We start from the raw sequence: 56390 nt of genomic DNA, 5'->3' as shown, positions 1-56390 counted from the left end.
TGGAATGTGGTATCGGCGTGAAGAACTACAACGACGTTCGCGTTGGCGATATGATCGAAGTGTTCGAAATCATCGAGATCCAACGTAGCATCGCTTAATTCATAGTGTCCTCGGGCCTTAGCGCCCGAATGACTCAGTGGATTAAAACGTGCAGGCCGGGTTAGCGAAGCGCCACCCGGCAATAATTTTAAAAGGGGCTTATAGCCCCTTTTTTGTCTGGAGAATTTATTATGGCGAAAGAATTTGGTCGCCCGCAGCGTGTTGCTCAGGAGATGCAGAAAGAAATCGCACTCATCCTGCAGCGTGAAATCAAAGACCCGCGCGTCGGCATGATGACGACCGTTTCTGGTGTTGAAATGTCTCGTGACCTGGCATACGCCAAAGTGTTCGTCACGTTCCTCAATGATCAAGATGAAGCGGCGGTTAAGAACGGTATTAAAGCCTTGCAGGAAGCGTCCGGATTTATCCGTTCTCTGCTCGGTAAAGCGATGCGTCTGCGCATCGTGCCTGAACTGACTTTCTTCTACGATAACTCGTTAGTTGAAGGCATGCGTATGTCTAACCTCGTGACCACTGTGGTTAAGCATGACGATGAGCGTCGTGTTAACCCGGATGACGAAAAGGAAGACTGATGAGTCGTCCTCGTCGTCGCGGTCGCGACGTGCATGGCGTGCTGTTGCTGGATAAACCACAAGGTGCATCCAGTAACGACGTGCTGCAAAAAGTTAAGCGTATTTATAACGCAAACCGTGCCGGACACACCGGCGCGCTGGATCCGCTGGCAACAGGTATGCTGCCCGTTTGTCTGGGTGAGGCGACAAAGTTTTCCCAGTATTTGCTCGATTCTGATAAGCGCTATCGCGTCATCGCAAAACTGGGTCAGCGCACCGATACGTCCGATGCGGATGGTCAGGTTGTCGAAGAACGCCCGGTGACGTTTAGTGCCGAACAGCTTGCTGCTGCGCTGGAAAGTTTCCGTGGCGAAACCCTCCAGGTGCCGTCGATGTATTCGGCGTTGAAATACCAAGGCAAAAAGCTATACGAATATGCGCGTCAGGGGATAGACGTCCCGCGCGAAGCCCGTCCGATCACTGTGTATGAGCTGTTATTCATTCGCCATGAAGGTGATGAGCTGGAGCTCGAAGTGCACTGTTCGAAAGGCACTTATATTCGTACCATCATTGATGATCTGGGCGAGAAACTGGGTTGTGGCGCGCATGTGATTTATTTGCGTCGCCTTGCTGTCAGTAAGTACCCGGTCGAACGTATGGTAACGCTTGAACAACTTCGTGAATTGGTAGAGCAAGCGGAAACGCAGGGGATTTCACCTGCGGATTTACTTGATCCCCTGCTGATGCCAATGGACAGTCCAGCGTCTGATTTCCCGGTGGTTAATTTGCCGTTAACGTCTTCAGTTTACTTTAAAAATGGTAATCCGGTACGTACGACAGAGACGCCACAACGGGGTCTGGTTCGCGTCACCGAAGGTGAAGAAAATACGTTCATCGGCATGGGTGAAATCGACGATGAGGGCCGTGTGGCACCGCGTCGCCTGGTTGTTGAATATCCGGTTTAAGCGAGTGACTTGCCTTGCGATAACCAGGTGAGACGAGTAGAATATCGCCGCTTAACGTCCGGCAAAGTGTTTAACATTTTGCAGGGCGTAAACTGGGGTTGCTGAATTAGAGATCGGCACCCTTTCATTCTTTATATTTTTGGAGTTCATCATGTCTCTAAGCGTTGAAGCTAAAGCTAAAATCGTTTCCGAGTTCGGTCGTGGTACTAACGACAGCGGTTCTACCGAAGTTCAGGTTGCACTGCTGACCGCACAGATTAACCACCTGCAGGGTCACTTTGCAGAGCACAAAAAAGATCACCACAGCCGTCGTGGTCTGCTGCGTATGGTTTCTCAGCGTCGTAAACTGCTCGACTACCTGAAACGTAAAGATGTTGCACGCTATACCGCGCTGATCGAGCGTCTGGGCCTGCGTCGCTAAGTCTTGCGAGTTTCAGAAAAAGGGGCCTAATGGCCCCTTTTTTCAACCAGACGGCAGCAATTCACTGGAAACTATTGTATTGTTGCTATAAATGATCTTCCTTGCAGAGGTTCGCGCGGCTAATGAGAGGCTTCACCCATGGGGGTGTCGGTTGTCATTAGTCGCGAGGATGCGAAGAAGGTCGGGTTAAATCGACAGCACACCGTGGGTGTGCTGTCATCCATTAAGAAAGGACAGAATTTTGCTGAATCCGATCGTTCGTAAATTCCAGTATGGTCAGCATACCGTCACGCTGGAAACCGGCATGATGGCACGTCAGGCTACTGCTGCCGTTATGGTAAGCATGGATGACACTGCTGTATTCGTGACCGTAGTTGGCCAGAAAAAAACTAAGCCAGGCCAGGACTTCTTCCCGCTGACCGTTAACTATCAAGAGCGTACTTACGCTGCGGGTAAAATCCCTGGTGGCTTCTTCCGTCGTGAAGGCCGTCCAAGCGAAGGCGAAACCCTGATTGCGCGTCTGATTGACCGCCCGGTTCGTCCGCTGTTCCCAGAAGGCTTCATTAACGAAGTTCAGGTTATTGCCACCGTTGTTTCCGTTAACCCACAGGTTAACCCGGACATCGTTGCGATGATTGGCGCATCCGCTGCGCTGTCTCTGTCTGGTCTTCCGTTCAACGGTCCTATTGGTTCTGCTCGCGTTGGTTATATCAATGACCAGTACGTTCTGAACCCAACCCAAGATGAGCTGAAAGAAAGTAAGCTGGATCTGGTTGTTGCAGGTACCGAAGCTGCAGTGTTGATGGTTGAATCCGAAGCAGAACTGCTGAGCGAAGACCAGATGCTGGGCGCAGTGGTCTTCGGCCACGAGCAGCAGCAGATCGTTATCGAAAACATCAAAGATCTGGTTAAAGAAGCCGGTAAACCACGTTGGGACTGGCAGCCAGAAGTTGTCAACGAAGCGCTGAATGCGCGCGTTGCTGCACTGGCTGAAGCACGTCTTAGCGATGCATACCGCATTACTGACAAACAAGAACGTTATGCGCAGATTGATGTAATCAAATCTGAAACCATCGCTACGCTGGTTGCAGAAGATGACTCTCTGGATGCTAACGAACTGAGCGAAATTCTGCACGCTATCGAGAAAAATGCTGTTCGTAGCCGTGTTCTGGCTGGCGAGCCGCGTATCGATGGCCGTGAAAAAGACATGATCCGTGGTCTGGATGTGCGTACTGGCGTTCTGCCACGTACTCACGGTTCTGCACTGTTCACCCGTGGCGAAACTCAGGCGCTGGTAACTGCGACCTTGGGTACTGCACGTGATGCGCAGAACATCGACGAACTGATGGGCGATCGCACTGACAGCTTCCTGTTCCACTACAACTTCCCTCCGTACTCCGTAGGTGAAACCGGTATGGTGGGCTCGCCGAAGCGTCGTGAAATCGGTCACGGTCGTCTGGCGAAGCGTGGCGTACTGGCTGTTATGCCAGAAGCTGACAAATTCCCGTACACCGTGCGTGTGGTTTCTGAAATCACCGAATCTAACGGTTCTTCTTCCATGGCTTCCGTGTGTGGCGCATCTCTGGCTCTGATGGATGCTGGCGTACCGATCAAAGCAGCTGTTGCGGGTATCGCAATGGGCCTGGTGAAAGAAGGCGACAACTTTGTTGTTCTGTCTGACATTCTGGGCGACGAAGATCACCTGGGTGATATGGACTTCAAAGTCGCGGGTTCCCGCGAAGGTATCTCTGCGCTGCAGATGGATATCAAAATTGAAGGCATCACCAAAGAGATCATGCAGGTTGCACTGAACCAGGCTAAAGGTGCGCGTCTGCACATCCTGGGCGTGATGGAGCAGGCGATTAACGCGCCACGCGGCGACATTTCTCAGTTCGCACCGCGCATCCACACCATCAAGATCAGTCCAGACAAGATCAAAGATGTTATCGGTAAAGGCGGTTCTGTTATCCGTGCTCTGACCGAAGAAACAGGCACCACCATCGAAATCGAAGACGACGGTACTGTTAAAATCGCAGCGACCGACGGTGAGAAAGCGAAATTCGCAATTCGTCGTATCGAAGAGATTACGGCAGAAATCGAAGTGGGCCGTATCTACAATGGTAAAGTGACGCGTATCGTTGACTTTGGCGCATTCGTTGCGATTGGTGGCGGTAAAGAAGGTCTGGTTCACATCTCTCAGATCGCTGATAAGCGTGTTGAGAAAGTGACCGATTACCTGCAGATGGGTCAGGAAGTTCCAGTTAAAGTTCTGGAAGTTGATCGTCAGGGCCGTGTTCGTCTTAGCATCAAAGAAGCAACCGAGCAGTCTCAGCCTGCTGCCGCGCCGGAAGCGCCGGCCGCAGAGCAAGGCGAGTAAGGTTGCATTTGCCCTCCGCTGTAGCGGAGGGCCTATTATCAGGCAGGACGCCTTGTTAGCAGCCGGGGGACAGGACGTTCATCCAATAGTTGTCTTCGGGAGTGGAAATGAAGCCTTTTTTGCGCTGGTGTTTCGTTGCGACAGCTTTAACGCTGGCAGGATGCAGCAACTCTGCCTGGCGTAAGAGCGAAGTTCTCGCAGTGCCATTGCAACCCACTTTGCAGCAAGAAGTGATTCTGGCACGCATGGAACAAATTCTTGCCAGTCGGGCTTTAACCGATGATGAACGCGCACAGCTTTTATATGAGCGCGGAGTGTTGTATGATAGTCTCGGTCTGAGGGCACTAGCGCGAAATGATTTTTCACAAGCGCTGGCAATCCGACCTGATATGCCTGAAGTATTCAATTACTTAGGTATATATTTAACGCAGGCAGGCAATTTTGATGCTGCCTATGAAGCGTTTGATTCTGTACTTGAGCTTGATCCAACTTACAACTACGCGCACTTGAATCGCGGTATCGCATTGTATTACGGCGGTCGTGACAAGATAGCGCAAGATGATCTGCTGGCGTTTTATCAAGACGATCCTAATGATCCTTTCCGTGTCCTGTGGCTTTACATTGTTGAGCAGAAGCTCAATGAGAAGCAGGCAAAAGAGGCGTTAAAACAGCGCTTCGAGAAATCGGACAAGGAACAATGGGGATGGAACATTGTCGAGTTCTACCTGGGCAACATTAGCGAAGCAACGCTAATGGATCGGCTCAAGGCGGACGCAACGGATAACACCTCGCTCGCTGAGCATCTCAGTGAAACCAACTTCTATTTAGGTAAGTACTACCTAAGTCTGGGGGATATGGACAGCGCTACGGCACTGTTCAAATTAGCGGTTGCTAACAACGTACACAACTTCGTTGAGCACCGTTATGCATTGTTGGAATTATCGCTCTTGGGCCAGGAGCAAGATGACCTGGCAGAATCGGACCAGCAATAGCTGACGACATAAACATCAGCCCGTAATCTTTTGATTGCCATCACCTTAACTGGTGAGGGCGTTGTTGTTCGTCAATACACCTACTTTGAGCCGGTTCACACTTTTCAATGAAAATCGCTAATCATTTTCACGATGAGTTATGTAGACTGGCCGCCATTAATATCGAGGCACTTGTACTACATGGCTGAATTCGAAACCACTTTTGCAGATCTGGGGCTGAAGGCTCCTATCCTTGAAGCCCTTACCGATCTGGGTTACGAAAAACCATCTCCGATCCAGGCAGAATGCATCCCGCATTTGCTCTCTGGTCGTGACGTGCTGGGCATGGCCCAGACTGGCAGTGGTAAAACTGCAGCATTCTCGCTGCCGCTGCTGAACAACATTGATCCGGAACTGCGTGCACCGCAGATCCTCGTATTGGCTCCGACCCGTGAACTGGCTGTTCAGGTGGCGGAAGCTATGACTGAATTCTCTAAACACATGCGCGGCGTGAACGTGGTAGCCCTTTACGGCGGCCAGCGTTATGACGTGCAGTTACGCGCCCTGCGTCAGGGTCCACAGATTGTCGTCGGTACGCCGGGTCGTCTGCTGGATCACCTGAAACGCGGTACGCTGGATCTCTCTAAACTGAAAGGTCTGGTACTGGATGAAGCTGACGAAATGCTCCGCATGGGCTTCATCGAAGACGTAGAAACGATTATGGCGCAGATCCCAGAAGGTCATCAGACCGCTCTGTTCTCTGCAACCATGCCAGAAGCGATCCGTCGTATCACCCGTCGTTTCATGAAGGATCCGCAGGAAGTGCGTATCCAGTCTAGCGTAACGACGCGCCCGGACATCAGCCAGACTTTCTGGTCGGTACACGGAATGCGTAAAAACGAAGCGCTGGTTCGTTTCCTGGAAGCAGAAGATTTTGATGCGGCGATTATCTTCGTTCGTACCAAAAATGCGACTCTGGAAGTGGCTGAAGCGCTGGAGCGTAGCGGTTATAACAGCGCCGCGCTGAACGGTGACATGAACCAGTCCCTGCGTGAGCAGACTCTGGAACGTCTGAAAGACGGTCGTCTGGATATTCTGATTGCAACTGACGTTGCAGCACGTGGTCTGGATGTTGAACGTATCAGCTTGGTTGTTAACTACGACATCCCGATGGACTCTGAGTCTTACGTTCACCGTATCGGTCGTACCGGTCGTGCGGGTCGTGCGGGTCGTGCGCTGCTGTTCGTTGAGAACCGCGAGCGTCGTCTGCTGCGTAACATTGAACGCACCATGAAGCTGACCATTCCAGAAGCAGACCTGCCTAACGCAGAGCTGCTGGGCAAACGCCGTCTGGAGAAGTTCGCCGCTAAAGTACAGCAGCAGCTGGAAAGCAGCGATCTGGACAAATATCGCGAACTGCTGACGCAAATCAAGCCGATTGCAGAAGGCGAAGAGCTGGATATCGAAACGCTGGCTGCAGCGCTGCTGAAAATGGCCCAGGGCGAACGCGCTCTGATCGTGCCAGCTGATGCACCGATGCGTCCTAAGCGTGAATTCCGTGAACGTGACGAGCGCTTTGAGCGTCGCGACCGTAATGACCGTGGCGATCGTAACGATCGTGGCCCACGTCCAGAACGTGCTGCTGGCGCTGCTGGTGAAGAGCGTCCACGTCGTGAACGTCGTGAAGCTGGCGATATGGAACTGTACCGTATTGAAGTTGGCCGTGATGATGGTGTTGAAGTTCGTCATATCGTTGGCGCTATCGCTAACGAAGGTGACATCAGCAGCCGTTACATTGGTAACATCAAACTGTTTGGTACCCACTCAACCATCGAGCTGCCTAAAGGCATGCCGGGCGAAGTTCTGCAGCACTTTACTCGCACCCGCATTCTGAACAAGCCGATGAACATGCAGTTGATGGGTGATGCCCAGCCGCGCCCAGACCGTGGTCCTCGTCGTGAAGGCGATCGTCCTGCGGGCGAGCGTCGTAGCTTCGGTGGCGGTGAGCGTCGTGAAGGCGGTCGCGGTCCTCGTCGTGATGGCGCAGCACCTGCTGGTGCTGGTCGCTTCAGCGGTGAACGTCGTGAAAACCGTGGTCCACGTCGCGAAGAAGGTGCTGCTCCTGCTCGTCGTCGTGACGCGTAAGCCTTTCGTCTCTAGCGTAAAGTAATATATACAGCCCCGATAACCACTATCGGGGCTTTTTTTATTCCTTTTGTACTCCTGTACTGGTACAGTGCGACACATTAGATTGAATAGCACTATTTTTCACTGGAGAATTGGCGGTATGGCGACACTAACGACCACACAAACGTCACCCTCGCTGCTTGGCGGCGTGGTGATTATCGGCGGTACCATTATTGGCGCGGGAATGTTTTCTCTGCCGGTGGTGATGTCGGGTGCGTGGTTTTTCTGGTCACTGGCGGCGTTGGTGTTTACCTGGTTCTGCATGCTGCATTCCGGGCTGATGATCCTTGAGGCGAACCTTAACTATCGCATTGGGTCGAGCTTCGACACTATTACCAAAGACTTGCTCGGCAAGCGCTGGAACGTGGTCAACGGCATCTCTATTGCCTTTGTGCTGTATATCCTCACCTACGCCTATATTTCTGCGAGTGGTTCTATTCTTCACCATACTTTTGCAGAGATGTCGCTGAATGTTCCGGCGCGACTGGCGGGCCTGACGTTTGCTCTCGCAGTGGCATTTATCGTCTGGATCAGTACCAAAGCGGTCAGTCGTATGACGGCGATTGTGCTGGGCGCAAAAGTCATTACTTTCTTCCTGACGTTCGGCAGCCTGCTTGGGCATGTCACGCCGACGACGCTGTTTAACGTGGCAGAAAGCAACGCGTCCTATTCACCGTATTTGCTGATGACGCTGCCGTTCTGTCTGGCATCATTTGGTTATCACGGCAACGTACCGAGCCTGATGAAATATTACGGCAAAGACCCGCGCACCATTATTCGTTGTCTGGTCTACGGCACGCTGCTGGCGCTGGCGCTTTATATCATCTGGTTGTTAGGAACGATGGGCAATATTCCGCGTCCGGAGTTCATTGGTATCGCGGCGAAAGGCGGAAACATTGACGTGCTGGTGCAGGCGTTGAGCGGTGTCCTTAACAGCCGTAGTCTGGATCTGCTGTTGGTCGTCTTCTCAAACTTCGCTGTTGCGAGTTCTTTCCTCGGGGTGACGCTGGGTCTGTTTGACTATCTCGCCGATCTGTTTGGTTTTGATGATTCTGCCATTGGACGGTTAAAAACTGCGCTGCTGACCTTTTTGCCGCCCATCGTTGGCGGGCTGATGTGGCCGAACGGTTTCCTGTATGCCATTGGCTATGCGGGGTTAGCGGCAACTATCTGGGCCGCGATTGTTCCGGCATTGCTGGCACGAAAATCACGTAAACGCTTCGGTAGCCCAAAATTCCGCGTTTGGGGCGGAAAGCCGATGATTGCGCTGATTCTGGTGTTTGGCGTCGGCAACGCGCTGGTGCATATCCTGTCGAGCTTTGATTTGTTGCCGGTTTATCAGTAAGTATCTATTTTCACCCTCTCCCTGCGGGAGAGGGTATGCACAACATTAACCCAGCAGTTCTTCTTTCACCTGCATCGCTAAATCAAACGAGTGCAAACGCGCCTGATTATCGAAAATTTGCCCGTTAACCATAATCTCGTCCGCCTGCGTTTCACGCAGTACCGCTTCCAGACCGTGTCGTACTTTCGCTTTATCCCCAACCAGAGACATGCTCAGCGCTTGCTGGACACCATACTGTTCCGATGCTGACCAAAGCTGATGCATATTTTCCACCGGTGGCGGGAGCTGTCCGCTTTCACCACGGCGTAACTTCGCGAAGGCTTGCTGCATCGAGGTGAATAAAAATTCTGCATCGCGATTGCTGTCAGCGGCGATGATATTGATGCAGACCATGGCATACGGCTTTTCCAGCCGTGCTGACGGTTTAAAGTGAGTACGGTAGAGATGCAGCGCCTGGTGCAGCATATCCGGTGCAAAATGCGAGGCAAAGGCAAAAGGCAGGCCAAGCTGTGCCGCCAGCTGTGCGCTATAAAGACTTGAACCTAACAGCCATACCGGAACATGCTCGCCGTAACCCGGTACCGGCCGTACCTGTGGATTAGGATCATGTGCATCAAACCAGTCCACCAGTTCTGCCACATCGCGCGGGAAGTTATCAATATCACCGCTCATATGGCGACGCAGCGCACGCATGGTGGGCTGATCGCTACCGGGTGCGCGTCCCAGGCCTAAATCGATACGACCAGGATAGAGCGTATTCAGCGTGCCAAACTGTTCAGCAATCACGAGAGGAGAATGGTTTGGCAGCATCACACCGCCCGAGCCGAGATGCAGCGTCGTGGTATTGGCGGCCAGATAGCCAATCAGCACCGACGTTGCGGCGCTGGCAATGCCCACCATATTATGGTGTTCCGCCAGCCAGTAGCGATGATAGCCGCGCTGTTCCGCGAGACGGGCAAGATCCAGAGAGTGCGAGAAGGCGTCCTTTGCAGAAGAGCCTTCGGGAATCGGTGCCAGGTCCAGCACCGAAAACGGAATGGATTTATCAGTCATAACAGCTCACTTTGTCGACGGTGAATCTTTTAATAGTGCATTAAAATTTGATTACTGTTGTTAACAAAGTGAGCTTTATACTCGTCGTCCTTCACGCTGCCTCTGCGTTGGCTGCTTCTTTTCCCCAGTCACTGACGTGGGTCAGCTCCTGAGGATTCTTATACTTGCGCCTGGATACAGCCTGAATGATTTTGTGTCTATTGACTTACGCCAGCTCCAGTCCAGCCAGACGTTTCCAGTAACCGTTGCAATCGCTGTTTGCCTTCAACGGCAAAGGTACGGCACCTTTTTCATTGGCACGGAACGCATCCAGCATCGCGAAAACGTCGGTATCCAGCGGGGAGAGACGTACCATATCCACCACGCCCTGCATCGACGTTAATTCGTTGCCAAGATTATACACGTAACCGCTCATCGTCTGAATGCCGTTGAGGACAAACACCTGCTGATTTTCCTGCGATAACATGCTGCGCCCGTTCGGGTATTTGATGCAGCAGGTTTCACATTCGTCTTTGGGCTTGTCTTCCGAACGCGCGGTAAAGCAGCGCGCGGAGTAGGCCAGCGGCAGGTGCCCGTAACTCAACACTTCCACTTCAAACCGATCGCGGATGCCCAGATCGTCGCACTGGTTCAGCAGATTGATAAGCCAGTCGCGGGATAACTCAACAGGCATGCACCAGCGGGTCATCCCTTGTTTCAGCAGCAGGCGCAGCGTCACCGCGTTGTAGCAGTTCAGCGCATGCCCGGCCACGAACGGCAGTTTACGCTCGGCGCACATATTCACCACACCGAGATCGCTGGCTTCCAGCAGGAAATCCCCGTTCTCGACGTAGCGTTTGATTTCACCCAGTTCTGACGATGCCTGTACCAGCGCCAGCGTTGAAAGGACCACCTGTTTTCCGCTGCCGGCCAGATTTTTAGCCATCTCCAGCCATTCGCCCACTTTCGTGGCGCGGCGTTTACTGCACACCGATTCACCGAGATAAATCGTATCGGCGCTGCTTGTCGCTGCCTGCTGATAAAAATCTTCCAGCGTCTCTTTTGACCAGTAATAGAGCACCGGTCCTAATGAATATTTCATTGATTATCTCACTGCCATTTACGGTGATAGGCACCCAGCGTGGTTTGCGTGCCTTCAGACATGGCGCCAAGCGTCTCCATCCAGGCGGGCTGCGGGGCGTAGTTCTGCGGATCGGCCATGCAGCGGTCAATTGCCTGACGCCACACTTTTGCCACCTGGCTAACATACGCCGGGCTGCGCTGACGACCTTCGATTTTGACCGAAGCGATATTGGCGGCCAGCAGCTCTGGCAGCAGCTCCAGCGTATTCAGGCTGGTCGGTTCTTCCAGCGCGTGGTAACGCTCGCCATCCACCAGATAGCGACCTTTGCACAGCGTCGGATAGCCCGCATTTTCGCCGTCCTGGTAACGGTCGATAAGCACGTCGTTAAGACGAGACTCCAGCCCTTGCGGCGTTTGCTGCCAGCGGACAAAGCGGGCAGGGGAACACGCGCCCACGGTATTCGGTGATTCACCCGTCAAATAAGAGGAAAGGTAGCAACGCCCTTCCGCCATGATGCACAGGCTACCAAAGGCAAAAACTTCCAGCGGAACTGGCGAGACGCGCGCCAGTTGCTTAACCTGATGAATAGACAGCACGCGTGGCAATACCACGCGAGCCACGTCAAAGTGACGATGATAGAAGCGAACGGCTTCTTCGTTGGTGGCGGAAGCCTGAACAGAGACATGGCGCTCAATATGCGGATAGCGTTCTGCGGCATACTCAAGCATGGCGAGGTCAGCGAGAATCAGCGCATCCGCGCCAAGCTGAGCCGCCATATCTACGGCGCGCTGCCAGCGAGCGTAGCCATCGGGATGGGCAAAAGTATTGATGGCGATATGTAATTTACGACGGTGCTGATGCACGAAATTGACGGCTTCCTGGAGTTTTTTCTCCGTGAAATTCAGGCCAGCAAAGTGGCGGGCGTTAGTATCATCTTTCAGCCCGATATAGACCGCGTCGGCGCCATTTTCGATGGCCGCCTTAAGTGCCGGGAGGTTTCCGGCTGGACAGAGCAGCTCCATAATTTATCCTGAGTCCGCTGCCCCAGAGGGCACAAAATTGTTAACGAACGGGGAGTTTAATTAACCTCTGCGCGACAATTTTTGATTTAAGGCAGTTAATGGCGTATTGATGACACCAATAATGAATGTTGCAGGAATACGGTTTGTTGATTTACGCCGCTACGGCTGTCGCCGGATATGGCAAAATACCGGGATTAACGATATCAGGGAGTAAAACTCGTGCTGGATAAACTGCGTTCACGTCTCGTCCAATTTGGCCCATCACTGTTGAGCGTGCCGGTAAAATTGACGCCTTTCGCCCTTAAACGTCAGGTTCTTGAGCAAATGCTCAGCTGGCAATTTCGTCAGGCGCTTGAAGAGGGCGAGCTGGCGTTTCTGGAAGGTCGCTGGCTAAGTATTGAAGTGCGTGACATTGGACTGCGCTGGTTTACCTCGGTGGAAAACGACCGATTGATCGTCAGCGACTCCGCCACGGCGGACGTTAGTTTCAGCGCGGAAGCCAGCGATTTGCTGATGATCGCCGCACGAAAACAGGATCCTGATACACTCTTTTTCCAGCGCCGTCTGGTCATTGAAGGCGATACCGAACTGGGCCTGTACGTCAAAAATTTAATGGATGCCATTGAACTGGATCAGATGCCAAAGCCGCTGCGCGTGGTGCTGATGCAAATGGCCGATTTTGTTGAGGCAGGGCTAAAAACCCCGCCTGAGAGTAAACACACTTCAGTGGGTGAGCCATGCTGATTCGAGTTGAAATAGGGATTGATGCACCGGGTATCGATGCATTGTTACGTCGTTCGTTTCCGGAAGAGAGTGAGGCCCGACTGGTGCACGATCTCCGTGAAGACGGGCTGATCACTCTGGGGCTGGTGGCCACCGATGACGAAGGTCAGGTGGTCGGCTACGTGGCGTTTAGTCCGGTTGCCGTTCAGGGTGAAGAGCTGCAGTGGGTTGGAATGGCCCCGCTGGCGGTTGATGAACACTATCGCGGTAAGGGTCTGGCACGTAAGCTGGTCTATGAAGGACTGGATTCACTGAATGAATTTGGTTATGCGGCGGTGGTTACGCTGGGCGATCCGGCATTTTACGGACGTTTGGGGTTCGAATCGGCAGCGCCGTACGATCTTCATTGCCGCTGGCCGAATACTGAGACCGCGTTCCAGGTACATCGTCTGGCGGATGACGCACTGAACGGCGTCAGCGGTCTGGTTGAGTATCACGACCACTTTAATCGCTTTTAACAGGCGGCGTTTGCAGGCTGTCGTATAGTGCCTCAAATGAGCCGTCTCCGGCGACGAGGCGCTCTTTCTGACGCTTCGTCAGCTGCTTTATGCGGTACTCCATTTTCAGCGCCAGTGAGCGCTCGCCAACGGGCGCGGAAAAGGCCAGTGAGAGTTCACCTTTTCCCCGCAGCGCTTTCGCGCCTTTCCCTGTTTGATGTTCAAGGAAACGCCGCCCGACGTCGGTGGTAATTCCGGTATAAAGCGCATTATCAGCCGTTCTGACGAGATAGAGAAACCAGCACACGGTAAGCATATTCAGTATTTTAAGGTGAACGCACCATAGCATGAGAGAGAGCAAAAATGGAAACTCTGGCCGCCATTAACCGCTGGCTGGCAAAGCAGCATGTCGTGACCTGGTGTGTGCACCATGAGGGCGAGCTGTGGTGCGCTAACGCGTTTTATTACTACGATCCCGAGCGCGTTGCGTTTTACGTGTTAAGCGAAGACAAAACGCGACATGCCCAGATGACCGGGACGAGAGCTCACGTCGCCGGGACAATAAACGGTCAGCCGAAAAACGTCGCGCTGATTCGCGGCGTCCAGTTTAAGGGTGAGATTCGTCGTCTGGAAGGGGAGGAAAGCGACAGCATGCGCAGGCAGTATACTCGCCGCTTTCCGGTGGCTTTGGCGTTGTCAGCACCCGTCTGGGAAATTCGCCCCGACGAGCTCAAGTTCACTGACAACACCCTCGGCTTTGGCAAAAAGCTTCACTGGCTACGTGCCGAGTAGGCGCAGCGCTTCACGATTAAACGCCGGGAGATCGTCCGGTGTACGGCTCGTCACCAGCTGATCCTGATCGACCACGACTTCCTGATCGTAAAAATCGGCACCCGCGTTTTTAAGATCAATCACGATCGGTTTGACGGCCGTAAGTTTGCGCCCGCGCACCACGTCAGCGCTGATCAGCAGTTGCGGCCCATGACAGATCGCAAAGACGGGTTTGCCGCTCGCGACAAAATCACGGGTAAACGTGACAAAGCGATCGTCACCGCGCAGGGTATCCGGCGAGTGGCCGCCCGGCAGTAAGAGCGCGTCGAACTGAGCTGCTGTGACGTCATCAATGGATTTATCGATAGTCACGCTGGCCTCGCCTTTATGGCCTTTCACCGTTTTCCCCGCCTGTTTATCTATTGTCACTACTTCATGTCCCGCTTTGCGGAACGCCTCAGCAGGCGAGGTGAATTCTGAATCTTCAAACTCGTCGGTGATCAAGACCGCTATTTTCTTGCTCATGTTTCCTCCGTTGTTTTGGCTTCAGACAGATTTTTCTGCGTTTGTGGTAAATACTTACCCAACAGACTACTCATTGTGGTCGAACAGGCTGAAACCGCATACGGACTAATCTGTAAAGGAGATAAAATGAGCCAGGTATTGATTACAGGCACTACCGGACTGGTCGGTGGCCATTTGCTTCGGCTGTTGATACAGGATCGCAAAGTCAATTACATTGCCGCGCCGACACGCCGTCCATTGACCGATATTTCTGGCGTCTTTAACCCCTACGATCCTCAGCTCACCGACGCACTGGCGCAGGTAAAGGATCCGATTGATATCGCGTTTTGCTGTCTCGGCACCACGCGTCGTGAAGCCGGCAGCAAAGAGGCGTTTATTCACGCCGACTATACGCTGGTGGTTGATACAGCACTCACGGCGAAAAAGCTGGGCGCGAAACATTTTCTGGTGGTCAGCTCAATGGGCGCAAATGCCCGTTCTCCCTTTTTTTACAATCAGGTGAAAGGGAAAATGGAAGAGGCATTGATCGCGCAAAACTGGGAACGGTTGACCATCGTGCGTCCGTCTATGCTGCTCGGGGACCGCGATAAGCAGCGCGTTAATGAATCGATTTTCGCGCCGTTGTTCCAGCTTTTACCGGGAAACTGGAAATCCATTCAGGCGCGTGATGTTGCGCGTGCCATGTTGCACGAGGCGTTCTCTCCCTCGCAGGAAGGGGTCAACATCATACCCTCAGCAAAACTGCGTGAAATTGTAAAAAGTGAGGCGTAAACTCCCCCGGCTTATTAATTACTCTCCCCGGGATAGGTTATGACTGGTCAGTCTTCATCTCAGGCGGCAACGCCTTTTCAGTGGTGGAAACCCGCACTCTTTTTTCTCGTCGTTATCGTCGGGCTTTGGTATGTGAAATGGCAGCCGTATTACGGTAAAGCCTTCACCGCCGCCGACACGCACAGCATCGGCAAATCCATTCTCGCCCAGCCGGACACCAGCCCGTTGCAGGCGGCGTGGGATTACGCGATGGTCTATTTCCTCGCCGTATGGAAAGCCGCAGTGCTGGGGGTGTTGTTGGGCTCGCTCATTCAAGTGCTTATTCCGCGCAACTGGCTGATGCGAACGTTAGGCCAGCCGCGTTTTCAGGGCACATTGCTGGGGACGATTTTCTCTCTGCCGGGCATGATGTGCTCCTGCTGTGCTGCGCCCGTTACGGCTGGCATGCGGCGTCAGCAGGTATCGATGGGCGGCGCGCTGGCATTCTGGATGGGAAACCCGGTGCTTAATCCCGCTACGCTGGTCTTTATGGGCTTTGTGCTCGGCTGGCACTTTGCGTTGATCCGTTTGGTTGCCGGGCTACTAACCGTGCTGATTGTGGCCTCTTTAGTTCAGTATCTGGTCAAAGATAATACCGTTCAGCCCGTATCGGTGGATATTGAATCTTCGGAGCCGCAGGGCGGATTCTTTGCCCGCTGGGGGAAAGCGTTATGGCAGCTTTTCTGGAGCACCATCCCGGTGTATATCCTGGCGGTACTCGTGTTAGGCGCGGCGCGCGTCTGGTTGTTCCCTCACGCAGACGGCGCGATCGATAACACATTGCTGTGGGTGATTGCGATGGCGGTAGCCGGATGCTTGTTTGTGATTCCGACTGCGGCTGAGATTCCGATTGTGCAGACGATGATGCTCGCCGGTATGGGTACCGCTCCCGCGCTGGCACTCTTAATCACGCTGCCCGCCGTGAGCCTTCCGTCGCTTATCATGCTGCGTAAGTCATTCCCGGCGAAAGCGCTTTGGCTGACGGGTTTACTGGTCGCGTTAAGTGGCGTGATAACGGGCAGTATTGCGCTGCTATAAAACAAAAAACCCGGCATCCGCCGGGTTTTTCTTATCCATTAAACGCGCTTATTTAATATAGGTAAACGCGGTCGTTACGTGCTTCACGCCGCTCACGCGGCTGGCGATATCGGCCGCGGCTTTGCCTTCACGATCGGTGACCAGGCCGAGCAGGAACACTTCGCCATTCTCGGTGGTGACTTTCACGTTAGAGGATTTCACCTGATCGCTACCCAGCAGCTGCGAGCGCACTTTGGTGGTGATCCAGGTATCAGACGATGCCGTTCCCAGACCAATAGGCTGACCCTGGCGAACTTCGTTGAACACTTCCGTGGTGCCTTCTACACCCATGGCGATTTGCTTCGCGCGAGCCGCAAGCTCCAGATTGGGTGCCTGGCCTGCCAGCAGCACTTTGCCCTGATAAGCGGTCACGTTAATGCGGGCTTCTTTCTTAATTTGTTCGTCTTTCGACAGGGCGCTGTTAACGCGCAATTCCAGGGTACCGTCGTCGACTTGAGTCCCCACAGAGCGCGGATCGGTTGCTGCTTTGGTGCCGACAGCCGCTGTACCTACCACAGCCGCAGCGATACATCCTTGAAGCAGCAGCGCAGAAATAAGGACTGCGAGGGGCGTTAATGCCTTCATTAGTACTCCTTAATCATCCTGGTGAGGGAAAAGCGTGTTATCAATCAAATCGCAAAGACAGTTCACCGTCAGCATGTGCATTTCCTGAATACGCGCACTGCGATGAGATGGAATGCGAATTTCCACATCCTGCGGTCCTAAAAGACCTGCCAGTTCGCCACCGTCATAGCCCGTTAGCGCGACAATCGTCATATCACGCGTCACGGCCGCTTCAACGGCTTTTACGATATCACGGCTATTTCCGCGCGTAGAAATCGCCAGCAGAACATCCCCGGCGTGGCCTAAGGCGCGAACCTGTTTTGCGTAGATTTCGTCATGAAGACGATCGTTGGCAATCGCGGTTAAGACCACATTATCGGTATTAAGTGCAATGGCAGGTAAACTTGGGCGTTCTGTTTCAAAACGATTGATCATGCTGGCAGCAAAATGCTGTGCGTTGGCGGCGGAGGTACCGTTGCCACAACAGAGGATTTTGTTGCCATTGAGCAGGGACTGCACCAGCGTCATCGCTGCGCGTGAAATAGCATCCGGGAGAGCTTCCGCCGCTGCAATTTGAGTTTGAATGCTTTCTGTGAAGCAAACCTTAATTCTTTCGAGCACGTTATCCCTTTAAATCTTAATTATGCGTCTTCGCCAAAAGCGTTTTTAAGCCACTCAATGTCGTTTCCGGTGAAGGCTACCACATCGAACCGGCAATCCACAGTATCAAAACTCCCATTATGGCGGGCAAGCCACAAGTGGGCAGTCTGTAATAATTTATGTTGTTTGGCGAGCGTCACGCTGGCGGCAGCGCCACCAAATCGGGACGACTGTCGGAAACGTACCTCAATAAACACGATAACCTGACCGTCTTTCATTATCAGATCAATTTCGCCGCCACGTCCGTGAACGTTAGCGGCGATAAAACGCAGTCCTTTGCCTTCCAGCCAGTGACGCGCCTTTAGCTCCCACGCGTCGCCCGTCTGTTTGCGGCTTAACTCGCCGGGACGATCTGCCCCTGCTGGTATTTGAGCCATGATAACTTCCTGTTAATCACACAATCCTGGGTTGCGGTCAGATCGCCGGTGTTACCGTTAAGCTCAAAACCCGGCACCTGACGCATCTGGGTAAAGTGGTTCGCCAGCGCCCACGCATCAACACCCATCGCGTACAAACGCGCGAGTGAATAGTCGTTACGCACGCTGCTCAGCGCCTGCTGCATCAGCGCCGGGTTGCTGCCCGCAAGCATTGGGATTTCGCTGTATTGCAGGCCATCCATTTCCAGACGGAAATCTGGGCCAGCCGTGCCCTGCGCGCTGCGCGAGCTCGCATACAATGTTACGCCGCTTTGGCTGCCGTTGCGCATAGCAATCATCGGTTTGATAAAGGCAATTTCTTCTGGCGTCGCGACGATGTAAGCCGCATCGACCTTACCGCCGCCGCTGATTTGCGCATCCGTTGGCGGAGCCGGAATCGTGAGCCCACCGATGGTCACGCCTTGCTGCTGCGGCAGACTGGCCGAAACCGGGCTGCCGGTCAGCGCAATACCTGACCCGCCATTTACGCCCGCTCTCAGCTCTGAGGTTGAGCCAAATTTCTGCTGCAGAACGATATTGCCGCCGAGCTGTTGCCATTCATGAGCAAACGCCGTGGCGACGCGGTCACCCAGCGCGCTGCGCGGGGTCAGCAGCAGTGGGGCCTGTTTTCCTTGTTCATGAATATGACGCGCCGCATCGCGGGCTTCATCTTCCGGAGACAGAGCGAAGTAACAGATATTCGCGCGATTCTGAACTTGCTCAGGCTGGTTAAGCGCCAGCACGTTCAGCGAAGTGTTGCTCTTCATCAACTCTTCGACGTTGTTCTTTAGCAAGGGGCCGACCACGATACTGGCACCGTCCTGCTGAACTTGCGCCAGCACCTGATCGAGTGGCTGAGAACTGGTGTCATAGATTTTCAGTTCTGCACCCGGATTGGCGGTCGTTGCAGCAACGGCTTGCGGCTGTGCGGCAGGCTGCTGATCGGCCGATGTGGCCTGTGGTTGTGTCGTTGCTGCGTCGGTGGCAGGAGCCGCCTGAGTCTCAACGGGCGCTTGTGCTTCGGCTGGGGCTGCGGTTTCAGCAGGGGCCTGGGTGGTCGTTGGCGGCGTTGTCGGGGCAGTCACTGGATTTTGCATTGTGCCTTGAGCAGGCGCTTGTGCAGAGGTCAAATCGCTGGTTTCCACCGCTGATGGGCTAATGACATCATTCACATTCGCGGCCTGCGCTGCCTGTGCAGGAACGGCGTTCCCCGTCACCGCAGCGGTGCCATTTTTCGCAGCTTCAAAGCCCTGCTGAATGGTGCGACCAAATACCGCCGCCTGACCGTTCAATGGCAGCAAAAGAGCGATTTTGCTGACGGAGGCAGGCTGGAAGTTCTGCACGTTGACCAACTGCGTCGGCAGCATTTTTGCACCCGGATTTTGCGGGTAACGCGTCTGCCAGTCGGTAATGCCCGCTTTCAGCATTTTTGGATCGCTGCGGTTGTTGAACCACATCTGCTGCAGATCCAGCCAGCCTTGCAAAACATTTTCGTCGGCATTGATCACCAGTGCCTGAGCCTGTTCCGGCGTCATTGAAGAGAGCGCTTGCCAGGTGGCGTCGATATTTTTCTGCTTATCGGCGCCGCTCAGCAGCGGCTCTTGCGCAATGAGCGCGCGCAGGAGTGCCAGGGAAGGGCGACCCTGCTCGGCAGCGATAACGGCCTGCCAGTAGCGGGCCTGCTGGTTGTTCTCCAGCGCTTTCACGTCGATATCCGCCAGCTGTTTTTTCGCCGCCGGATAATCTTTCTGCGCAATTTTCAGCTCTGCGGCCAGCAGCGACTGCTCACCGCGTTGTGTATCGTTCAATTCCTGCGGCAACTGGTTATACAGATCGAGTGCCTGCTGCGTTTTACCTTCCTTCAGCAGTGCACGAATGGCAAGTAATTGCCAGTTGGTCTTGGTATCATTTGAGCTCTGCGACATTTGTTGCAGATAAAAGCCGGAATCAGCCTGCGCGGAACCCTGCATATGGGCCGCAGTCTGATCGGGCGCCTGAGTGCCACAGCCTGCGAAAATCAGGGCTGCCAGCATAATAGGAAGGCTGCGCGAAGCTTTTGTTCGAAGAAACGTTAAGGGTACCATACTGTATCCAGTGATTTTTTTAGGCAATGCTCAATATTAAATCGGCAATACGGACTAAACAATGAAACAACACGAAACGGCAGATAATTCTCAAGGCCAGCTTTATATTGTACCTACTCCTATCGGGAATTTGTCTGATATTACCCAACGTGCGCTCACCGTATTACAAGCCGTTGATTTAATTGCTGCTGAGGACACCCGCCATACGGGTTTACTGCTGCAACATTTCGCGATTAGCGCTCGTCTGTTCGCTCTGCACGATCACAATGAGCAACAAAAAGCCGAAACGCTGGTGGCGAAACTCAAAGAAGGGCAAAACATCGCGCTGGTATCCGATGCGGGTACGCCGCTGATCAACGATCCTGGCTATCACCTGGTGCGCACCTGTCGCGAAGCCGGTATCCGCGTCGTGCCGTTACCTGGCCCTTGTGCCGCCATTGCTGCCCTGAGCGCCGCAGGTTTGCCTTCTGACCGTTTTTGCTATGAAGGATTTTTACCCGCGAAATCGAAAGGCCGTCGCGACACGCTGAAAGATCTCGAAGCCGAACCGCGCACGCTGATTTTCTATGAATCCACCCATCGCCTTCTGGAAAGTTTAGAAGACATGGTCACCGTGTGGGGTGAATCACGCTATGTGGTGCTGGCCCGTGAATTGACCAAAACCTGGGAGAACATCCACGGCGCGCCGGTTGGCGAACTGCTGGCCTGGGTGAAAGAAGACGAAAATCGCCGCAAAGGCGAAATGGTACTGATCGTTGAAGGGCATAAAGCGCAGGAAGAGGCGCTACCGGCCGAAGCGCTGCGTACGCTGGCGTTGCTGCAAACCGAACTGCCGTTGAAAAAAGCCGCCGCGCTTGCCGCCGAAATCCACGGCGTGAAAAAGAACGCGCTGTATAAGCATGCGTTGGATCAGCAGTCCGAATCGTAACGACGAGCCGGGCAAACGTCGCGTTGCCCGGCTGACTATTCACCTATCGCAGTAAAGACAGGTTGTTTTCGGATGCAACCACAGGAATGACGCTGGAATTTGGGTTGTCACTTTCCCTTCCATAAACTTAGCGAATGCCCGCTGTTTCCCTTCGCCAGAAACCAGTAGCAACACTTCTCTCGCCGCCAGAATATCGCGCAAGCCTAAGGTTATTCCCTTCTCGACCGGGATGTTAGCCTGCTTCAGCATCTCGTGGAGCCGGGTGCGCTCATCAAGATGGGTGATATGACAGGCGGGTTCCAGTTGTTCATCCGGCTCGTTCAGCCCTAAATGACCATTTTTGCCGATTCCCAGAACACACAGATCCAGCCCGCCTCGCTGGGCAATCTGCTCCACAATCCGCGCACACTCGCTGTCATCGGCGTTGTCAGACCTGAACGAAATGTAGTTTTCAGGCGCCACGCCGAGTGGCTTGAGAATATGCTGCTGCAAGAACACCTCGCACGTCGCCGGGTCTTCTGGCGATAACCCCACCCATTCGTCCAGCTTCACGAAGGTAATTCTTCTGATATCAACCTGTTGCGCGGTGATTTTTTCAACCAACAGCTGATAGGTCAGCACCGGTGTCGCACCCGTCGCGAGACAGATAACAGCATCCGGCTTGCGATGCATAAGGGCTAATAACTGCTCGCTGGCGGCCTCGCTGAGCGAGCGATAATCACTCTGTTCCTGGAATGCGATGCCATTCATTTACAGAATCCCCAGCGCAGAACCGACGATAGCCAGGACAAATGTCACTGCAATCAGCAGAACCGGATGCGCCTTTTTCACGCGTAAAAGGTAATACATCAACAAGGTGTAGCCCATCGGCAAAATGTTGGGGAAGACCTTATCGAAGAAGTCTTTTTGTAGCGCCACGTTGTGGGTGGCATCAATCGCAAACGTGGTGACGACGTTGATATGAACGTAAGAAGCAATCAGCCCGCCTATTACCGTAATCCCCAGAATGGTGGCCGAACGGGCAATCATCTGCGAATTTTCTCGCACCTTGTCGATCGCTTTTATCCCCACCGTATAGCCGACATGCGTCCAGCCCACGCGCAGGAAGAAAATGGCGAGATAGACAGCAAAGAACAGAATCGGTCCCAGCAGATTGCCCTGGCTGGCAAACGATGAGCAAATCCCGGCCATAATCGGTAACAGCGTAAACCAGAAAATCGCGTCACCAATCCCGGCAATCGGCCCAAACAGCGCGACTTTGAGCCCTTTAATAGTGCTGCGGTTTTCGCCTTTCTCTTCCATCGAGATCAGCAATCCCATCAGGAATCCCACCAGGTTTGGGTGCGTGTTGATAAATTCCAGATGGTCCTTCATGGCCGCGCTCAGGCCTTCTTTATCGCCTTTGTAGATCTTCTTCAGGAGCGGCAGCATCGCCCACGTAAAGCCGCCCGCCTGCATACGCTCGTAGTTAAAGCTGGCCTGCAGAAGCGAAGAACGGAACCCCAGGCGCGTAATGTCTTTTTTACTGATTTCAGATCCCATTGCTGTAATCCTCTTCATCTTTTTTCGCAGCCGAAGCCTGAGGCTGAGCGGCGTTTTTGGCTTTAGCGTTAAAGAACTCATACACCGCAAATCCCGCGCCTAGCACAGCGACCGGCAGCAGGTTGCTGACCTGGATGTAACAGACAAACAAGAAACCGGCGATCAGATAAGGGATGTACTGCGCTTTGAACATCACGCGCAACAGCAAGCCGAAACCGACAGCAGGAAGAATGCCACCCGCGACTTCAAACCCGTGTGTCAGCCAGGCCGGCATGGCTTTGACCAGCGCCTGCATCGCGCCTTGCGCAAGATAGGTGCAAAGGAACGTAATCACCGCGTAAGTGCAGGCCACAATCAGGGTTGTTGTCCAGTTAAGACGGGCGAAGCCAGCGGTGTTTGTCTCTTTCGCATATTGATCGGCTTTTGACATAAACAGGGAAAATGCCGAGTAGAAAAACAGAATGACGTATTGCATTAACAGGCTAAACGGCAGCCCCAGCCCGATGGCCGTTTTGGCATCGACACCGGTAGACCAGGCAATGACGGTGGTCATCACGCCAGCCATGATGGGGTTGGGTGGCTGCACGCCTCCCGCTGGCGTCAGACCCGCGAAGGCCAGCTCGGTCAAACCGCCAGTGATCAAGCCGATATGGATATCACCCAAAATCGCCCCGGTGAGGGTACACACGATAATAGGACGAAACAGAAACAGCGCTTCCAGCCAAAAATCAATCCCTAAGAAAAACACTAACGCGGCCAGGGAAATCCCCTGAATCAATGTTATTTCATGCATTTTTATTGCCTCGTAATAGCGACTTTAGTTTTTGAATGTCGAGACAGGGCGATTAATCAGGAACGCTCTCTTTTGCATCCCCCGGGACATCCTGGATAAAGAGATTCACACCGCTGCGCTTGATAAAGTGCAGATCGTTGAGATCCTGGTCATCGACATAAACCTTGCTGCTAATCTGCCGTTTGCCTTCCGAAAAATGCATATTCCCGACGTTAACGTCTTTCAGCGGCACGCCGGCTTCAATCAGCTTCCTGACGATCTCTGGCGTACGGCAAATCAGGAAGATCTTCTGATGCGGTGCGGCCTTGGAGATGATCGCGGCCGTCTTTTCGATCGAAAAAAAACGAATACCAAAACCGTAGGTATCCGCGGTGATCCCCATCAGCTTTTGCTGGATCTCGTCTTTCGCGACGTCGTCATCGACGACAATCAATAAATTCGCGCCGAGGGTTGAGGTCCACGTGACCCCAACCTGACCATGCACCAGGCGGTTATCGATCCGGGTTAATAAAATATTAGGAGCGCTCATAATCTTCATTCCTGCTCATAGTGTGTTGTGTATTGCGTGAGTTTTTATAAAACGACGGCGGAGTCGAGCACGAGTTTATTGGCCGAGCCGCAAACGTTGATTTTGTTTCTTACCACCTCTTTCATGGCGTCCATACCGACACGCATGTAAAAGCGTGGATCGTTTCCCTGCGGATTTTCGTTGAACCACTCTTTGACGGCAGCGGAAAACGCGATTTTAAGTTCCGTCGCCACGTTCACTTTGCAGACCCCCAGCGCGATCGTGCGGCGCACAAATTCATCCGGAACATCGCTTGCGCCGTGCAGTACGAGCGGGATGTCCACGACGTCACGGATTTCAGCCAGACGCTGAAAATCAATTTTTGGCCGATGGGTGTAAAGCCCGTGCGCCGTACCAATCGCCACGGCCAGGCTGTCCACTCCCGTCAGTTTCACAAAGCGTTTTGCTTCCTGCGGATCGGTCAAAAATGCGCTTTCGGCGTCCACGCTCATATCGTCTTCCACACCGCCCAGACGTCCCAGCTCGGCCTCGACGCTGCAGTCATTGAGATGACAGAATTCCACGACGGATTTCACCAGCGCCACGTTCTGCTCAAACGGGAAGTGGCTGCCGTCGATCATTGCGCTGCGCACGCCCGCATTGACCTTGCGGCGAATGTCGTCCAGCGACTCATGGTGATCGAGATGCAGCGCCAGCGGCATGTCGTAGCTGAGGGAATACGCGCTGCACAGCGCGTAAATCTCTTCCAGCGCGATATGTTTAAAGGTGCCAGGCGTCCCGGCCAGAATCACCGGCGATCGCATTTCGCTGCACACTTCCAGGATCGCCTGGATCGTTTCGGCGTTATGAATGTTAAACGCAGGAACCGCATAGCCTTTGGCTTGCGCATCCTGCAGAAGGTATTTCGTTGAGATAATACTCATGATGCGCTCCTGTTAAGCCAGCCAGGGGTGAATAACGACGCCCTGCACCACACGGTTTACCGTGCCGCTGGCGGAGGGGGTGTCTGGGGTATTTCCGACGCTGATAGATTGCGTGAGCGCAAAGACCTGCGCATACATCAGGAAGCAGAACGCCAGCTCGACATCCAGGAATGGGCGTGAAGAAGGCAGCAAAATATGTGGACCCGCTTCGACAACCGGATCGGTATCCGCAACCAGGGCAACCACGCGCAGAGCCTGCTGGTCACGGCGCAATTCGGTCAGCAGATCGAGATCGTACTGGCGCGTATAGGGATGGCTAGAAACAAAAACCACCACCAGCGTTTCATTATCTACCAGTGATTTAGGACCGTGGCGGAAACCGGTCGGTGAGTCATAGAATGCGACCACTTTTCCCGCCGTGAGCTCCAGTACTTTTAGCGCGGATTCTCGCGCTGCGGCCTGCAATCCGCCGCTGCCGAGATAAACGATCCTTTTCCAGGCGTCAGCGCCGAAAACACCTTGGTTGAAATCGCCCAGTGACGAAAGGATCGTTTGGCAGCGCTCTGCCACGTCGCGGAAAGAGGCGCTGTTGATCGTTTTCGGAGCAAAGACCGCCAGACAACTTGCCATCATGGTGGTGATGCTGCTGGTCATTGCAAATCCGCGATCGTGCGTCTCGGGCGGCATCAGCAGCGCAAAGGCGTTATCGCTGTCGACTGCGTTCTGATAAAGACTCCCGGCTTCGTTGCAGGTAATCATCAGGTGATAGCATTCGGGGACAAACTGATTTGCCAGCTCAACGGCAGCCACGCTTTCTGGGCTATTGCCGGAACGGGCGAATGAGACCAGCAGCAGAGGGTGCGTTGGACTCAAATAATCCATCGGGTTGGTCACGAGATCGGTGGTTGGAATGGCACTAAAATTATTCCCGGTGTGGCGCGAAAGCCACGGAGCGATAATATCGCCGATAAATGCCGATGTTCCCGCGCCCGTCAGGACGATCCGCAGATCCTTTTTGCTGAGCAACGGCGAGAGAAAACGATCGAGGCTCTGTCGAATCGTGTCGATATGGTGTAGAGAACGGCTCCAGCACTCAGGTTGCTGACGGATCTCTTTTTCCGTCCAGGTGCCGGTGGCGGTAGGGGTGTCTGGCATAACTCAGTCCTTAGTAATGTGAAATCCACATCAGACGCGATCATCAGTGCTTTGTCTTTCGTTTCGTTTCACTTGTTCGATTAATTAAAATCTATAGAAAGGGAAGTGAAAGGTCAATGCCAGTAAAAGAAATAAAACGAAATTTGTGATCGAGGAAAGGAACGGTTTGAGTAACGCATTAACTTTTATAGATTTATTCTATTTTCCACCAAGCAATGCTTATTAATCGAAAGTAAAAGAAAGGCCCTACGCGATTAACGTAAGGCCAAAGTATCGCAGAGTGAAAGGGCTAAGGGGGAGAGCCTGCCCGGAATGCAATAAAAGATAATGGGTTTGCTAAAAGGACAATGAGCGCGAGGCTAAATGCCTTCTTCAACGGGCTTTTCTTCGCGACAGCGCCCCAGTTCATCCACCAGGCTGGTCAGCCCGCGATGCCCGCACTCAAGCGCCTGCAAGCGAAACGCCTCGCTGCTTAACCCGTCGCGCTCCATCACCATCTCCAGCAGAAGCTGCATATTGGTTCCCGTGATCACTTCCCAACCGGGTTTTTTCAACGCCATGGTTGATGCTACACGGAACGGGGTGCCGCCCAGTAAATCGGTCAGAAAGACGATATCTTCCTGACTGTCCAAATCGCTTATCGCCTGCTCCAACTGCGAAGTCAGGAGCGCGGTGGTCGAGGTTTCAGGAAAATCGATGGCAATAAATTGCGCTTGCTCACCGAGGATTTGCTTCATCGCCTTTTCGAGACCGCTGGCGAATCCGCCGTGGCCACAAAGAATAATGCCTAACATCTCAAACCCCTTGTTTACAGGAAGTGACAGAATTTACCCACGACGCCCAACACCACCGTGATGCCGATGAGGCGTAACGGACTCCAGCCACGACGCACCAGCCAGAACATGGTGAGGGTGTAAACCAGCGGCAAAAATGCGGGCATCAGCTTGTCGATAACATCCGTTTGCAGTTTCACCACCGCGTCACCAGCCGTAATTTCCAGCGTGGTGTTCAGGCGCACATAGGTCGCCACCAGCGCGCCGATGACCGTCATCCCCACAATGGACGCTGCATGGCCGACTTTTTTGGTGTTGGCCTTAATCAATGGGATCGCGGCGACGCCCATCCGATAAGCATAGTGCGCCAGGCCAAAACGCAGTCCCAGATGTACCACGTTGAACATCACAATAAATACGACTGCCCCCAGAATCGAACCTTGTAGCGCGAGGCTGGCTCCGATGCCGCCGCAGATGGGCAGTAACGTCAGCCAGAACATCGCGTCACCAATCCCACCGAGCGGAGCGCCCACGGCAATCTTAGTGCTCTGAATACTGTTTACGTCCTGTTTGGATCGCTCCATCGCCAGAATAATGCCGATAACAAAGGTGACCAGAAACGGGTGCGTGTTGAAGAATCCCATATGGCCTTTCATCGCGCGGGCAAGATCGCGCTTGTTGGTATGGATTTTTTTCAGCGCCGGCAACAAACCATATAACCAGCCCGATGCCTGCATACGTTCGTAGTTGAACGACGCCTGCAACAGCATCGAACGCCAGGCCACGCGGTTGATATCTTTTTTGGTCAACTCCGCGCCGATTTTCTGATCTTCGTAAATATTTTCGTTCGCGCCGGAAAGCAGCGACTCGTCGATCTCTGAAACGGTCGGCAGGGTGGTGTGATTAGATGCCATCTTCGAATTCCTCTTTCTGCGCGCCCGGAGCGGGCTCCGGGGATTTGCGGACAAAATCGATCAGCGCCATTGCGAGCGCTGCAGCGGCAATGGCCAGTACCGGCAATTTAAGCCAGGCGGCTGCCACAAAACCGAGAATGAAATAGGGGATGTAGACGTTTTTCATCATGATTTTCAGCAATATGGCAAAGCCGATGGCTGGCATGATCCCGCCTGCAACGCCAAGCCCGTCAATTAAACGTGCGGGCAGCACATCAATGGCCGTCTTCGCATGTTCCGCGCCGAAGTAAATGGGCAGGAAAGCGCAAAGAAAATAGAAAATCCCGAGTGCCAGCAAAGCCAGATAATTCACCCGCTCAATGCCTGCGGTATCCGCATTCGACGCCATTCTGTCGCAACGTGCCATGACGCCTGACATCACGGAGAACAGAAACGTAATCCCCATTTGCACTGCAACGGCGAACGGCACGGCCACACCGACGGCGACCTCCGGCTTCACGCCTGTGGTAATCGCGAACGTCGTCCCGACAATAGTGCCAATAATCACATTTGGCGGCTGCGCGCCCGCCAGCGGAGCCAGGCCCATCCAGACCAGTTCCAGCGTGCCGCCGGTTAAGATCCCGGTATGCAGATCGCCCAGAATCAAGCCCACCAGCGGCCCCAGCACTACCGGACGGTGCATATGCGTTAAGCCGTTAAACATATCCAGGCCCGCGATAAAGGCGAGAATGCCCAACGCAAACGCCTGCAATAAACTGATTTCCATGGTGAATCCCTCAGAGAAGTTTAAAGAGATCCAAAGCGGGTTCTGTCGGGACGCCCTGAACGAAGCACTCCACCCCAGCGGCTTTCAGACCGTTAAACGCCGCCGTATCGTTGGCGTCTACAGAGACCGTTTTGGCAATTTGCTGTTTGCCATTCGCGTAATGCATATTTCCAACGTTAATTCGTGTGATAGGCACACCGCCTTCTGCAAGCGCCAGGAAGTCGGCAGGGGACTTACAGACCAGCAGAATTCTCTGCCGATCGGCGGCGCGGTGAATATTGTCGATGACCTTTTGCAGTGACCAGAAGCGAACGTCGATACCCTCGGCCAACACCATTTCCATCAGGTTTTGCTGGACAGAATCCTCAGCCACGTCATCGTTGGCGACCAGAACCAAATTTGCGCCCGCAAACCCGACCCACTGCACGCCCACCTGGCCGTGAATCAAACGTTCGTCAATACGACATAAGACAATGTTTGGCATAGTGTTTTCCTGTTGTTGTTATACGTTATGCGGCGTGACACGCTGGCAGGCGTCGTGATATTGACGCAGTATGTCCTGAATGTGGTCAATGATGAGTTCTCGCGGCGTAGCCTTGAGAGCGCCCTCGCGAACTTTGCGGTATTGCAGCGGTAAGTACTGGCTCACAAGCGGTAGCGGAATGGGGTCGTCGGCCAGGTTTCGTACCAGCCGCTCGAACGCGTCGTCGATCTGACTGTCTGGCCAGTAGTACCGAACGCGATCTGAATAGCTGTAGCCGCGTGCCAAACGGCGCGCGTTGCCATCGCCGTGGTAGTGGCTTTGCCAGTATTCCGGGCGATCGAGCATCACGTTTTCCAGCACGTGGCGCAGGCCAGATCCGGCTTTCGCGGGGAGTAATTCTTCTTCAACCGCCGCCAGCGAGAAAAGAGCCTCACGCAGGGCAAAAGTGAGTGCCGGACCGACTTTTAGAATCGCAAAATGATCTTTCACCAACTGGCGCAGCGCCTGCGGCGTCTGGTAATCGGTGGAGTGAGCTTCAAAAACCAGCGTGTCATACTCTTCAACCATCGCACTCAGCGCCGCCGCTTTTTGCGGTTGATAGTCAATCACGTGGGTGTGGTCGAACTCAACGCCGGGCTGAACCACCAACCCGATGATCCGTGACCACAGATCGGTTAACCCTTGCTTCTCGAAAGCAAGGCGATGGGCTGCAAGCGTTGCGCTTGCCGCATCCGGTGTCGTGACTTCCAGTTCGCTTAGCGTTTCGTGAGCACCGCCGGGCACGGGGACTTCGGTGCCGATGATGTACACCAGATCGGACTTTCCAAAGCATTCGCCGCTGGTCTCTTCGGCTATCTTCGCCAGCCGTGCGGCGCGTGTCGCGACGATCTCATCCGTCAGAGGAATCGGATCGTCCTCGCAAGACATGCTGCAATCGAGGTGGATCTTCTTAAAGCCTGCTGCCACGTAGCTTCTGATAAGCGTTTCCGCATTTGCCATGGCTTCGTCAGCGGTGAGGTGTTGCCAGCGATTTGGGCCAAGATGATCGCCGCCCAAAATGAGCATAGAGCGGGGAAAACTCAGCGCGTCCGCAAGCTGGTGGACGAAACCACGGAAGTCGGCAGGCGTCATGCCGGTGTAACCACCAAACTGATCCACCTGGTTGGATGTGGCTTCAATCAGCAAAGCGGTGTTGTGCGTGTGGGCGAATCGAATTGCGGCTTCAAGTACCAGTGGATGTGCGGAGCACACGGCATAAATCCCGTTTGCTGCGCCTTGTTTGTGCATTTCCACCATTTCAATAAGATGTTTCACTTTCCTCTCCACTTTGGATGGTTATGGTATTCATCTTTCGTTTTGTTTCTGTTTATACTGCTGCATGGTGACGTAAAAATAAAACGAAAGATAATAGTTTTCCGATCTGTTTCACAAAAGAAACATAACGAAAGGTTTCAGCACCTGTCATCACCGCTTTGAGGAGGCCAGTGGGGCTTGCATTCCACTAAAAGAAAGGCGTTAATAGCTCAATCGAAATGAAACGAAAGATTTTTTTAAAGGAGCTCTTATGAGCAGCAGCGATTCATCCGCGGAAAAACGCGTGACGGGCACGAGCGAAAGGCGTGAGCAGATAATCCAGCGGTTACGGCAGCAAGGAAGCGTACAAGTTAACGATCTTTCTCAGCTTTATGGCGTCTCTACGGTCACGATCCGTAACGATCTGGCCTTTCTGGAAAAGCAGGGCATTGCTGTTCGTGCCTACGGCGGGGCGTTGATCTGTGACGGTAATACGCCTGGCGTCGAGCCCTCTGTAGAAGACAAAAGTTCGCTCAATACGGCAATGAAGCGCAGCATTGCCCAGGCGGCGGCGAACCTGATTAAACCTGGCCATCGCGTGATTCTCGATTCGGGTACCACCACCTATGAAATCGCACGCATGATGCGACAGCACAGCGATGTGATCGCCATGACAAACGGCATGAACGTCGCCAATGCGTTGCTTGAAGCGGAAGGGGTGGAGCTGCTGATGACCGGCGGTCATTTGCGTCGGCAGTCACAGTCGTTTTATGGCGATCAGGCTGAGCAGTCGTTGCAAAACTATCACTTTGATCTGCTGTTTTTGGGCGTGGACGCCATCGATCTCGATCGCGGCGTCAGCACCCACAATGAAGACGAAGCGCGGCTTAACCGAAAGATGTGTGAAGTCGCAGAGCGGATTATTGTTGTGACGGATTCGACCAAGTTTAACCGTTCAAGTCTGCATAAAATTATTGATACGCAACGCATTGATATGATTATTGTCGATGAAGGGATCCCGACGGACAGTCTGGAAGGACTGCGTAAAAACGGGATTGATGTGATTCTCGTGGCGGGGTAATGGTTTTAAAATCGCCCTCTGTGTGAGAAGAGGGCGATCGGGTTTATTGCAAATCAGGTCACCGGAGCCGGGTTAAACACGGCCAGCTGGTTGTGCAAGCCCCATTGATCCGAGAAGGTTTTTTTGCGGCCGCTCGCCACATCAAGAATAAAGTGGAACAGTTTCCAGCCCACGTCCTCAATGCTCTCTTCGCCGGTAGCAATGGTGCCCGCGTTGATATCCATCAAATCATACCAACGGTTTGCCAGTTCGGTGCGGGTTGCCATCTTGATAACGGGAACCGCCATCAGGCCGTACGGCGTACCGCGACCCGTGGTGAAGACCTGCACCGTAATACCAGAAGCGACCTGCTGCGTGCCGCAGACAAAATCGCTGGCGGGCGTTGCGGCATAAATCAAACCGCGTTTGGTCGGACGTTGCCCTGGCGAGAGCACTTCTGAAATCGCACTCTGGCCAGATTTCGCAATCGAACCCAACGCTTTTTCCACCACGTTTGCCAGACCGCCTTTTTTGTTGCCCGGGGACGGGTTCGCGCTGCGGTCGGTTTGACCCAAATCGAGATAATTATCGTACCAGGCCATCTCTTCCAGCAGGCGTTTGCCCACCTCTTCGTTGATGGCGCGCGGAGTCAGCAGGTGGATCGCATCACGTACTTCAGTCACTTCCGAGAACATCACCGTTGCGCCGCAACGCACAAACAGATCCGACGCGTAGCCGACGGCCGGGTTTGCCGTCACGCCTGAAAACGCATCGCTGCCGCCACACTGTGTGCCGACCACCAGCTCAGAAGCCGGGCAGGTTTCGCGTTGGCGTTTGTTGAGCCTTTCCAGATGACGCGTGGCAACCTGCAGAATGTCGTCCACCATCGATCGAAAGCCGACGTGATGTTCATCCTGCAAACGCACAATGCTTGCGCTGTCCACGGGAATCGCTTTGACATCTTCAGTGCCCTGTAACAGGCGTTCTGGCTGGAGCTTTTCGCAGCCCAGACCAATCACCATCACTTCACCGCCGAAATTTGGATTCAGCGAAATGTTGTGGATGGTTCGGATTGGCACAACGGCCGCCGGCGCGTTAATCGCCACGCCGCAGCCATACAAATGGTTGAGGCCCACCACGCCGTCGACGTTGGGGTATTTTGGCAGCAAATCACGTTCGATGATTTTGACCACGTAATCCACCACGCCCGCCACGCAATGCACGCTGGTGGTAATGCCGAGCAGATTTTTGGTGCCCACGCTGCCGTCGGCATTGCGATAGCCTTCGAAAGTGTACCCTTCCAGCGGTGGCAGCGGCTCAGGCACGCGGGTTGCCAGCGGTAAGGTATTGAGCGGTGGTGCTTCTGGCAGTTCGACGAGCGATTCATCAATCCAGCTGCCTTGCGGCACGGCGCGTACTGCGTAACCGATGATTTCGCCATAACGGACGATTTCGCCATGCGCAGGAATATCGACCAGCGCGACTTTATGTCCCTGGGGAATATGCTCAATCAGTTCCAGGCCATCGGGAAAACGCGTTCCTGCTTTTAGGCCGTTGTCGTTAACAATAATCGCCACATTATCAGTGTCGTGTACTTTTATATAGAACGCCGTCGGCGACGTTTGTCGAATTTCGATGTCGGCCATTGTTCAGTATTCTCCAGCGAAAAGTAGATATTAAATGTCGTTAAGAGTGTGCTTATTTTCTTATTAGAAAAAATAAAGACGCTGCCTTCTTTAATAAAGAATGTCAGGACTTACGGGATAAAAATGTGATCAAGATCACCCATCAGGTCGCGCACTGACGGCGTCTGCCGGGGAATGCGTAAATCTGTGCATTAGCGCCCAAGGGGTTGTGCATATGCTCAATATAATATGCGTGGAGGCTATGATAATTGAGCAATGCAACAATGTGCAGGGCGAGGGTGATGTTTATACTTAATCACGATTTCATTGCATCTGGTTAATTAACTGATATTGCCTGCTATCGATAATAATCAGTATAGATTTCTCTCAAAATAATAAAAAAACCAACATCGATGTGCCCGAGGAAATAAATATGTCACTAGATACTGCTGTAGAAACAAAAAAGGGTATTCATACCCGTCATTTAATATTACTGATTATTTTTATTGTCACGGCGGTTAACTACGCTGACCGCGCGACACTTTCTATTGCCGGGACCGAAGTTGCGAAAGAGCTGCAGTTAAGTGCGGTATCGATGGGGTATATCTTCTCTGCGTTTGGCTGGGCGTATCTGCTGATGCAGATCCCTGGTGGCTGGTTGCTCGACAAGTTTGGCTCGAAGAAAGTCTACACCTATAGCCTGTTCTTCTGGTCTTTGTTCACGTTCTTACAAGGTTTCGTCGATTTCGTGCCGCTGGCGTGGGCAGGCATCTCGATGTTCATCATGCGCTTTATGCTGGGCTTCTCCGAAGCACCGTCTTTCCCCGCTAACGCCCGTATCGTTGCGGCCTGGTTCCCGACGAAAGAGCGTGGGACGGCATCCGCCATTTTCAACTCTGCACAGTATTTCTCGCTGGCGCTGTTCTCGCCGCTGCTGGGCTGGTTGACCTTTGCGTGGGGCTGGGAACACGTCTTTACCGTGATGGGCGTTATTGGCTTTGTGCTGACCGGAATGTGGGTCAAGTTTGTTCACAACCCAACCGATCACCCACGTATGTCTGCTGAAGAGCTGAAGTTCATCACTGACGGTGGCGCGGTGGTCGATATGGACCATAAAAAGCCAGGCGATAAAGCGGCGAGTGGTCCAAAGCTTCATTACATCAAACAGTTATTGACCAACCGCATGATGCTCGGCGTATTTTTTGGGCAATACTTTATCAACACCATCACCTGGTTCTTCCTCACCTGGTTCCCGATTTATCTGGTGCAGGAAAAAGGCATGTCGATTCTGAAAGTCGGCCTGGTGGCGTCTATCCCTGCGCTGTGCGGCTTTGCAGGCGGAGTGCTGGGCGGCGTGTTCTCAGATCATCTGATTAAAAGCGGTAAGTCGATTACTCTGGCGCGTAAGTTGCCGATTGTGCTCGGAATGCTGTTGGCTTCTTCCATTATCCTGTGCAACTACACCGACAACACTGTCCTGGTCATTGCGCTGATGGCCCTGGCGTTCTTCGGTAAAGGTTTTGGTGCATTAGGCTGGCCGGTGATTTCTGATACTGCGCCAAAAGAGATTGTGGGCCTGTGCGGTGGCGTGTTCAACGTCTTCGGTAACGTGGCGTCGATTGTCACCCCGCTGGTGATTGGCTATCTGGTAAGTGAACTGCATTCATTCAATGCGGCTCTGGTCTTCGTTGGCTGCTCTGCGTTGATGGCGATGTTCTGCTACCTGTTCGTAGTAGGCGACATTAAACGTATGGAATTGCAGAAATAATTGAAGGTATAAGCGATGAGTAACGATATTTTCCCGAACAAGTTTAAAGCGGCCCTGGCGGCGAAAGAGATTCAGATTGGCTGCTGGTCTGCGCTGGCAAGCCCCATCAGCACCGAAGTGCTTGGTCTGGCCGGATTTGACTGGCTGGTACTGGACGGCGAACATGCGCCGAACGATATCACCACCTTCATCCCGCAGCTGATGGCGCTCAAGGGCAGCCACAGCGCGCCGGTGGTACGCGTGCCGACGAATGAGCCGGTGATCATCAAGCGCTTGCTGGATATCGGTTTCTATAACTTCCTGATCCCGTTCGTTGAAAGTGTGGAAGAGGCGGTTCAGGCCGTGGTGTCTACCCGCTATCCGCCTGAAGGTATTCGCGGCGTATCGGTTTCTCATCGCGCCAATATGTTTGGCACCGTGCCGGACTATTTTGCGCAGTCCAACAAGAACATCACGATTCTGGTGCAGATCGAGAGCCAGCACGGCGTGGATAACGTTGATGCCATCGCGGCAACTGACGGCGTAGACGGCATCTTTGTTGGCCCAAGCGACCTGGCAGCGGCGTTCGGACATCTCGGCAATGCCAACCACCCGGAAGTGCAACGCGCTATTCAACACATTTTTGAACGTGCAAAAGCGCACGGCAAGCCGAGCGGCATCCTTGCACCTGTTGAAGCGGACGCCCGTCGTTACCTGGAATGGGGCGCAACATTTGTTGCCGTCGGCAGTGACCTTGGCGTGTTCCGCTCTGCCACGCAGAAGCTCGCCGATTCCTTTAAAAAATAACCACCACTGAGATAAAGAGAGACGCAATTATGACAATGAAAGTTGGTTTTATTGGCCTGGGTATCATGGGTAAACCAATGAGTAAAAACCTCATCAAGGCCGGTTACTCGCTGGTGGTTTCTGACCGTAATCCAGAAGTGATTGCTGAGTTGATTGCCGCTGGCGCAGAAACGGCCACCACCGCAAAAGCGATTGCTGAGCAGTGCGATGTCGTGATCACCATGCTGCCAAACTCCCCCCACGTCAAAGAAGTGGCGCTGGGTGAGAACGGCCTGATCGAAGGCGCGAAACCGGGCCTGGTACTCATCGACATGAGTTCTATTGCGCCACTGGCGAGTCGCGAAATCAGCGATGCGCTAAAAGCGAAGGGCGTCGAAATGCTGGACGCACCGGTCAGCGGCGGTGAGCCAAAAGCCATCGACGGAACGCTGTCCGTGATGGTAGGCGGCGATAAAGGCACGTTCGACAAATATTACGACCTGTTGAAATCCATGGCCGGTTCCGTTGTGCACACCGGTGATATCGGTGCGGGCAACGTTACCAAGCTGGCAAACCAGGTGATTGTGGCGTTGAACATCGCTGCGATGTCCGAAGCGCTGACCCTGGCCACCAAAGCGGGGGTTAACCCGGATCTGGTGTATCAGGCGATTCGTGGCGGGCTGGCGGGAAGCACCGTGCTGGATGCCAAAGCGCCGATGGTGATGGATCGCAATTTCAAGCCGGGTTTCCGTATCGACCTGCATATCAAAGATCTGGCGAACGCCCTGGATACTTCGCACGGCGTCGGCGCGCAATTGCCGCTCACCGCTGCGGTGATGGAGATGATGCAGGCGCTGCGTGCCGATGGCCTGGGTAATGCCGACCATAGCGCCATTGCTTGCTACTACGAAAAACTGGCGAAAGTGGAAGTCACTCGCTAACAAAGACGGGCGCGGGAACGCGCCCGGTATTTTTGCCGCGTGCAGTAACAGGCTACAACTATGAAAATCGTAATCGCCCCTGACTCTTATAAAGAAAGCCTGTCTGCCGCCGAGGTAGCTCAGGCCATAGAAAAAGGATTTCGGGAAATATTTCCTGATGCTCAGTATGTTTCTGTGCCTGTCGCCGACGGTGGCGAAGGCACGGTCGAAGCCATGATTGCCGCCACGCAAGGGACAGAACAACACGCGGTTGTCACAGGGCCACTGGGCGAAAAAGTAAAAGCCTGCTGGGGGATTTCTGGCGACGGCGCAACGGCGATTATCGAAATGGCCGCTGCCAGCGGTCTGGCGCTTGTTCCTGCCGCACAACGCAATCCGCTGATCACCACATCGCGTGGAACGGGCGAGCTGATTCTGGATGCGCTGGATAAAGGCGCACGAAATATCATTATCGGTATTGGCGGCAGCGCCACGAACGATGGTGGGGCCGGCATGATGCAGGCGCTGGGGGCCAAACTGTGTGACGCGAACGGCAAAGCGATTGCCTTTGGCGGCGGCAGTCTGATGGCGCTCAACAGCATCGATGTGTCCGGACTGGATCCGCGTCTGAAAGATTGCACTATCCGCGTGGCCTGCGATGTGACCAATACGCTGGTGGGTGAACACGGGGCCTCGCGTATTTTTGGCCCGCAAAAAGGGGCCGACGAAGCGAAAATTGTTGAGCTGGATAAAAATCTTAGCCATTTCGCGGACGTCATTAAGCAGTCTCTGCATATCGACGTTAAAAACGTGCCCGGTTCGGGTGCCGCAGGCGGTATGGGCGCGGCTCTGATGGCGTTCCTGGGTGCAGAATTGCGCAGCGGGATTGAGATTGTCACCCAGGCATTGAACCTGGAAGAACATATCCACGATTGCACCCTGGTGTTGACCGGCGAGGGCCGCCTCGACAGCCAGAGTATCCACGGAAAAGTGCCTGTGGGGGTGGCGAATGTCGCCAAAAAATACCATAAACCCGTTATCGGTATTGCGGGCAGTTTGACCCCTGATGTTGGTGTTGTGCATCAATATGGTATCGATGCCGTATTTAGCGTGCTGAACAGTATTGGCTCGCTGGAAGAGGCATTCCGTGGGGCCTATGACAATATTTATCGGTCTTCGCGTAATATTGCCGCTACTTTGCAGGTGGGGATGCGCACGCAAGGGTGACAGCGGCGCGCAAACCCTCTATACTTCGCGCCGAAGCTGACCAGACAGTCGCCGCTTCGTCGTCGTCCCCTTTCGGGGGGAGACGGGCGGAGGGGAGGAAAGTCCGGGCTCCATAGGGCAGGGTGCCAGGTAACGCCTGGGGGGGGAACCTACGACCAGTGCAACAGAGAGCAAACCGCCGATGGCCCGCGCAAGCGGGATCAGGTAAGGGTGAAAGGGTGCGGTAAGAGCGCACCGCGCGGCTGGTAACAGTCCGTGGCACGGTAAACTCCACCCGGAGCAAGGCCAAATAGGGGTTCACAAGGTACGGCCCGTACTGAACCCGGGTAGGCTGCTTGAGCCAGTGAGCGATTGCTGGCCTAGATGAATGACTGTCCACGACAGAACCCGGCTTATCGGTCAGCTTCAACCATTCAACAAAACGCCCTGCACAGTGCAAACTGAGCAGGGCGTTTTGCTATGAGCTAGTCAACCAGATGAATGACTGTCCACGACGCTCTTTATGAAAGAAAGCGGCTTTTCGGTCAGCTTCAACTCTTATAAAACCCCGCTTCGGCGGGGTTTTTGCTTTTGAGTCATCGGGGCAGCAGAGGAATGACTGTCCATGACCTTTTACCCAAAAGAAAGCGGGTTATCGACCAGTTTCAGCGTTTTATAAAACTCCGCTTGGGTGGTTTTGGGCTTCTGGGGGTAAGAAGGTACTCGTTAGTCATCAAGAAGAATTCTCATATTTGCGACAGTAAGCACATTTCACTGCTTTTCATTTAAATCCTGCTCCATCGAACAAGTTAACGATCTCAATCACAAAATTACACACTGCAAAATGGCAATTTTTTGGTGTTGGATTGATGTTAATTTTGTGTATTTTCTGTGTCTGATTTTTTTCTTATTCATTAATGATAATTGCATATTCAATACATTTAGCATGTGAATGTGTGACGCGTTCTACTCTTTCCACTTATCAAAACCTAATTTTATAATTTTATTTGATAAACCATAAAATTGTTTAATCGGATTAACGATTAATTATTAAACTTTAATTGTCTGAAATATAGCCTTTATTCCTGGTTGATAATTTCCATAACTACACCTTGGTTATCCCCATAAAATAAAATTATCTCTGGCAATTTAGTTGATCAATATCAGGCAATACAACGATTGATGTAATTATAACTTGTTGATAATTATGATTTTAAATTGGTTTTTTGGGGTGAGTGAACTCGGTTGAAAAGTAATTTGTGAGTAACAGCACATCCCTCATTCATCATTAATGGGTACAATTATGCATCGGGATACGGAAATAAGAGCAGAATATAATGAACACTATTATTCTACCGAAAACGCAACACCTCGTTGTATTTCAGGAAGTCATTAAAAGTGGATCCATTGGTTCTGCCGCCCGTCAACTCGGCCTTACGCAGCCAGCAGTCAGCAAAATTATCAACGATGTCGAATCTTACTTTGGCGTCGAACTGATTGTGCGCAAAAACACGGGCGTGAAGCTCACCAGCGCCGGGCAAACGCTACTGGCTTACTCAGAATCCATCACCCGCGAAATGAAGAACATGGTCAGCGAGATGAACAGCCTGAGCTTCAGCACCGTCATCGACGTGTCGTTCGGTTATCCGTCGTTAATCGGTTTTACCTTCCTCTCCAGCATGCTCAAAAAATTCAAGGAAGTGTTCCCAAAAGCGCGAGTCTCGATGTTTGAAGCGCAGCTCTCTTCATTTTTGCCAGCGATTCGCGATGGGCGGCTGGATTTTGCTATTGGAACGCTCAGTGATGAAATGCTCCTGCAGGATTTGCACGTAGAGCCACTGTTTGAATCCGAATTTGTGTTGGTGGCCAGCAAATCACGAACGTGCACCGGCCCGACAACCCTGGCATCGCTCACGCATGAGCAGTGGGTGATGCCGCAAACCGATATGGGCTATTACAAAGAATTACTCACTACCCTCCAGAATAACCACATCAGCATCGAAAACATCGTTCAGACCGATTCCGTTGTCACTATTTATAACCTGGTGCTTAACGCTGATTATCTCACCGTTATTCCCCGTGACATGATCGCTCCCTTTGGCTCCGATCAATTTATCGTGCTCCCTGTGGAAGAAAAATTACCTGTCGCACGCTATGCGGCAGTATGGTCAAAAAATTATCGTATTAAAAAATCCGCTTCGGTATTAGTGGAGTTAGCGAAGCAATACTCTGCGCAAAACAGTGAAAGGCGAAAGCAATTTGTCATAACAGAATAACGTACTCAGCTTTTAAATTTTTAACTATCCGGCGATTTCTATAAGCGTCGACACCCAGGCTTTGCTTAAAATATCATATTATTATAAAGAGGATTATATGCACATTACTTACGATCTTCCGGTGACGATTGAAGACATACAAGCTGCTCGCAAACGACTGGCTGGCAAAATATATAAAACAGGTATGCCACGTTCTAATTATCTTAGCGAGCGTTGCAAAGGTGAAATATTCCTGAAATTTGAAAACATGCAGCGCACGGGTTCATTTAAAATCCGCGGGGCATTTAATAAATTAAGCTCGTTGACTGAAGCGGAACGACGTAAAGGCGTGGTGGCCTGTTCAGCAGGAAACCATGCTCAGGGTGTCTCCCTTTCCTGCGCTATGCTGGGTATCGACGGCAAAGTGGTAATGCCGATGGGGGCGCCAAAATCCAAAGTGGCCGCGACCCGTGACTACTCGGCTGAAGTGATCATGCATGGCGATAACTTCAACGACACCATCGCTAAAGTCAGTGAAATCGTGGAGATGGAAGGACGTATCTTTATTCCACCTTACGATGATGCGCTGGTGATTGCCGGTCAGGGAACGATTGGTCTTGAGATCCTCGAAGATTTATACGACGTCGATAATGTGATTGTGCCTATTGGCGGCGGCGGGTTAATTGCCGGTATAGCTACCGCCATAAAATCCATCAACCCCACAATTAATATTATCGGTGTGCAATCCGAAAATGTTCATGGAATGGCGGCGTCATATTATGCCGGTGAAATAACCAACCATCGAACGACAAGCACCTTAGCTGATGGCTGTGACGTTTCTCGTCCAGGGAAATTAACGTTTGAAATTGTGCGTGAATTAGTCGATGACATTGTCCTGGTGAGCGAAGACGATATTCGTAACAGCATGGTGGCGCTTATTCAACGCAATAAAGTCGTGACCGAAGGCGCGGGTGCATTAGCGACCGCCGCATTATTAAGTGGAAAATTGGATCATTATATTCAGGGACGGAAAACGGTCAGTATTATTTCCGGTGGTAATATCGATCTTTCACGCGTTTCCCAAATTACCGGTCTCGTCGACGCATAAATAAGGACAGATTATGAGCAATACTGAAAGTATTATTGTCAGTCAGACAAAAACAACGTCCTGGCGAAAATCAGATACGACCTGGACGTTGGGATTGTTTGGTACTGCCATCGGCGCGGGCGTTTTATTCTTCCCTATTCGCGCCGGTTTTGGCGGGCTGATCCCCATCTTACTGATGCTGTTATTGGCATACCCAATTGCCTTTTATTGCCACCGTGCACTGGCGCGCTTGTGTCTGTCCGGCAGCAATCCATCAGGCAATATCACCGAGACGGTAGAAGAGCATTTCGGTAAAACCGGTGGCGTGGTGATCACCTTCCTCTACTTCTTTGCCATTTGCCCTTTGCTGTGGATTTACGGCGTCACCATTACGAACACCTTCATGACTTTCTGGGAAAACCAGCTCCAGATGCCAGCGCTGAATCGTGGCTTTGTGGCCCTGTTCCTGCTGTTGCTGATGGCGTTTGTAATCTGGTTTGGTAAAGACCTGATGGTCAAGGTGATGAGTTTCCTGGTGTTCCCGTTTATTGCCAGCTTGATTCTGATTTCCCTGTCGTTGATTCCTTACTGGAACTCGGCGGTGATCGACCAGGTCAGCATGAGCGATCTCTCCTTCACCGGGCATGACGGCATTCTGGTCACCGTCTGGCTGGGGATTTCCATTATGGTCTTCTCCTTTAACTTCTCACCGATCGTCTCCTCTTTTGTGGTGTCGAAGCGGGAAGAGTACGAAGGCGAGTTTGGTAAAGAATTTACCGAGCAGAAATGTTCCAAAATCATCGGCCGCGCCAGCATGCTGATGGTCGCCGTGGTGATGTTCTTCGCCTTTAGCTGCCTGTTTACGCTCTCTCCGCAGAACATGGCAGAGGCCAAAGCACAGAACATTCCGGTACTTTCTTACCTGGCAAACCACTTCGCCACGATGTCAGGCACCAAATCGACATTCGCCACCGTGCTGGAATACGGCGCGTCGATCATCGCGCTGGTCGCCATTTTCAAATCCTTCTTCGGCCACTATCTGGGCACGCTGGAAGGGCTGAACGGCCTGGTGCTGAAGTTCGGCTACAAAGGCGATAAAAAGAAAGTCTCCGTCGGCAAACTGAACACCATCAGCATGATCTTCATCATGGGCTCGACCTGGATCGTTGCTTACGCCAACCCGAACATTCTCGACCTTATCGAAGCCATGGGCGCGCCGATTATCGCTTCTCTGCTATGTCTGCTGCCGATGTTCGCCATTCGTAAAGTCCCTGCGCTGGCGAAATTCAGAGGCAGAACCGAGAACCTGTTCGTTACCGCGGTTGGTCTGCTGACCATTCTGAATATCGTTTACAAACTGTTCTGATTTATTGCTCAGGAAGAGCGGAGTAAAGACATGATTGAGTTTCCGGTTGTACTGGTCATTAACTGTGGATCGTCTTCTGTGAAGTTTTCGGTGCTTGATGCGGCAAGCTGTGAGGCGCTGATCACCGGCATCGCGGATGGTGTTAACACGGAAAACGCCTTTATATCCGTGAACGGGGGCGAGCCAGCATCGCTGGCTCGCAAGGACTACGAAGGGGCGCTGGCTGCCATCGCCCTGGAACTGGAAGCGCGCGATTTGATGGGCAGCGTGGCCTTAATTGGCCACCGTATCGCTCACGGTGGCAGCGTGTTCAGTGAGTCCACCCCGATCACTGACGAGGTCATCGACCAGATTCGTGAGATTTCCCCGCTGGCCCCGCTACACAACTACGCCAACCTCAGCGGCGTGGAAGCGGCAAAGCATCTTTTCCCGGGCGTCCAGCAGGTGGCGGTCTTTGATACCAGTTTCCACCAGACGCTAGCGCCGCAGGCATATTTATACGGCTTACCGTACCGCTATTTCGAAGAGCTGGGCGTGCGCCGTTACGGTTTCCACGGCACGTCACATCGTTACGTCGCCCAGCAGGCGTATTCCTTGCTGAATATTCCACAGCATGACAGCGGCCTGGTGATTGCTCACCTCGGCAATGGCGCATCCATTTGCGCCGTGCGTAACGGTGAAAGTGTCGATACCTCAATGGGCATGACGCCGCTGGAAGGGCTACTGATGGGCACGCGTTGCGGCGATGTGGATTTTGGCGCGATGGCGTGGATTGCCCAACAGACCGGCCAGACCCTGGACGATCTGGAACGCGTGGTGAACAAAGAGTCTGGCCTGTTGGGGATCTCGGGCCTCTCTTCCGATCTGCGTACGCTTGAAAAAGCGTGGCATGCCGGGCACGAGCGCGCGCGATTAGCGATTGAGACGTTTGTGCATCGCATCGCGCGGCATATTGCCGGGCACGCCGCGTCACTTCACCGTCTGGACGGCGTGATCTTTACCGGTGGCATTGGCGAGAACTCAACGCTGATCCGCCAGTTGGTGACGGATCGCCTGAAGGTTTTCGGCATCACATTGGATCCGCTGAAAAATGCCCTACCGGGCAGCGCTGGCGAACGAATCATCACGACGGATGATTCATGTGTGCCGTGTGCCGTCATCCCCACTAACGAAGAAAAAATGATCGCGCTGGATGCCATTCGTCTTGGAAAGGTTCATTCAGCCGCTGTTTACGCCTGATACAGAGAGAAAATCATGAAGGTTAATATAGATATCAGCGCGACGCCGTACAGCGACGCGTGGGCCGGGTTCCGCACCAATGAATGGCAAAACACGATCGATGTGCGTGATTTTATTCAGCACAACTATACCCCATACGAAGGCGACGAATCCTTCCTTGCGCAGGCGACGCCTGCTACGACGGCGCTGTGGCATAAAGTGATGGACGGTATTCGACAGGAAAATGCCACGCATGCGCCGGTCGATTTCGATTTGAACGTCGCCACCACCATCACCGCTCATGCGCCTGGTTATATCGACAAGGATCTCGAAACTGTCGTGGGTTTGCAGACGGATAAACCGCTGAAGCGCGCGCTGCATCCCTACGGCGGGATCAACATGATCCGCAGCTCCTTCGAAGCCTACGGACGTGAAATGGATCCGCAGTTCGAATATCTGTTCACGCATCTGCGTAAAACACATAACCAGGGCGTATTTGACGTCTATTCGCCGGATATGATGCGCTGCCGTAAATCGGGTGTGCTCACCGGCTTGCCGGATGGCTACGGTCGCGGGCGTATTATTGGTGATTACCGCCGCGTAGCGCTGTACGGCATTCGCTATCTGGTACGCGAGCGCGAACTGCAGTTTGCCGATCTCCAGTCGAAAATGGAGCGTGGCGACGATCTCGAAGCCACGATCCGCCTGCGCGAAGAGTTGTCTGAGCACCGCCGCGCGCTGCTGCAAATTCAGGAGATGGCGGCGAACTACGGCTTTGATCTCTCGCGTCCAGCCATGAACGCACAGGAAGCGGTGCAGTGGCTGTACTTTGCCTATCTGGCCGCGGTGAAATCGCAAAACGGCGGGGCGATGTCGCTCGGTCGCACGGCGACATTTATCGATATTTATATTGAGCGCGATATGCAGGCAGGACGCCTGAATGAGATCCAGGCGCAGGAGCTGATCGACCATTTCATTATGAAGATCCGCATGGTGCGCTTCCTGCGTACCCCGGAATTCGACACGCTTTTCTCTGGCGATCCGATTTGGGCGACGGAAGTGATCGGTGGCATGGGGCGGGATGGCCGCACGCTGGTGAGTAAATCATCGTTCCGCTATCTTCATACGCTGAACACGATGGGGCCTGCGCCGGAGCCGAATCTGACGATCCTGTGGTCAGAAGAGTTGCCGATTGCTTTTAAAAAATATGCCGCACAAATGTCGATTGCCACCTCATCGTTGCAGTACGAAAACGACGATCTGATGCGAACCGACTTTGACAGCGATGATTACGCCATTGCCTGTTGCGTCAGCCCGATGGTGATTGGTAAGCAGATGCAGTTCTTCGGTGCGCGCGCCAACCTCGCCAAGATCCTGCTGTATGCGATCAACGGCGGTGTGGATGAAAAGCTGAAAATCCAGGTCGGGCCGAAAACCGCGCCGCTGCTGGACGATGTGCTGGATTACGACACGGTGATGGCGAGCCTGGATCACTTCATGGACTGGCTGGCGGTGCAATACATCAGCGCGCTGAATCTCATTCACTATATGTATGATAAATACAGCTACGAAGCCTCGCTGATGGCGCTGCATGACCGCGACGTGCATCGCACTATGGCCTGCGGGATCGCCGGGTTATCCGTTGCAGCCGATTCGCTGTCCGCTATCAAATACGCGACGGTCCAGCCGGTACGCGACCATACCGGTCTGGCGGTGGATTTCGTTATCACCGGGGAATATCCGCAGTACGGTAATAACGACGATCGCGTGGACAGCATCGCCTGTGACCTCGTTGAGCGCTTTATGAAGAAAATTCAGGCGCTGCCAACCTATCGCAACGCCGTGCCTACCCAGTCGATACTGACCATCACCTCTAACGTGGTGTACGGGCAGAAGACCGGCAACACGCCGGACGGACGCCGCGGCGGCACGCCGTTTGCGCCAGGGGCGAACCCGATGCACGGGCGTGACCGCAAAGGGGCGGTGGCGTCGTTAACGTCGGTGGCGAAACTGCCGTTCACCTACGCCAAAGACGGGATTTCGTATACGTTCTCTATCGTGCCGCAGGCGCTGGGCAAAGATGAGGGCGTGCGCAAAACCAACCTGGTCGGGCTGCTGGATGGGTATTTCCACCATGAAGCGTCCATTGAAGGCGGACAGCATCTGAACGTTAACGTGATGAACCGCGAAATGCTGATGGATGCGATTGAGCATCCGGAGAATTACCCGAACCTGACGATCCGCGTTTCAGGCTACGCGGTGCGCTTTAATGCGCTCACTCGCGAGCAGCAGCAGGACGTGATTTCGCGGACCTTCACCCAGGCGATTTAACGCCTGGCGAGCCGACAGGCCCCCTTCCGGTAAGGGGGCTTTTTTGTGCGCAAGAACACTCCAGGCCGCGAAAAATAGGGCCTCTCCGCATTTACATACAAAATTGTTTATATACTTCATCACAGATCGACATCCGTAATTGAAAAATACTTCCCGTGTTTTTTACTGACAGATAATTAAGGATTGTGAGATGAGAAAAATTTTCCGTATCGCGCTGATGGCGATAACTCTGGCGGGCTTAACTGGTGTGGCGCAGGCGGTAGAGGTGGCAACTGCGCCGGAGCCTGCTCAGGATCCCCTCGTTCAGCAGCTGAAACTCAGCAACGATCAGATTACGAAGATTAAAGCGCTGCACAAGCAGCTGGAAGCCGACGTCTTTAACATCCCAACGGATAGCGTAAAAAATGGCTCCTTGATTAACGTGATCCAGTCAGGTAAATGGGATGAGAAAGCGGTCAGAGAGCAGCTGGCTGCGTTTAGCCATATTGAAGAGCAGGCGCGTTACTATCGTATTAAATATTACTTCGATGTGAGCCAGATCCTGACTCCGGAACAGCGCGCTGAGGTTCGCTCACAGTTCGCGCAGGCCATGAGCCGATAAGCTGTCAGCGCTGGCCGGGAAAGCTTACGCAAACCCGGCCCCTGACTTAAACCGGCAAATCAATCAGCAGCGCGCGCAGCGGCGTGTCGGCGACCAGCGTAATATTCGCTTCATCGCGAATAAACGCCCCATCACCGCAGGTGAGCGCTTCTTTCTCTTCCGTGTGCGTCAGCGCATGTACTGTGCCGTGAATCGATTGCAGATAGGCGCGTGGACCGTGAAGCTGGAAGCTCGCCTGTTCCCCTTTCTTCAGCTCGATATGATGCAGCCATACCTGCTGGCGAAGTTGCAGGCTACCGTGACTCCCATCAGGTGAGGCGATCACTTGCTGCTTTTCGCCGCTCAGATTGATCTTCTGCACGGCCGGATTTTCACGTTCTGGACAGGCATCGAGCCACAGCTGCATGCGGGTCAGCGTTTTATCTTTGCTGAGGTTATGCTCGCTGTAACTTATGCCCGGTTGGGTTGAAATCAATAACGCTTCACCCGCTTTCGCCTGGACGTGATGGCCCTCGCTATCGCGATATTCTGCTTCACCTTCGAGGATCAGATTCAGGATATCCACTTTCGGATACGTACGTGGCTGGAAAGACGCGCCCGGAGCGAGCACTTCCTGATTCAGCACGCGCAGTGAGGCGTAACCGAGCAATTTGGGATCAAAGTAGTGTCCAAAGGAAAAGGTGTAGCGGGCCTGCAGCCAACCAAAATCGGCTTGTCCGCACTGTTTTGCTGTTCTTGTCGTAATCATAAAACTGACCTCTCTTTACACTAAAACAATGGTAAAGGTATGGACGCTTCATTGTTAGCCAGATATTCTGCCCGGTATGTTCAAATTTCCTGAATGAGAACGAGATGGCAAAAGAAAGGGCATTGACGCTTGAGGCGCTTCGCGTGATGGACGCGATCGACAGGCGTGGCAGCTTTGCCGCTGCGGCAGACGAGCTGGGGCGCGTTCCGTCTGCGTTGAGCTACACCATGCAGAAGCTTGAAGAAGAGCTGGACGTGGTGCTATTTGACCGCTCCGGTCACCGAACAAAATTCACCAATGTGGGGCGTATGCTGCTGGAGCGCGGGCGTGTTCTGCTGGAAGCAGCCGATAAACTGACGACCGATGCTGAAGCGCTGGCGCGCGGCTGGGAAACGCATCTGACGCTGGTCACCGAAGCGCTGGTACCGACCGCCGCATTATTCCCGCTGGTGGAGCGCCTGGCGAATAAAGCCAATACCCAGCTTTCCGTGATTACCGAAGTGCTGGCGGGCGCGTGGGAGCGTCTGGAAACGGGCAGGGCGGACATTGTGATTGCGCCGGATATGCATTTCCGTTCGTCGTCAGAGATCAATTCAAAAAAACTCTATAGCGTGATGAACGTTTATGTCGCTGCGCCGGATCATCCGATTCATCAGGAGCCGGAACCGCTATCCGAAGTGACCCGCGTGAAGTATCGCGGCGTGGCGGTCGCGGATACCGCGCGCGAACGCCCGGTGTTAACCGTCCAGCTTTTGGATAAACAGCCGCGTCTGACCGTGACGTCGCTGGAGGATAAGCGTCAGGCGCTGTTAGCCGGTTTGGGCGTTGCGACGATGCCGTATCCGTTTGTCGAAAAAGATATTGCCGAAGGGCGCCTGCGCGTCGTTAGCCCGGAATACACCAACGAGGTCGATATCATTATGGCCTGGCGCCGCGACAGCATGGGCGAAGCAAAATCGTGGTGTTTACGCGAAATCCCTAAGCTATTTGCGAATAAATGAGAGTATGCCCGGCAGGCGCAACGCCGCCGGGCAAGAATTATGCGAGACGTTTAGGATCGGGTCCAAAGCGGTTTTCACCCGGCGTGCCGTTCTGACAGCAGAAGACCAGAATCACCAGCCAGCCGATAATCGGGATCAAAATCAGCAGTAACCACCATGCCGAACGGTCGGTGTCATGCAGTCGGCGGAACAGTACCGCCCAGGATGGCAGAAAGACCAACAGCGCATAAATAGTGGTGAGAATGCCTTCGCCGCCCGCGCGCTCCCAGCCCAGGATCCTGTCGACAATCCCTATCACCATGGCGAGAACAAAGTTCACCAGCATGAACATCCAGTACTCTTTGCGACGGGCGCGACCGCCAAATCCCACATAGTTTTTCAGTACTTTTAGATACCAGTCCATTTTTCCCTTCCCTCAATAGCAATTAATCACTTGTTTTTTAAGCGATCACATTAAGCGTAGACGGGAATAAAAGCGTGGTAAAGGGCACCGTTCGCGTGCCCTTTAGGTGACGGTGTCAATCAACCGAAACGCGTATCGCGGCCGTGTGGCTCATCCAGATCCTGCCACGGACCAATGGAAATAATGCCCGTCGGATTGATGGTTTTATGGCTGCGATAGTAGTGGGTGCGGATGTGACCAAAATCGACGGTTTCGGCGATACCCTCCATCTGATAAATATCGCGCAGGAAACCGTAGAGATTCAGGTAATCGCTGATGCGGTGCTTATCGCATTTAAAGTGGGTGACATACACCGGATCGAATCGCACCAGCGTAGTCCACAGGCGGATATCGGCTTCTGTGAGCGTATTGCCCGTCAGATAGCGGTGCTGTCCCAGGATCTGTTCCAGCCGTTCGAGCGATTCAAAGACTTTTGCGACCGCTTCGTCGTAGGCTTCCTGGCTGGTGGCAAATCCGGCTTTATAGACGCCATTATTTACGTTGTCGTAAATCCAGCTGTTGAGCTCGTCGATTTTATCGCGCAGTTCCGGCGGATAGAAATCACCGGCTCGGGCACCGTGCGCGTCAAAGGCGGTATTGAACATGCGAATGATTTCCGCAGATTCATTGCTGACGATGGTTTGATTTTTTTTGTCCCACAGTACGGGGACGGTGACGCGTCCGGTGTAGTGCGGATCGGCGCGCAAATAGAGCTGATACAGAAAGTCGTGATGATACAGGTCATCGCCGGTGGCGGCGGGGAAATCGCTGTCAAAGGTCCAGCCGTTTTCCAGCATCAGCGGATTCACCACCGAAACAGGAATTAACGCGTCCAGCCCCTTTAACTTACGCACCATCAATGTTCGGTGCGCCCACGGACAGGCCAGCGACACATAAAGATGATAGCGGTCTTTTTCCGCCGCAAAGCCGCCTTCGCCCGTTGGACCCGGTGCCCCATCGGCGGTTAGCCAGTTACGGAAAGCCGAAACAGAACGCTTAAAGCGTCCCCCGGTGGATTTGGTGTCATACCAAATGTCCTGCCAGACGCCGTCAACAAGTTGTCCCATTTTTTCCTCCTGTATAAAACACAAAAGCGAGGAGATATCTCCTCGCTTTTTTATTCAGTATAGCGTGCTTACCACTTTTTATTCAGAACACGGTCGATGCTGAATGCGCCAGGACCGGTGATAGCCAGCAGCAGGAAGCCGCCTGCGATGGTCAGGTTTTTCATGAACATCAGGGAGTTCATGCCTTCCGCAAAGTTGCTGTGGAAGATAAACGCGGTCAGCAGCGTGAAGCCCGCGGTGAACAGTGCTGTGGTGCGAGTCAGGAAGCCGAACAGAATCGCCAGACCGCCGCCAAACTCAAGCAAAATGGTCAGTGGCAACAGGAACCCTGGGACACCCATCGCTTCCATATATTGTTGCGTGCCTGCATAACCGGTAATTTTGCCCCAGCCTGCGGTGATGAACAGAATTGGCATCAAAATACGTGCGACCAGAACACCAACATCTTCTAATTTTTTCATTTTACTCTCCAGGGAACCACAATGGCTGCTGATTATTATTTGTGTGCAAATCCGGGTAGATACCGCGTGTTTGCTGTTGATGGAGAGGAGTGTAAACGTGACGAATGACAATTGTTAGCAAGGAAAACTGTCAATCTTCTTCAAAGATATTGAGTAAGGGAGTGGGCGATGATGCCTTACCCGTTTTTCACCTACGGTGTGAGGGCGCAAAAACAAAAAACGGTAACATGCGTTACCGTTTTCTTTTACTAGCGCAACTGCTGTTGACGCAGTGTGGCCTTCACCAGACGCCAGGCGCTCCACGCACCAAAGCCCCGTCTGGCCCAGCGCACGAGCATGCTGGGATGACGAACTGACCAGATCGCCATCACGCTGCTTCCGACCAATGCCCATGAGCGCATGCTAAGAAGCGTGCTCCAGCCACGATCGTAAACACGCGTCACCTCCAGCCAGTCACGGCGACTGGCGGTCAGGTCCAGCCGTTGCTGCTGGATCTGACTCAACAGATACGCTTTGCGCTTCTGACGTTCAGTTTTGCTGCTCACGGCTTGTCATCCTCCAGCAGCGTGCGGTCGTTGGCCAATTCCTGACGGGTATGGCGCAGCAGCGTAGAGGTGCGCGCCTTATGCATCGTCCAGATCCCGCCTATCAGCGCAGCCACCAACAGCACGACTGTTGTCGCAATCATGGCGTTAAGCCGGTACTGCGGATCGATGGCCCAAATGATCAACACCATCAGGCTCATCAGACCAAACGCGGCGAACAGCATGGTGAGTCCCAGCATTAGCAGCATTTGGAAGAGATTGGCTTTCTCCTCTTCCAGTTCCACTACCGCCAGGCGAACTCGCGTTTCGGCAATGCCGACCAGCGTCGTTAGAATACGCTGGCCGATGCCGAGGACGTTTTTTGCAGGCCCCTGTGCGTGACGAGGATCTTCCATAATTAGCGACGCGTCAGCAGAACGCCCAGGACCACACCCACCGCGGCACCGATGCCTACGCCTGTCCACGGGTTATCGCGTACATATTCGTCCGCGCGAGCTGCCGCTTCGCGAGTCTGTTTCGCCAGCGCATCACCGGTTTCACCCAGGCGATAGCGGCTGTCTTTCAGCGCGCTTTCCGCTTTGCTGCGCAGTTTGCTCAGCTCTTCTTTCGATTTATCGGTCGAAGAGTTCAGCACCTCTTCCAGGGTATCGGCCAGGGATTTCAACTCAGCGCGCAGGTGTTCTGAAGTAGTATCTTTAGACATGATTTTCTCCTGTTGAGATTTCCGTTAACTCAATAATCGCGAGCTTCAAGAGCTTTCAGTTCTTCCTGAGCCTCTTTCAACTTTTCTTCGCGCTTTGCAATCTTATCCGCATCACCTTTCTCTTGCGCCTCTTTCAGGTCGTGACGGCGTTCAGCAATCTCTTCCTTTTGTTCAGCGATTTTCTTCTGGTGATCGGCACGCAGCTTGCTGTCCGAACAGTTGGCTTTTACTTCACTTAACGCTTTTTTCAGGCCATCAATGCGGTTCTGATTGTTATGCTTTTCGGCATAACTGATCTCACGCTGAATGTCCTGTTCTTTCTCCTGACAGAGAGAGTTTGCAAAGGAAGCTGTGCTCAAAGAAAAAAGGGCCAAAGCCAGAGTGATGCGGTATTTCATTATAGAAACCTTCCATTGTGTTACGGCGTTTTAAAGAGAATGCCGCGGTCCAGTATCATGCGGAGAACATCTGTGGGTGCTCCGCGTACTTAAGCATAGTAAGTAAACGGGGGAATCACCAAAGTGAGTGAAAAGATTCAGAATATAGGAAATTAACCAAATCGATGCGATGTGTCACGCAGTCGCGTTAACCACACTGCTGTCTGGCTTTGATCGTCCTGCAGCGCAATGATGTAGCCGCGCGGCAGGGAGCGGTCGAGAACGACTTTCGCTGCGGCGCTTTGCGCGCTGGAATCAAACTTAATCAGCAAAACGTCATCCTGCGGCGTGATGCTTTTAAACTGAATGCCGTTCGCATCCAGATGATGCCAGATATAAAAACCGTCAGGGACGCTCGCCCCCTGACTCACAGGGCGAATCGCCAGGGTAGATTCCTGATGCTGAACTGCGGTCCAGACCAGAATCATCGTGCTGAGCAGAACCAGCGCGATTAACCCATAAGACATGCGGCGCAGGGAGAGGGGCGAAATAACCATATTAGCTCCTGGCCCCGTATTTCTTTTTCAACAGCACGTACAGCGAGCCGAGCAGACCAAAGACCAGCAGCACAACCGGGAGCAACATCAGGCAGGACATCAACTGGTCTTCGTATTTCAGGAACACCGGCGTCTTGCCCAGCAGATATCCGAGGCTGGTTAAAATCAGGACCCACAGCAGACCGCTCATCCAGTTAAAGAACTGGAAACGTGCGTTGTTCAGGCCAGACAGGCCAGCGATGGTCGGTAGAAGTGTACGAACAAAAGCGATGAACCGGGCAATCAACAGGGCCGAAAGACCATGTTTATGGAACAGGTGGTGTGCTCGCTGGTGGTAATGCGCCGGAAGATGAGAAAGCCAGTTCTGGACAATACGCGTATTGCCCAGCCATCGTCCCTGGATATAGCTCACCCAGCATCCGAGGCTGGCGGCGATAGTCAGCAGGAGCACGGTCTGGGGGAATTCCATGGCGCCTTTCGCGCACAAAACACCCACCAACACCAGTAAGCTGTCGCCAGGGAGAAACGCAGCGGGAAGCAGTCCGTTCTCAAGGAACAGAATCATAAACAAGACGAAATAGAGCATGCCAATCATGGAGGGATTGGCCAGGGTTTCGAAATCCTGGGCCCATAAGGCATTCAGTAATTGGGTCAAAAGTTCCATTCAGTGTTCCTGGAGATCGGTTAACGTCTCGCCTGTTATCCGGGTCAAACAGCACAGCGACATCGTTTATAATTTCATTATGGTCGCTCGCGGACACATTGTGGTGGCCAGAACTGTTCCCTGTAAAATGGCTAGGTAAGCAAGCACTAACTAATAAATGCAATTTGCATCCAATTGTAACAAAGGCCAACGTACTGCGTCAGAAAATTTGCGCTCGGCTGGATAAATGATTTTGGCTTAACAAACGGAAGGGAAGCGAGGCTTTTTACACAGGCTGACACTATATTTGTTTTACTTACCCCTGCATGCCGGAAGGCGCATCGGTGCGCCCGCCAGCGAAGAGCGTTTCTATTTTGCCTGACTGGATGCCGTATCGAGGTGAACGACGGGATTATCAGCAAAAAGATAGCGGTCTGCATTGAATTCAAAGTCGTCACTGGTTTCGTTGAACAGCATCAGTTTGGTGTTTTCCAGATGCTGCCACATCGCCAGTTTTGCCGCATGCGGATCTTTACGAATCAGCGCCTTAAGAATTTGGTCATGATCGTCACACCAGTTATCCACGGTACGTAAATCGATGTGATCGTGCAGTTTCTTCCAGTACGGGTTATGAACGCGCTGAGTCCACATTTTTTCGACGATTGCCGCAAGAGCCGTATTTTGCGTTGCCAGCGCCACCTGAACGTGGAATTGCAGGTCCCATTCTGAATCGCGGAAGCATTTTTCCTTACGCGCATTGTCCTGGATTTCCATCAATTTCATGATGTCCTGCTTGGTCACCTGCGTAGCGGCAAACTCCGCGATATTACTTTCAATAAGCTGTCGCGCCTGAAGCAGCTCAAACGGACCGTAGCTGGCGAATTCCAGGCTTTCGTCTGGAACAGGGGAATGTTTAGGCAGATTAGAGATCACATGAATGCCGGAGCCTTTGCGCACTTCGACGTAACCTTCCACTTCGAGCATGATAATGGCTTCACGAACCACGGTGCGGCTGACGCTCTTTTCGTCAGCAATAAAGCGTTCTGCCGGGAGTTTATCCCCCACCAAATAGACGCCTTGCTCGATGCGGCTTTTCAGCTCGGCAGCAAGTTGCTGATACAAACGACGGGGTTCAGTGATTTCCATATGCGCTCCAGGCAAGGTACGACGGATGATTTGTTATACCACTTTTGCGAGCCAGTCTCCAGATTTCCCCCTGTTTCGCCATAAAAAAAGCCGCCCGGAGGCGGCTTTAATCAATATTGTGAACGGGGCTAACTTTGTGCGGCGGGCCCACCCACCGAGCTGTTTTGTAGCTCCTCGGCTGACTGGTTTTTCAGTACCGTCCAGATAACGACAGCCCCCATCAGATCGAAGATAGCCAGTACAGCGAACAGCGGGCTGAAGCCGATGGTATCCGCCAGCGCACCGACGACCAGGGCAAACATGGTACTCGCGGTCCAGGCTGCCATCCCGGTCAGGCCGTTGGCGGTTGCCACTTCGTTACGTCCAAAGACGTCAGAAGAGAGGGTAATCAGTGCGCCAGACAGGGACTGGTGAGCAAAACCACCAATACACAGCAGACCAATTGCCACGTATGGGCTGGTGAAGAGACCGATCATGCCCGGGCCAATCATCAGGAGTGCGCCCATGGTGACCACCATTTTACGGGAAACGATCAGGTTCACACCAAACCAGCGCTGGAACAGCGGCGGCAGATAGCCCCCAACGATACAGCCCAGGTCAGCGAACAGCATTGGCATCCAGGCAAACATCGCGATCTCTTTCAGGTTAAAGCCGTAGACTTTAAACATGAACAGCGGGATCCAGGCGTTGAACGTTCCCCAGGCCGGTTCTGCCAGGAAACGTGGCAGGGCAATACCCCAGAACTGGCGGGTGCCCAGGATCTGCCACGGCGTCATTTTCTTGCCATTGTTGGTCTGGTGTTGAGACTCCTGACCGCTAATGATGTATTCACGTTCTTCGTCAGACAGTTTCTTCTGATCGCGCGGGTGTTTGTAGAAAATCAGCCACGCCATCGCCCAGGCAAAGCTCAGTACGCCGGAGATGATGAACGCCAACTGCCAGCTGTGCATCACGATAGCCCACACCACGAGCGGAGGAGCAATCATCGCGCCAATAGAAGAACCGACGTTGAAGTAACCCACGGCGATGGAGCGCTCTTTTGCCGGGAACCATTCGGAACTGGCTTTCAGGCCCGCAGGGATCATTGCTGCTTCTGCCGCACCGACCGCACCACGTGCTAACGCCAGTCCGCCCCAGCTTCCTGCCAGTGCGGTTGCACCACAGAAAATCGCCCAGGTTACGGCGAAGAAGGCGTAGCCCACTTTGGTGCCGAGAACATCCAGAAGGTAGCCCGCAACAGGCTGCATGATGGTATAAGCCGCGGAGTAAGCCGCGATAATGTATGAGTATTGCTGCGTGGAGATATGCAGCTCTTCCATTAGCGTTGGCGCAGCCGCTGCTATGGTGTTACGCGTCAGGTAACCCAGCACGGTGCCGAGCGTCACCAGTGCAATCATGTACCAACGTAACCCTTTAATTTTACGCATGTAAAACCTCATCGTTATAGTATTGCCGCGCCTGAGCACGGTAACATCTCGACCGTTTCCGGGAGCTGTCTTGTAACGGGAGGGCGTAACGGGAAGTGACTCCCGGAACGGCCCGAACCTTGCCATAAGTAATCGTGCATAAGTCGGTATCCGTACCGCTAATTCCGATGTTTAAACACCGGTAATGCATTCCGTCGGCTTATATGTTGCGACGGCGAAAAGATAACTTGTCATACAACTTTAAAAGGTGAGTGACATCACAAAAGCGTGAATCTTAGTGTGGTCATTATTTTCACGATATGAAGCCAGTGCTGGCGCGGTTTGCGTTGAGGTTTGCTCCTTTGGGGGTAATTTTTTTGTCGACGTTTATTGATCTAACTCACGAAAAAAACTTCTGCCGCTGGAAATTGGTGTGATAACTTTGCAGCATCTGAACATAAGTTTCTGACGCTCTCGTTATAGAGGAAGATGATAATGACGCCGTTTATGACCGAAGATTTCCTATTAGATACCGAATTTGCTCGCCGTCTGTACCATGACTACGCAAAAGACCAGCCGATTTTCGACTACCACTGCCATTTGCCGCCGCAGCAGGTTGCCGAAAATTACCGCTTCAAAAACCTGTATGACATCTGGCTGAAGGGTGACCACTACAAATGGCGTGCGATGCGCACCAACGGTGTGGCGGAGCGCCTGTGTACAGGCGATGCGACTGACCGCGAGAAGTTTGATGCGTGGGCAGCAACCGTGCCACACACCATCGGTAACCCGCTGTATCACTGGACACATCTGGAACTGCGTCGCCCATTTGGTATCACCGGCAAACTGC

The 56390-nt window shown here is 53.1% G+C and carries 61 protein-coding genes and 1 other RNA gene (2 of these 62 cut by a window edge); 29 read left to right on the top strand and 33 right to left on the bottom strand.

Annotation, left to right across the window (positions count from 1 at the left end; all coding sequences use genetic code 11):
* From infB to mtr, 9 genes are all read left to right on the top strand, one after another.
* A protein-coding gene (infB, locus tag I6L74_RS05670) for a translation initiation factor IF-2 (RefSeq protein WP_059177352.1) crosses the window boundary here: on the top strand, positions 1 to 98 show its 3' portion. It extends 2599 nt beyond the left edge of the window; 98 of the gene's 2697 nt are visible here — the last part of the coding sequence; the start codon falls outside the window, past its left edge; it ends in the stop codon at positions 96 to 98.
* Between the two features lie 132 nt (positions 99 to 230).
* Positions 231 to 632, top strand: coding sequence for a 30S ribosome-binding factor RbfA (gene rbfA / locus I6L74_RS05665; protein WP_015960587.1), 402 nt, complete (start codon positions 231 to 233; stop codon positions 630 to 632).
* A complete protein-coding gene (gene truB, locus I6L74_RS05660; protein WP_059177353.1) occupies positions 632 to 1576 on the top strand; it encodes a tRNA pseudouridine(55) synthase TruB in 945 nt (314 codons plus the stop codon). The genes rbfA and truB overlap by 1 nt, the downstream gene beginning before the upstream one ends.
* Positions 1577 to 1727: 151 nt before the next feature.
* A complete protein-coding gene (rpsO, locus tag I6L74_RS05655) occupies positions 1728 to 1997 on the top strand; it encodes a 30S ribosomal protein S15 (protein ID WP_003861789.1) in 270 nt (89 codons plus the stop codon).
* A 241-nt stretch (positions 1998 to 2238) separates the two neighbouring features.
* On the top strand, positions 2239 to 4374 hold the full coding sequence (gene pnp / locus I6L74_RS05650; protein ID WP_059177354.1) for a polyribonucleotide nucleotidyltransferase: 2136 nt from the start codon (positions 2239 to 2241) through the stop codon (positions 4372 to 4374).
* 107 nt (positions 4375 to 4481) lie between these two features.
* On the top strand, positions 4482 to 5366 hold the full coding sequence (gene nlpI / locus I6L74_RS05645; RefSeq protein WP_059177355.1) for a lipoprotein NlpI: 885 nt from the start codon (positions 4482 to 4484) through the stop codon (positions 5364 to 5366).
* A 107-nt stretch (positions 5367 to 5473) separates the two neighbouring features.
* Positions 5474 to 5554 carry a protein YrbN gene (gene yrbN, locus I6L74_RS05640; protein ID WP_097919743.1) on the top strand — a complete coding sequence of 27 codons (81 nt, stop codon included), beginning with the start codon at positions 5474 to 5476 and terminating at the stop codon, positions 5552 to 5554.
* Positions 5547 to 7490 carry a DEAD/DEAH family ATP-dependent RNA helicase gene (locus I6L74_RS05635; protein WP_059177356.1) on the top strand — a complete coding sequence of 648 codons (1944 nt, stop codon included), beginning with the start codon at positions 5547 to 5549 and terminating at the stop codon, positions 7488 to 7490. The genes yrbN and I6L74_RS05635 overlap by 8 nt, the downstream gene beginning before the upstream one ends.
* Positions 7491 to 7632: 142 nt before the next feature.
* Positions 7633 to 8877, top strand: coding sequence for a tryptophan permease (gene mtr, locus I6L74_RS05630; protein WP_059177357.1), 1245 nt, complete (start codon positions 7633 to 7635; stop codon positions 8875 to 8877).
* A gap of 45 nt (positions 8878 to 8922) precedes the next feature.
* Here the strand turns inward: mtr and I6L74_RS05625 are convergent, their stop codons facing one another.
* From I6L74_RS05625 to ubiU, 3 genes are all read right to left on the bottom strand, one after another.
* The gene (locus I6L74_RS05625) at positions 8923 to 9930 is read right to left on the bottom strand and encodes a luciferase-like monooxygenase (protein ID WP_059177358.1); all 1008 of its coding nucleotides are present in this window, start codon (positions 9928 to 9930) and stop codon (positions 8923 to 8925) included.
* Between the two features lie 205 nt (positions 9931 to 10135).
* A complete protein-coding gene (locus I6L74_RS05620) occupies positions 10136 to 11011 on the bottom strand; it encodes a U32 family peptidase (protein ID WP_059177359.1) in 876 nt (291 codons plus the stop codon).
* A gap of 8 nt (positions 11012 to 11019) precedes the next feature.
* On the bottom strand, positions 11020 to 12015 hold the full coding sequence (ubiU, locus tag I6L74_RS05615) for a ubiquinone anaerobic biosynthesis protein UbiU (protein WP_015960579.1): 996 nt from the start codon (positions 12013 to 12015) through the stop codon (positions 11020 to 11022).
* Positions 12016 to 12234: 219 nt separating this feature from the next.
* Between ubiU and ubiT the strand changes: the two genes are divergently transcribed.
* Both ubiT and I6L74_RS05605 read left to right on the top strand, forming a co-directional pair.
* Positions 12235 to 12759: a ubiquinone anaerobic biosynthesis accessory factor UbiT gene (gene ubiT, locus I6L74_RS05610; protein WP_059177360.1), complete on the top strand. Its 525-nt coding sequence runs from the start codon at positions 12235 to 12237 to the stop codon at positions 12757 to 12759.
* Entirely contained in the window at positions 12753 to 13256 is a 504-nt protein-coding gene (locus tag I6L74_RS05605; protein ID WP_059177361.1) for a GNAT family N-acetyltransferase, read from the top strand. Before ubiT ends, I6L74_RS05605 begins: the two co-directional genes overlap by 7 nt.
* Here I6L74_RS05605 and I6L74_RS05600 read toward each other — a convergent pair.
* Positions 13243 to 13584, bottom strand: coding sequence for a GIY-YIG nuclease family protein (locus tag I6L74_RS05600; RefSeq protein WP_072241714.1), 342 nt, complete (start codon positions 13582 to 13584; stop codon positions 13243 to 13245). The genes I6L74_RS05605 and I6L74_RS05600 overlap by 14 nt on opposite strands.
* A 14-nt stretch (positions 13585 to 13598) precedes the next feature.
* Here I6L74_RS05600 and I6L74_RS05595 point away from each other — a divergent pair, with 14 nt between their 5' ends.
* Complete coding sequence (locus I6L74_RS05595) at positions 13599 to 14027, top strand: YhbP family protein (protein WP_059177363.1); 429 nt, start codon at positions 13599 to 13601, stop codon at positions 14025 to 14027.
* Here the strand turns inward: I6L74_RS05595 and I6L74_RS05590 are convergent.
* Positions 14013 to 14531 (bottom strand): type 1 glutamine amidotransferase domain-containing protein, encoded by a 519-nt coding sequence (locus I6L74_RS05590; RefSeq protein WP_059177364.1) that lies wholly within the window; start codon positions 14529 to 14531, stop codon positions 14013 to 14015. The genes I6L74_RS05595 and I6L74_RS05590 overlap by 15 nt on opposite strands.
* 126 nt (positions 14532 to 14657) lie before the next feature.
* On the opposite strand from I6L74_RS05590, the gene I6L74_RS05585 reads away from it, so the two are divergent.
* Positions 14658 to 15302 (top strand): NAD(P)H-binding protein, encoded by a 645-nt coding sequence (locus tag I6L74_RS05585; RefSeq protein ID WP_059177365.1) that lies wholly within the window; start codon positions 14658 to 14660, stop codon positions 15300 to 15302.
* 39 nt (positions 15303 to 15341) lie between these two features.
* Positions 15342 to 16379 carry a permease gene (locus tag I6L74_RS05580; RefSeq protein ID WP_059177366.1) on the top strand — a complete coding sequence of 346 codons (1038 nt, stop codon included), beginning with the start codon at positions 15342 to 15344 and terminating at the stop codon, positions 16377 to 16379.
* Between the two features lie 48 nt (positions 16380 to 16427).
* On the opposite strand, the gene dolP is transcribed toward I6L74_RS05580, so the two are convergent.
* The 4 genes from dolP to I6L74_RS05560 are packed head-to-tail and all read right to left on the bottom strand — an operon-like array spanning position 16428 to position 20142.
* Complete coding sequence (gene dolP, locus I6L74_RS05575; RefSeq protein ID WP_059177367.1) at positions 16428 to 17003, bottom strand: division/outer membrane stress-associated lipid-binding lipoprotein; 576 nt, start codon at positions 17001 to 17003, stop codon at positions 16428 to 16430.
* A 9-nt stretch (positions 17004 to 17012) separates the two neighbouring features.
* Positions 17013 to 17603 (bottom strand): DnaA initiator-associating protein DiaA, encoded by a 591-nt coding sequence (gene diaA, locus I6L74_RS05570; protein WP_003861754.1) that lies wholly within the window; start codon positions 17601 to 17603, stop codon positions 17013 to 17015.
* Positions 17604 to 17623: 20 nt separating this feature from the next.
* Positions 17624 to 18019, bottom strand: coding sequence for a YraN family protein (locus I6L74_RS05565; RefSeq protein ID WP_059177368.1), 396 nt, complete (start codon positions 18017 to 18019; stop codon positions 17624 to 17626).
* Positions 17977 to 20142, bottom strand: a complete 2166-nt coding sequence (locus I6L74_RS05560; RefSeq protein WP_059177369.1) for a penicillin-binding protein activator — start codon at positions 20140 to 20142, stop codon at positions 17977 to 17979. The genes I6L74_RS05565 and I6L74_RS05560 overlap by 43 nt, the downstream gene beginning before the upstream one ends.
* A gap of 61 nt (positions 20143 to 20203) precedes the next feature.
* Between I6L74_RS05560 and rsmI the strand changes: the two genes are divergently transcribed.
* Complete coding sequence (gene rsmI / locus I6L74_RS05555) at positions 20204 to 21070, top strand: 16S rRNA (cytidine(1402)-2'-O)-methyltransferase (protein ID WP_059177370.1); 867 nt, start codon at positions 20204 to 20206, stop codon at positions 21068 to 21070.
* Positions 21071 to 21109: 39 nt separating this feature from the next.
* Here rsmI and I6L74_RS05550 read toward each other — a convergent pair whose 3' ends face one another.
* From I6L74_RS05550 to kbaZ, 11 genes are all read right to left on the bottom strand, one after another.
* Positions 21110 to 21820 (bottom strand): galactosamine-6-phosphate isomerase, encoded by a 711-nt coding sequence (locus I6L74_RS05550; RefSeq protein ID WP_059177371.1) that lies wholly within the window; start codon positions 21818 to 21820, stop codon positions 21110 to 21112.
* Complete coding sequence (agaD, locus tag I6L74_RS05545; protein WP_059177372.1) at positions 21821 to 22612, bottom strand: PTS galactosamine transporter subunit IID; 792 nt, start codon at positions 22610 to 22612, stop codon at positions 21821 to 21823. It abuts the gene before it with no gap.
* Complete coding sequence (gene agaC, locus I6L74_RS05540) at positions 22602 to 23405, bottom strand: PTS galactosamine transporter subunit IIC (protein WP_059177373.1); 804 nt, start codon at positions 23403 to 23405, stop codon at positions 22602 to 22604. The genes agaD and agaC overlap by 11 nt, the downstream gene beginning before the upstream one ends.
* 52 nt (positions 23406 to 23457) lie before the next feature.
* Positions 23458 to 23934 carry a PTS galactosamine transporter subunit IIB gene (agaB, locus tag I6L74_RS05535; protein WP_059177374.1) on the bottom strand — a complete coding sequence of 159 codons (477 nt, stop codon included), beginning with the start codon at positions 23932 to 23934 and terminating at the stop codon, positions 23458 to 23460.
* Between the two features lie 44 nt (positions 23935 to 23978).
* On the bottom strand, positions 23979 to 24857 hold the full coding sequence (kbaY, locus tag I6L74_RS05530; protein ID WP_059177375.1) for a tagatose-bisphosphate aldolase subunit KbaY: 879 nt from the start codon (positions 24855 to 24857) through the stop codon (positions 23979 to 23981).
* Between the two features lie 12 nt (positions 24858 to 24869).
* Positions 24870 to 26012: an SIS domain-containing protein gene (locus I6L74_RS05525; protein ID WP_059177376.1), complete on the bottom strand. Its 1143-nt coding sequence runs from the start codon at positions 26010 to 26012 to the stop codon at positions 24870 to 24872.
* Between the two features lie 359 nt (positions 26013 to 26371).
* Positions 26372 to 26806 carry a PTS galactosamine/N-acetylgalactosamine transporter subunit IIA gene (gene agaF / locus I6L74_RS05520; protein WP_059177377.1) on the bottom strand — a complete coding sequence of 145 codons (435 nt, stop codon included), beginning with the start codon at positions 26804 to 26806 and terminating at the stop codon, positions 26372 to 26374.
* Positions 26807 to 26820: 14 nt separating this feature from the next.
* Entirely contained in the window at positions 26821 to 27699 is an 879-nt protein-coding gene (gene agaE, locus I6L74_RS05515) for a PTS N-acetylgalactosamine transporter subunit IID (RefSeq protein WP_059177378.1), read from the bottom strand.
* Entirely contained in the window at positions 27689 to 28465 is a 777-nt protein-coding gene (agaW, locus tag I6L74_RS05510) for a PTS N-acetylgalactosamine transporter subunit IIC (RefSeq protein WP_059177379.1), read from the bottom strand. Before agaW ends, agaE begins: the two co-directional genes overlap by 11 nt.
* Before the next feature lie 10 nt (positions 28466 to 28475).
* On the bottom strand, positions 28476 to 28949 hold the full coding sequence (gene agaV, locus I6L74_RS05505; RefSeq protein ID WP_059177380.1) for a PTS N-acetylgalactosamine transporter subunit IIB: 474 nt from the start codon (positions 28947 to 28949) through the stop codon (positions 28476 to 28478).
* A gap of 18 nt (positions 28950 to 28967) precedes the next feature.
* Entirely contained in the window at positions 28968 to 30263 is a 1296-nt protein-coding gene (gene kbaZ / locus I6L74_RS05500) for a tagatose-bisphosphate aldolase subunit KbaZ (RefSeq protein ID WP_059177381.1), read from the bottom strand.
* Positions 30264 to 30513: 250 nt separating this feature from the next.
* Between kbaZ and I6L74_RS05495 the strand changes: the two genes are divergently transcribed.
* Complete coding sequence (locus tag I6L74_RS05495; RefSeq protein ID WP_059177382.1) at positions 30514 to 31323, top strand: DeoR family transcriptional regulator; 810 nt, start codon at positions 30514 to 30516, stop codon at positions 31321 to 31323.
* A gap of 53 nt (positions 31324 to 31376) precedes the next feature.
* Here I6L74_RS05495 and garD read toward each other — a convergent pair whose 3' ends face one another.
* Complete coding sequence (gene garD / locus I6L74_RS05490) at positions 31377 to 32948, bottom strand: galactarate dehydratase (protein WP_059177383.1); 1572 nt, start codon at positions 32946 to 32948, stop codon at positions 31377 to 31379.
* 412 nt (positions 32949 to 33360) lie between these two features.
* On the opposite strand from garD, the gene I6L74_RS05485 reads away from it, so the two are divergent.
* The 11 genes from I6L74_RS05485 (at position 33361) to I6L74_RS05435 (ending at position 46444) form a co-directional block, all read left to right on the top strand.
* Complete coding sequence (locus I6L74_RS05485; protein ID WP_059177384.1) at positions 33361 to 34695, top strand: MFS transporter; 1335 nt, start codon at positions 33361 to 33363, stop codon at positions 34693 to 34695.
* Positions 34696 to 34710: 15 nt separating this feature from the next.
* Positions 34711 to 35481 (top strand): 2-dehydro-3-deoxyglucarate aldolase, encoded by a 771-nt coding sequence (gene garL, locus I6L74_RS05480; protein WP_059177385.1) that lies wholly within the window; start codon positions 34711 to 34713, stop codon positions 35479 to 35481.
* 29 nt (positions 35482 to 35510) lie between these two features.
* Positions 35511 to 36401: a 2-hydroxy-3-oxopropionate reductase gene (gene garR, locus I6L74_RS05475; protein ID WP_059177386.1), complete on the top strand. Its 891-nt coding sequence runs from the start codon at positions 35511 to 35513 to the stop codon at positions 36399 to 36401.
* Between the two features lie 60 nt (positions 36402 to 36461).
* Positions 36462 to 37607, top strand: a complete 1146-nt coding sequence (gene garK / locus I6L74_RS05470) for a glycerate 2-kinase (protein ID WP_059177387.1) — start codon at positions 36462 to 36464, stop codon at positions 37605 to 37607.
* Positions 37608 to 37639: 32 nt separating this feature from the next.
* An RNA gene (rnpB, locus tag I6L74_RS05465) (RNase P RNA component class A) lies at positions 37640 to 38018 on the top strand.
* A 905-nt stretch (positions 38019 to 38923) separates the two neighbouring features.
* Positions 38924 to 39862 (top strand): transcriptional regulator TdcA, encoded by a 939-nt coding sequence (gene tdcA, locus I6L74_RS05460; RefSeq protein ID WP_059177388.1) that lies wholly within the window; start codon positions 38924 to 38926, stop codon positions 39860 to 39862.
* Positions 39863 to 39959: 97 nt separating this feature from the next.
* A complete protein-coding gene (gene tdcB, locus I6L74_RS05455; protein WP_059177389.1) occupies positions 39960 to 40949 on the top strand; it encodes a bifunctional threonine ammonia-lyase/L-serine ammonia-lyase TdcB in 990 nt (329 codons plus the stop codon).
* Positions 40950 to 40962: 13 nt separating this feature from the next.
* Positions 40963 to 42294, top strand: coding sequence for a threonine/serine transporter TdcC (tdcC, locus tag I6L74_RS05450; protein ID WP_059177390.1), 1332 nt, complete (start codon positions 40963 to 40965; stop codon positions 42292 to 42294).
* Positions 42295 to 42324: 30 nt separating this feature from the next.
* Positions 42325 to 43533 (top strand): propionate kinase, encoded by a 1209-nt coding sequence (tdcD, locus tag I6L74_RS05445; RefSeq protein ID WP_059177391.1) that lies wholly within the window; start codon positions 42325 to 42327, stop codon positions 43531 to 43533.
* A 15-nt stretch (positions 43534 to 43548) separates the two neighbouring features.
* The gene (pflB, locus tag I6L74_RS05440; RefSeq protein WP_059177392.1) at positions 43549 to 45843 is read left to right on the top strand and encodes a formate C-acetyltransferase; all 2295 of its coding nucleotides are present in this window, start codon (positions 43549 to 43551) and stop codon (positions 45841 to 45843) included.
* 190 nt (positions 45844 to 46033) lie between these two features.
* A complete protein-coding gene (locus tag I6L74_RS05435; protein ID WP_059177393.1) occupies positions 46034 to 46444 on the top strand; it encodes a Spy/CpxP family protein refolding chaperone in 411 nt (136 codons plus the stop codon).
* A 46-nt stretch (positions 46445 to 46490) separates the two neighbouring features.
* Here I6L74_RS05435 and I6L74_RS05430 read toward each other — a convergent pair whose 3' ends face one another.
* On the bottom strand, positions 46491 to 47192 hold the full coding sequence (locus I6L74_RS05430; protein WP_059177394.1) for a pirin family protein: 702 nt from the start codon (positions 47190 to 47192) through the stop codon (positions 46491 to 46493).
* Between the two features lie 104 nt (positions 47193 to 47296).
* Here I6L74_RS05430 and I6L74_RS05425 point away from each other — a divergent pair, with 104 nt between their 5' ends.
* Positions 47297 to 48193, top strand: a complete 897-nt coding sequence (locus I6L74_RS05425) for a LysR family transcriptional regulator (RefSeq protein WP_015960542.1) — start codon at positions 47297 to 47299, stop codon at positions 48191 to 48193.
* A gap of 37 nt (positions 48194 to 48230) precedes the next feature.
* On the opposite strand, the gene I6L74_RS05420 is transcribed toward I6L74_RS05425, so the two are convergent.
* The 11 genes from I6L74_RS05420 to I6L74_RS05370 all read right to left on the bottom strand — a co-directional run bounded on the left by I6L74_RS05420 (position 48231) and on the right by I6L74_RS05370 (position 55561).
* Positions 48231 to 48596, bottom strand: coding sequence for a DUF805 domain-containing protein (locus I6L74_RS05420; protein ID WP_059177395.1), 366 nt, complete (start codon positions 48594 to 48596; stop codon positions 48231 to 48233).
* 119 nt (positions 48597 to 48715) lie between these two features.
* Complete coding sequence (locus I6L74_RS05415) at positions 48716 to 49702, bottom strand: glutathione S-transferase family protein (RefSeq protein WP_059177396.1); 987 nt, start codon at positions 49700 to 49702, stop codon at positions 48716 to 48718.
* 68 nt (positions 49703 to 49770) lie between these two features.
* A complete protein-coding gene (locus I6L74_RS05410; protein ID WP_059177397.1) occupies positions 49771 to 50163 on the bottom strand; it encodes a DoxX family protein in 393 nt (130 codons plus the stop codon).
* A gap of 248 nt (positions 50164 to 50411) precedes the next feature.
* Positions 50412 to 50708, bottom strand: coding sequence for a YqjK-like family protein (locus I6L74_RS05405; protein ID WP_059177398.1), 297 nt, complete (start codon positions 50706 to 50708; stop codon positions 50412 to 50414).
* Positions 50705 to 51103: a phage holin family protein gene (locus tag I6L74_RS05400; RefSeq protein ID WP_015960537.1), complete on the bottom strand. Its 399-nt coding sequence runs from the start codon at positions 51101 to 51103 to the stop codon at positions 50705 to 50707. The genes I6L74_RS05405 and I6L74_RS05400 overlap by 4 nt, the downstream gene beginning before the upstream one ends.
* Positions 51104 to 51105: 2 nt before the next feature.
* Entirely contained in the window at positions 51106 to 51411 is a 306-nt protein-coding gene (locus I6L74_RS05395; RefSeq protein ID WP_015960536.1) for an ElaB/YgaM/YqjD family protein, read from the bottom strand.
* Between the two features lie 29 nt (positions 51412 to 51440).
* Complete coding sequence (locus I6L74_RS05390) at positions 51441 to 51809, bottom strand: DUF1090 domain-containing protein (RefSeq protein ID WP_059177399.1); 369 nt, start codon at positions 51807 to 51809, stop codon at positions 51441 to 51443.
* A gap of 152 nt (positions 51810 to 51961) precedes the next feature.
* The gene (gene mzrA, locus I6L74_RS05385) at positions 51962 to 52345 is read right to left on the bottom strand and encodes an EnvZ/OmpR regulon moderator MzrA (RefSeq protein WP_059177400.1); all 384 of its coding nucleotides are present in this window, start codon (positions 52343 to 52345) and stop codon (positions 51962 to 51964) included.
* 1 nt (position 52346) lies between these two features.
* Positions 52347 to 53009 carry a DedA family general envelope maintenance protein YqjA gene (gene yqjA, locus I6L74_RS05380; protein ID WP_059177401.1) on the bottom strand — a complete coding sequence of 221 codons (663 nt, stop codon included), beginning with the start codon at positions 53007 to 53009 and terminating at the stop codon, positions 52347 to 52349.
* A gap of 348 nt (positions 53010 to 53357) precedes the next feature.
* Positions 53358 to 54134: a transcriptional regulator ExuR gene (exuR, locus tag I6L74_RS05375; RefSeq protein WP_015960532.1), complete on the bottom strand. Its 777-nt coding sequence runs from the start codon at positions 54132 to 54134 to the stop codon at positions 53358 to 53360.
* 128 nt (positions 54135 to 54262) lie between these two features.
* Positions 54263 to 55561, bottom strand: a complete 1299-nt coding sequence (locus I6L74_RS05370) for an MFS transporter (protein ID WP_041689534.1) — start codon at positions 55559 to 55561, stop codon at positions 54263 to 54265.
* Positions 55562 to 56035: 474 nt separating this feature from the next.
* Between I6L74_RS05370 and uxaC the strand changes: the two genes are divergently transcribed.
* Positions 56036 to 56390, top strand: the 5' end (the start) of a protein-coding gene (gene uxaC, locus I6L74_RS05365; protein ID WP_059177402.1) for a glucuronate isomerase. Its footprint extends 1058 nt past the window's final position; the window shows 355 of its 1413 coding nt (coding positions 1-355); it begins with the start codon at positions 56036 to 56038; the stop codon falls past the right edge of the window.

The organism is Lelliottia amnigena (assembly GCF_019047465.1).
GTDB lineage: Bacteria > Pseudomonadota > Gammaproteobacteria > Enterobacterales > Enterobacteriaceae > Enterobacter > Enterobacter amnigenus.
Note: the sequence above shows the minus strand (reverse complement) of the source record. Positions and strands in the feature narration are given on the sequence as shown.

Bases quoted from the DNA above. Each gene is read 5' to 3' on its own strand.
- I6L74_RS05580 (WP_059177366.1), top strand. From the start codon at position 15,342: ATGACTGGTCAGTCTTCATCTCAGGCGGCAACGCCTTTTCAGTGGTGG.
- I6L74_RS05415 (WP_059177396.1), bottom strand. From the start codon at position 49,702: ATGGGACAACTTGTTGACGGCGTCTGGCAGGACATTTGGTATGACACC.
- I6L74_RS05525 (WP_059177376.1), bottom strand. From the start codon at position 26,012: ATGCCAGACACCCCTACCGCCACCGGCACCTGGACGGAAAAAGAGATC.
- agaB (WP_059177374.1), bottom strand. From the start codon at position 23,934: ATGAGCGCTCCTAATATTTTATTAACCCGGATCGATAACCGCCTGGTG.
- I6L74_RS05430 (WP_059177394.1), bottom strand. From the start codon at position 47,192: ATGATTACGACAAGAACAGCAAAACAGTGCGGACAAGCCGATTTTGGT.
- I6L74_RS05595 (WP_059177363.1), top strand. From the start codon at position 13,599: ATGGAAACTCTGGCCGCCATTAACCGCTGGCTGGCAAAGCAGCATGTC.
- I6L74_RS05495 (WP_059177382.1), top strand. From the start codon at position 30,514: ATGAGCAGCAGCGATTCATCCGCGGAAAAACGCGTGACGGGCACGAGC.
- pflB (WP_059177392.1), top strand. From the start codon at position 43,549: ATGAAGGTTAATATAGATATCAGCGCGACGCCGTACAGCGACGCGTGG.
- agaF (WP_059177377.1), bottom strand. From the start codon at position 26,806: ATGTTAGGCATTATTCTTTGTGGCCACGGCGGATTCGCCAGCGGTCTC.
- rpsO (WP_003861789.1), top strand. From the start codon at position 1,728: ATGTCTCTAAGCGTTGAAGCTAAAGCTAAAATCGTTTCCGAGTTCGGT.
- rsmI (WP_059177370.1), top strand. From the start codon at position 20,204: ATGAAACAACACGAAACGGCAGATAATTCTCAAGGCCAGCTTTATATT.
- agaD (WP_059177372.1), bottom strand. From the start codon at position 22,612: ATGGGATCTGAAATCAGTAAAAAAGACATTACGCGCCTGGGGTTCCGT.
- rbfA (WP_015960587.1), top strand. From the start codon at position 231: ATGGCGAAAGAATTTGGTCGCCCGCAGCGTGTTGCTCAGGAGATGCAG.
- I6L74_RS05410 (WP_059177397.1), bottom strand. From the start codon at position 50,163: ATGAAAAAATTAGAAGATGTTGGTGTTCTGGTCGCACGTATTTTGATG.
- dolP (WP_059177367.1), bottom strand. From the start codon at position 17,003: ATGAAGGCATTAACGCCCCTCGCAGTCCTTATTTCTGCGCTGCTGCTT.
- tdcB (WP_059177389.1), top strand. From the start codon at position 39,960: ATGCACATTACTTACGATCTTCCGGTGACGATTGAAGACATACAAGCT.
- I6L74_RS05420 (WP_059177395.1), bottom strand. From the start codon at position 48,596: ATGGACTGGTATCTAAAAGTACTGAAAAACTATGTGGGATTTGGCGGT.
- I6L74_RS05400 (WP_015960537.1), bottom strand. From the start codon at position 51,103: ATGGAAGATCCTCGTCACGCACAGGGGCCTGCAAAAAACGTCCTCGGC.
- nlpI (WP_059177355.1), top strand. From the start codon at position 4,482: ATGAAGCCTTTTTTGCGCTGGTGTTTCGTTGCGACAGCTTTAACGCTG.
- I6L74_RS05425 (WP_015960542.1), top strand. From the start codon at position 47,297: ATGGCAAAAGAAAGGGCATTGACGCTTGAGGCGCTTCGCGTGATGGAC.
- I6L74_RS05625 (WP_059177358.1), bottom strand. From the start codon at position 9,930: ATGACTGATAAATCCATTCCGTTTTCGGTGCTGGACCTGGCACCGATT.
- mtr (WP_059177357.1), top strand. From the start codon at position 7,633: ATGGCGACACTAACGACCACACAAACGTCACCCTCGCTGCTTGGCGGC.
- agaV (WP_059177380.1), bottom strand. From the start codon at position 28,949: ATGCCAAACATTGTCTTATGTCGTATTGACGAACGTTTGATTCACGGC.
- garL (WP_059177385.1), top strand. From the start codon at position 34,711: ATGAGTAACGATATTTTCCCGAACAAGTTTAAAGCGGCCCTGGCGGCG.
- yqjA (WP_059177401.1), bottom strand. From the start codon at position 53,009: ATGGAACTTTTGACCCAATTACTGAATGCCTTATGGGCCCAGGATTTC.
- tdcA (WP_059177388.1), top strand. From the start codon at position 38,924: ATGAACACTATTATTCTACCGAAAACGCAACACCTCGTTGTATTTCAG.
- I6L74_RS05565 (WP_059177368.1), bottom strand. From the start codon at position 18,019: ATGGCTCAAATACCAGCAGGGGCAGATCGTCCCGGCGAGTTAAGCCGC.
- ubiU (WP_015960579.1), bottom strand. From the start codon at position 12,015: ATGGAGCTGCTCTGTCCAGCCGGAAACCTCCCGGCACTTAAGGCGGCC.
- tdcC (WP_059177390.1), top strand. From the start codon at position 40,963: ATGAGCAATACTGAAAGTATTATTGTCAGTCAGACAAAAACAACGTCC.
- agaE (WP_059177378.1), bottom strand. From the start codon at position 27,699: ATGGCATCTAATCACACCACCCTGCCGACCGTTTCAGAGATCGACGAG.
- I6L74_RS05395 (WP_015960536.1), bottom strand. From the start codon at position 51,411: ATGTCTAAAGATACTACTTCAGAACACCTGCGCGCTGAGTTGAAATCC.
- I6L74_RS05585 (WP_059177365.1), top strand. From the start codon at position 14,658: ATGAGCCAGGTATTGATTACAGGCACTACCGGACTGGTCGGTGGCCAT.
- I6L74_RS05485 (WP_059177384.1), top strand. From the start codon at position 33,361: ATGTCACTAGATACTGCTGTAGAAACAAAAAAGGGTATTCATACCCGT.
- garD (WP_059177383.1), bottom strand. From the start codon at position 32,948: ATGGCCGACATCGAAATTCGACAAACGTCGCCGACGGCGTTCTATATA.
- truB (WP_059177353.1), top strand. From the start codon at position 632: ATGAGTCGTCCTCGTCGTCGCGGTCGCGACGTGCATGGCGTGCTGTTG.
- yrbN (WP_097919743.1), top strand. From the start codon at position 5,474: ATGAAAATCGCTAATCATTTTCACGATGAGTTATGTAGACTGGCCGCC.
- I6L74_RS05370 (WP_041689534.1), bottom strand. From the start codon at position 55,561: ATGCGTAAAATTAAAGGGTTACGTTGGTACATGATTGCACTGGTGACG.
- I6L74_RS05635 (WP_059177356.1), top strand. From the start codon at position 5,547: ATGGCTGAATTCGAAACCACTTTTGCAGATCTGGGGCTGAAGGCTCCT.
- I6L74_RS05560 (WP_059177369.1), bottom strand. From the start codon at position 20,142: ATGGTACCCTTAACGTTTCTTCGAACAAAAGCTTCGCGCAGCCTTCCT.
- I6L74_RS05620 (WP_059177359.1), bottom strand. From the start codon at position 11,011: ATGAAATATTCATTAGGACCGGTGCTCTATTACTGGTCAAAAGAGACG.
- exuR (WP_015960532.1), bottom strand. From the start codon at position 54,134: ATGGAAATCACTGAACCCCGTCGTTTGTATCAGCAACTTGCTGCCGAG.
- garK (WP_059177387.1), top strand. From the start codon at position 36,462: ATGAAAATCGTAATCGCCCCTGACTCTTATAAAGAAAGCCTGTCTGCC.
- agaC (WP_059177373.1), bottom strand. From the start codon at position 23,405: ATGCATGAAATAACATTGATTCAGGGGATTTCCCTGGCCGCGTTAGTG.
- I6L74_RS05600 (WP_072241714.1), bottom strand. From the start codon at position 13,584: ATGCTATGGTGCGTTCACCTTAAAATACTGAATATGCTTACCGTGTGC.
- I6L74_RS05390 (WP_059177399.1), bottom strand. From the start codon at position 51,809: ATGAAATACCGCATCACTCTGGCTTTGGCCCTTTTTTCTTTGAGCACA.
- tdcD (WP_059177391.1), top strand. From the start codon at position 42,325: ATGATTGAGTTTCCGGTTGTACTGGTCATTAACTGTGGATCGTCTTCT.
- kbaY (WP_059177375.1), bottom strand. From the start codon at position 24,857: ATGAGTATTATCTCAACGAAATACCTTCTGCAGGATGCGCAAGCCAAA.
- I6L74_RS05605 (WP_059177361.1), top strand. From the start codon at position 12,753: ATGCTGATTCGAGTTGAAATAGGGATTGATGCACCGGGTATCGATGCA.
- garR (WP_059177386.1), top strand. From the start codon at position 35,511: ATGACAATGAAAGTTGGTTTTATTGGCCTGGGTATCATGGGTAAACCA.
- mzrA (WP_059177400.1), bottom strand. From the start codon at position 52,345: ATGGTTATTTCGCCCCTCTCCCTGCGCCGCATGTCTTATGGGTTAATC.
- I6L74_RS05550 (WP_059177371.1), bottom strand. From the start codon at position 21,820: ATGAATGGCATCGCATTCCAGGAACAGAGTGATTATCGCTCGCTCAGC.
- agaW (WP_059177379.1), bottom strand. From the start codon at position 28,465: ATGGAAATCAGTTTATTGCAGGCGTTTGCGTTGGGCATTCTCGCCTTT.
- I6L74_RS05435 (WP_059177393.1), top strand. From the start codon at position 46,034: ATGAGAAAAATTTTCCGTATCGCGCTGATGGCGATAACTCTGGCGGGC.
- I6L74_RS05590 (WP_059177364.1), bottom strand. From the start codon at position 14,531: ATGAGCAAGAAAATAGCGGTCTTGATCACCGACGAGTTTGAAGATTCA.